This window comes from Bacillus sp. DJP31 (assembly GCF_049310945.1).
Lineage (GTDB): Bacteria > Bacillota > Bacilli > Bacillales > SA4 > Bacillus_BS.
This window is the reverse complement of record NZ_JBMERO010000003.1, coordinates 1-57671: the sequence shown is the minus strand read 5'-3', so window position 1 is coordinate 57671 and position 57671 is coordinate 1. Positions and strand designations below refer to the sequence as shown.

Below are 57671 nucleotides of genomic sequence, written 5' to 3'. Positions count from 1 at the left end.
TACGTTACTCCATTTCTCCCCAGTGTTAATTCATAGTTATAATCAATAGCTGGCATTAACCCATTATAGAAAGGAGACTTTGCAGAATGATTCACATATAATTTGGCTTCAGCACTAGTGATAAAAATTTTACTAACATACATACCTGAATTACTAGCAGATAAAGTTTGTGCGGAACTTGTATTACAATATCTATCGTATTTAGTAGAACTAGAAGCATAGTTGGTATTACCAAAACTTAGATCATCCCAATATACAGATACGTTTAGCTGTGTCCTATATTTGCTAGAGGTCTTGGAGAACGATCTCCCATCTCCTTTACCACATTGTAAAGATAAACCAAATGGTTCGAATTTTAAAAGGCTTGGTGCTATAAAAGTTGTATGTTTAAAAGAGGAAACAGGTCCATAAGCCAATGTTGCGATTTGAAAGGGACTAATTGCTTCATTTCCTAAATCTGTAAAATCTATTTTACCACCAATCACATTTTTAACAGTTTTAGCAGGAATCTTAATGTAATGGTCACCTTTAAGTTCAAATTCTGCTTTATCTTTGTTTGATAGGTCATCTGCAAACACTGTTATCACAAAACTTTCATCTTCTGCCAAATCTTTAATAATAACCTCTGAATCAGTAAGGTTGATAAAGTCATTTTGGTTTATCGAATACCTAAGGTTCGCTGCATTTTTGATATCAAACCAATCTAACTTTAAACTATCTTTGGAAGATATTATATCAATTCCTAACTCTGATTTGTTTTTAGGATGGAGTGCCGCTGTAACGATATGGTAATAATCTAGAATCTTATCGAATTTGTTTAAAGCATATAAGTCATACTCCAAGTATTCCCCTTCCTCCAAGTTTTGGTGTTGAAATTTATTCTTATCACCAGAATAAATCTCGATACCATCTTTTATAACTAAATACTTTTCTGCTTTGTCAACTTGTTCCCAACTAAGTTCGATTTTCCCAGGAAGTTTTTTTATACTTGGGTAAAGATTAGATTTATGAAAATGGTGGGATAAATAAATTACATTAATACGCTCTTAAAATTTTTTGGTAATCTATATTCTGCAAATCATGTATGTAAATGTTCCATTAACAATTATTCCTAAAGAAATTAACAATTTCACAAAAATGTTCAAGTATTGTATCTCGGTTAAAAACTTCTTGTGTATGAATCTAAATTAATAGTATCACTCTTTTAAATATCTATATATTGGGAAAATTGACACTAAATTTAGGGTTTAATTCAGGTTTTCAGAGTGGTATTTTCCCAATACAAAATTGTTTAAAGTTGTGTTATAATCTTCTTTTTCTTTGAAGCTATATATCTTACAAAGAAGTAATCGCATATGTTTAGGTGAAATTATATAGTATAAATTCAACCTTATTTACTAATGTAACTAGACTAATTGATCCTTAAAAATAAAAAAAGTAATTGATATTAGTAAAATTCAGCACAACAGAGTCCCTTAAAAATATTAATTTGTTTTTATTTTTTGTTTATATATTTCTCTAGATGTTATGTTCATTAATAGAGTATAAGTAAATATATTTATATATTTATATATTTATATATTTATTTTCGTTCTCAAATCTATGAAACCGCATACACTTTACTATGCAACTTTTATGCAGCTTTGCCCTATATTGAAGGAGGAATTTAAATGATTTATGCACAGCCTGGACAAGAAGGTTCGAAGGTAACATTTAAAAGTCGTTATGAAAATTATATTGGTGGAGAATGGACAGCTCCAGTGAATGGACAATATTTCGAAAATACAACGCCTGTAACAGGGAAAGTATTTTGTGAAATAGCTCGTTCTTCTTCTGAAGATATCGAGCTTGCTTTAGATGCAGCTCATGAGGCAAAGACTTCTTGGGGGCGTTCTTCTGTTGCAGAGAGAGCAAATATCTTAAACAAGATTGCAGATCGTATGGAACAAAACCTGGAACTTCTTGCTGTAGCAGAATCTTGGGACAATGGGAAGCCGGTTCGTGAAACACTTGTTGCTGATTTACCATTAGCCATTGATCACTTCCGTTATTTTGCTGGAGCTGTTCGCGCTCAAGAGGGAGCACTTTCAGAAATTGATCATGATACCGTTGCGTATCATTACCATGAGCCACTAGGGGTAGTTGGACAAATAATTCCTTGGAACTTCCCTATTCTAATGGCAGTTTGGAAGCTAGCCCCTGCACTTGCTGCTGGGAACTGTGTCGTGCTAAAACCTGCTGAGCAAACACCTGCATCTATTCTTGTTCTAATGGAATTAATAGGTGATCTATTACCGGCTGGTGTATTGAATATCGTGAATGGATTCGGTGTAGAAGCAGGAAAGCCACTTGCATCTAGTAGCCGTGTTGCCAAGATTGCCTTTACGGGTGAAACAACAACAGGTCGACTAATTATGCAATATGCTTCTCAAAACCTTATTCCTGTAACACTTGAACTAGGTGGAAAGTCACCAAACATTTTCTTTGAGGATGTAATGGCGGCTGACGATGATTTCCTTGATAAAGCAGTTGAAGGGTTTGTCATGTTTGCTCTAAACCAGGGAGAAGTATGTACATGCCCTTCCCGAGCCTTAATTCAGGAGTCAATCTATGATCGTTTTATGGAAAGAGTACTTACAAGAGTCGAGCAAATTAAGCAAGGGAACCCGTTAGATGTTTCAACCATGATTGGGGCTCAAGCTTCTACTGAGCAGCTTGAAAAAATTCTTTCTTACTTTGAAATTGGCACGCAAGAGGGAGCAGAAGTTCTTTCAGGTGGAGCAAGAAACTATTTAGAAGGAGACCTAGAAGGTGGGTTCTATGTGAAGCCCACTGTTTTCAAAGGTCATAATAAAATGCGTATTTTCCAAGAAGAAATTTTTGGACCTGTTGTTTCTGTCACAACATTCAAGGATGCTGCTGAAGCATTAGAAATTGCCAATGACACACTTTATGGTCTAGGTGCTGGCGTTTGGACAAGAGATATAAATACAGCGTATCGCTTTGGTCGTGAGATTCAAGCTGGACGTGTGTGGACAAATTGCTATCATGCATACCCAGCACACGCTGCGTTTGGTGGCTATAAGTCATCTGGAATTGGACGCGAAAACCATAAAATGATGCTGAGCCATTACCAACAAACGAAGAATCTATTAGTAAGCTATAGCCCACAAAAACTAGGATTCTTTTGATCTGTGATGGTTCAAAAGGTAACAGCAACGGACAAAGCAATACAACTGATTGATGTCCTAAAAAAGAAGCATGGAGATCTCCTCTTTCATCAATCTGGAGGTTGTTGTGATGGAAGTTCTCCTATGTGCTTTTCTATAAATGAATTTCTAACAGCAGAGGCTGATGTCTTGCTTGGTTCTATTGGAGACTGCCCCTTTTATATGAGCAAAGCACAATATGAATACTGGAAACACACTCAATTAATTATTGATGTGGTGCCAGGTCGTGGTGGAATGTTTTCGTTAGAAGGGCCAGAAGGTTTAAGGTTTTTAACAAGATCGAGGATTTTCACTGAGGAAGAACGCGGTTTGTTGAAGTGAAACTGGAGGAGAGCATGGAAATTTCATGCTCTCCTTTTTTTTCTAATGTTGCTTGCAAACAAGTCTAAACATATCCACTATTTCTTTAGTTAAAGGATCTAAAAACTAAATTCTCCTTTTGTTGCGATATATAAGGTTTAATGCAATTATGCCAACCAAAACAGCTGCACTTACATATAAAGATGTATTTGACCGTGGTTGTGGATGATGATCATATTCATGTTTGTTTACAACATTTGGACTCTTAGGTCCATTCTTGAGAATACCTTCGTAAATAAGCCTACTCTCAACACTTTGGTCTACAACTTTACCATTAGAAATATGAATCATACCGTTTGGACCCCCTACTGGTATTAGGAAATCAGCATTCTCACTTTTTTCTAAAAATAAAAGAAATTTACCACCTTTACCTTGGAATTCCTCTGCCCAACCAACATCGTAATGATCAATGCCCGCAGTAAATTGTTTAGATATTTCCCCTTTATAAACACTTTCAACGTTGAACATTAATCCTTGAAAGATAAAATCCAGATCACTTTGTTTTGGCTCGCTTGAAAAATCATAACTTCCCATAACTATGACTTCAGCCCTATTACTAACCTCTTGTGCAGTCAATTCCACCCAGCTAGTAGCAGAAACCTTAGTGTCTATTAACATCAATGATAATAAGAGAGTGACAAAGAATAATAGACTAGATCGTTTTCTCATTGTTCGTTCCTCCATACTTACTGTTTTGGATACAGGTTGGTATACAACATATTATAAGTTCTTCGTTAAACCATTCATTATTGTTATAACCCAGATTTCTTTCTTCCTTCTAATCATGTTGACTTAAAATAAATGATTTCCGGGTCTCCTTCGTCTAAATTTTCTACGAATCCACTTTGAACAAATCCATTTGATTTTAAAACTTCTTGCATACTTCTATTTGATTCATTTGTTGAGGAGAAGATTTTCTTAGTTGGTGATATACCTTGAAAATACTCCAACAGAGATGTTGCATAACCGTTTCGTCTTTCTGTCGGTGATACCATTATTAAAGATATAAAGCTGCAATCAAAAAAATGAGTATCAAATAATAAAAAACCAACAATTGAACTATTATTTTTAACAACTATGCATCTGTCTTCCTCAACGGCTTTTTTAATGTAATTTCTTCTAGAATCGTTACCAATTACTTCCCTATCAATTTTCACTATATGATCTACATCATGTAATTTAGCCTTTAGAACCGTTTTCAAAATAATGTCCCCTTTTTAATCGTTTTTCCAATTACATAATTAATACAACCTTGTTTCTTGATACCAGTTTCGAAAAGCATTAAGCCCAATGATGGATAAACTAACTAACAAATTAATTACAAATGGAATAAATGACATTGCTCTATTCGATAGTTAGTTTTGAACATTTTTCAAAGCTCAAATACAATTATCTTACTTTCAAAGAAAAAGCATACAATGAAGTGCCTTCAACCCATTCTGATCTAACTTCAAAAATTAAAATGCCTTCGTGTTGTGGAACTATTATTTTATCATTCCTAACCTCTAGAACAGTTGGATTTTCACTGTCCTAGATGCTTACTGTATAGGTAATGGGTTTCTCAGCAAAGTTCAATTCTATTTCTCTATCAGACTCTAGCGTTAATACTTTTTCTTGGTATTCTACTAATTCTGGTGGGGGTCCAGAATCCGCCTCAATGCCAGTATAATTTCCATTTCCTATACTATAACTCCAACTAGTAGTTCCTTGAACAGCTTCAATAACTTGGTTACCAGTCGAAATTGTTAATATCGGTGGCTCCGTTAATGTACCTGGACTGACCTTGTCCTTATTCCCAGTTACTGTTTCGTTACTAGAATAACAAGCCGTAAGAACCATAAGGGTAATACCTAGTACAAAAAATATCTTATAAACGGAATACATCTGGCTCACCCCCTCTAACTTTCATTGACCCTTGTATACTATCTCAAAGTAATACAGACCTTTGCCCTACTACACTGCAATCTTCACAATGATGGCAAAAAACCTTCTTGACTAATAAAGACTTGTTCCCTAGAAAAATGCTGCAAAAACTGATCTACTAGTATCTTATATGCATCCGGATGATACCATTCCTCAAGGTTATGTTCTTTGTACAGTTTTTCAATCCCCATACTCTTCGTTCTTTTCCCACTACTTCCATCACCCATAAAGTAATCGTCAATGGTCACCCTATCAACAATACTGGCTAGCTTTAAAGCAAACTGATCAGAAGAAGGAAGCATGGGTGCAATGGCCACTTGAGCCGCAATACCTTGATCTACAAGCGATTTTAAGACACGTAATCGGGCTGAAATCGGAGGAGCATTTGGTGAGAAGATTTTCCTTATATGTTCAAGATCGGTTTCAATCGTCATGCTTACTAAAACTTTATTCGATAACTTTTTAATCAATTCTTTATCTCGCTCAATCAATGGACTTCTAGTCTGAATAAAAAGGAAGTCAGGCTGCTCTTCAACCATGGCTTCTAGTAAAGATCGTGTGATCTGGGCTTCGTTTTCTATTGGCTGATACGGGTCTGTACTAGATGACATGAAAATTGAAATAGAATCATGTTTTTTTCTAGCTTTCTTCATTTCATGTAAATAGCGTTCTTGTGCATTTCTTTTTATATCAACCCAACTACCCCATTCTTCTTTTCGGAACAAATTAACAGGCATCTTTCTCACATAACAGTAGCTACAACCAAAGCTACATCCTATGTAAGGATTTAAAGAAAAAGTGTAGCCCTTTAGAAAACCGCTCGCTGGGGTAAGTAACTGTTTCGTCTCTTTTTCAGTTATGTTCATTTCTTTTTCTCCTTTTAATGACTGTTAAAATAAGAGCTATCATCAGATATCCAAAACCTCCACCAACCGTATTAAGAATCATATCATCCACATCAAAAGCACCAACACGGAAAACAAATTGGGATATTTCAATAAGTAGTGAAAATGAAAATGAATACAAAGCAATCTTTGTGAAAGATATATTTCTCCATAACAAAGGTAAAAGAAATCCAAATGGAAGAAAAGCTGCTATATTACCGAAGAAATTATCAGTAACCATTGATACTCTAAATAGTTCAAAATTGGAAATATAGGCAAAAATTGATTTAAATGGTATCAGATTATAATCAATTAATCCCTGGACACTACTCCTATAAGCAGAGAAAAACAAAAGGTAAAATAAGAAGGTTATGTAACTGAAAAAGCAAAGTACAATTACTGCTCTCCGTATAGAAATCATTATCGCTCCTCCAAAAAAAAAAGAGTAGTCCTAGTAACTAAAACTACATTATTTCTATTTTTAGGATAATTATATCAATTATGAAACAAAGTAAACTGTCTTTAATGAAATAAATATGAAGGAGGCCTTCCATTGCCAATAAATGAATCCACCGTTCAACTAAGACAGGGAACAAATATATCGAATTTTGAAAGTTCTGTAAATCAAATTGAAGGAGTTCAAAGGTCGATGGTGGATATTGAGAACATGAACGCAGTTATACAGTATGATAGCTCTATTTTGGAAAAGGAAAGGTTAGAGACAGAAATCAAAAAGTTTATGTGAAATCAAAAAAGGGAGGCAAAATTTGCCTCCCCGCCTTTTACTTCGCTACTTCTTTAATAATCGCCACAACTAATTCAGCTGTTTTCACCAGCTCTTCAATTGGCATTCTTTCATTTGTTGTATGAATTTCTTCATAACCAACGGCAAGGTTTACAGTTGGGATGCCGTGTCCTGCAATCACATTGGCATCACTTCCGCCACCACTTTGTTGTAATTCTGAATTACGACCAATGGATGCTGCTGCACGACGGGCAACCTCAACCACATGATCTCCTTCACCAAATTTAAAACCTGGATACATGACTGTTACTTCGACTTCGGCACGTCCACCCAACTCAGCCGCAGCTGATTCGAACGCATCCTTCATTTTTTGAACCTGTTGCTCCATTTTTTCCGGTATCAGAGAACGAGCTTCAGCTAAAATATCGACTCGGTCACACACGATGTTTGTTTGCTGTCCACCTGCGAAACGTCCGATATTTGCTGTTGTTTCTTCATCAATACGGCCTAGTGGCATTCTGGAAATAGCTTTTGCTGCAATCGTAATGGCAGAGATTCCTTTTTCAGGTGCAACGCCAGCATGAGCCGTTTTCCCTAAGATCGTAGCTTTCACTTTTGCTTGTGTTGGAGCAGCAACGATGATTGTTCCTACTTTTCCATCACTATCAAGTGCATAGCCATATTTCGCAGTAATCTTGTTGCGATCAAGAGCCTTTGCCCCAACTAACCCTGATTCTTCCCCAACGGTAATAATGAACTCAATCGTTCCATGAGGGATATTGTTTTCTTTTAAAAGCTTAATGGCTTCAAGCATTGCAGCTAATCCTGCTTTATCATCAGCACCTAGTATCGTTGTTCCATCTGTTACAACATACCCATCTTGAACAGAAGGCTTAATTCCGTTCCCAGGTACCACTGTGTCCATATGAGAAGTAAAATAAATTATATCTACACCTTCTTTTGTGCCTGTTAGCGTACAAATTAAGTTACCCGCACCATGACCAGTGATTGACATCGTATCATCTTCAAACACTTCTACACCAAGAGCAGAAAACTTTTCCTTAAGTACCTTTGCAATTTCCGCTTCAAACTTTGTTTCAGAATCAACTTGAACTAACTCAAGAAATTCATTTAATAGACGCACTTGATTCACCATTTTTATTTCCTCCTATGTTTACAACGGAATATTTCCGTGTTTTTTGCGTGGACGGTCTTCCCGTTTGTTACGAAGCATGTCTAATGCTTGGATAAGTTTAATTCTTGTTTCTCTTGGATCGATGACATCGTCTACCATTCCCATCTTGGCTGCCACATATGGATTGGCAAACTTTTCACGGTACTCTTCAATTTTATCTGCACGGGTTTGTTCAGGATCATCACTTTCGGCAATTTCCCTAGCAAAAATAATATTAGCTGCACCCTGCGGACCCATCACAGCTATTTCAGCGTTCGGCCAAGCAAATACTAAGTCTGCACCTATTGCTTTACTATTCAAAGCTACATAGGCTCCTCCATAAGCTTTACGTAAAATAACCGTTAGCTTCGGAACTGTTGCTTCTGAGTAGGCATATAAGATTTTCGCCCCGTGCCTGATAATTCCACCGTGTTCTTGTTTAATTCCTGGAAAGAAGCCTGTCACATCCTCGAATGTGATGATGGGAATATTAAAGGAATCACAGAAACGTATAAACCGGGCTGCCTTATCTGAAGAATCGATGTCTAATCCACCCGCCATGAATTTCGGCTGATTGCAAACAAGACCGACTACTTCCCCTTTAATCCTTGCTAAACCAACGACAATATTTTTCGCAAAGTCTTTATGTACTTCTAAGAAAGAGTCCTGATCAACGACCTGTTCTACTACTCTCCGAACATCGTATGGACGAATAGGATTAAATGGAATAGCCTCAGTTAACTCAGGACGGTAATCATCTTCCTCGCTAGCTTTAATTGCTGGTGGTTTCTCTTCATTGTGCTGCGGTAAATAGCTTAGTAGGTGTCGTACATTTTCTAATACTTCCTGTTCCGTCCTACCTGAAAAATGAGCATTCCCACTAATTGAATTATGTACCTTTGCTCCGCCAAGGTCTTCAGAGCTTATTTTTTCACCTGTAACCGTTTCAATAACCTTTGGACCTGTAATAAACATTTGGCTCGTTTCTTCCACCATGAACACGAAATCTGTGATGGCTGGAGAATAAACAGCTCCACCTGCACAAGGGCCCATTATGACAGAGATTTGCGGGACAACACCAGAATAGATGGCATTACGGTAAAAAATATGACCATATGCATCCAATGATACCACACCCTCTTGAATACGTGCTCCACCTGAGTCGTTCAAGCCAACAATTGGTGCTCCGTTTTTTGCTGCTAAATCCATAATATTAGCGATTTTTTTAGCATGCATTTCTCCTAGTGCTCCACCAAAAACGGTGAAATCCTGTGAGAACAAATAAATCGGACGACCATTCACTTTACCAAAGCCCGTTACAACCCCATCACCAGGACCTTTTTTATCCCCTAAGCCAAAGTCTTGTGAGCGGTGTTCAATAAACGGATTAAGCTCCATAAAAGTTCCACGATCAACGAGTAGGTCGATGCGTTCTCTTGCCGTGAGTTTACCTTTTTCATGTTGCTTCGCTATTTTCTCGTCTCCGCCACCTAATTCAATTTCGCGTCTTCTGTCATATAATTCATCAATCTTTTTGTAAATATCCAAGTTGAACACTCCTTCAATTCTTTTCACATAGCTCTAGTAGGACGCCACCTGTTGACTTCGGATGCATAAAGGCAATTTTTGCCCCGCCTGCACCTGGCTTTGATTCCTCATGGATCATTTTAATTCCGTTTTCCATCATGTCTTGAATTCGTTCTTCAATCGAGCTCACACCTAAGGCAACATGATGAATTCCTTCACCCTTTTTCTCGATGAATTTTGCAATAGAGCTCTCAGGTGAAGTTGGTTCTAGTAATTCAAGCTTCGTTTCACCCGCTTTAAGAAAGGCAACCTTTACCTCTTCTGATTCTACTACTTCCATGCCTTCTAACTCTAATTTTAAGATATCTACATAGAATCTCAAAGATTCTTCAATTGAACGAACGGCGATTCCAATGTGATCGATTTTTTTAATCATTTGTGATTCCTCCTGAAAATAAAGAAAACGCATACATATCATGATAAGATAGTTTTTAACATTCTTCTACTGTATTCTCCAAAAAACATGAAATATCCTGCCACTTTTTATCACTTGTCGCATTAGTCTGTTACAGGTAAAATAGGGGTATGAGGAATAAAAAAGGGGGAGACTTTATATGTCCCGTAAAACACAGAAGATTATTGTGTATTTAATGATTGGTTCTATGGTATTAACAACACTGTTTACTGGTTTAGCCGTATTTTTTTAAGGAGAACGACTTATTCGGTCGTTCTTTTTTTTAATATTTCTAATAAGTTTTAAGTGTGATTCGAATAATATTGGGTAGAATGGTAGTAGGAATGGAGGAGGAACCTTTGAGACGTTTACTTCTTTTTATATCTTTTTTGATTTTACTATATATGTCATGGGATGTTATAGAAAAACAGATCGGTACTTTTAACAACCAGGTTGCCATTGAAACGATAAAAACAGAGATTGATATGTTAAAAGACAATCCTGAGATTTCAAATGCGATCACTTCATTTTTTGTTGGCCTAAATAATTTTTTAGGACAACTAGATCAATTAAAAGAAAAACAAGGGCAAGACCTACAAACTAAGACACCTCCTGTTGAAAAGCCCATTCTAGCAACCCCTACAGAACAGATTTTTTCCATCTATAATATACAGCTTGGTGACTCCAAAGCTGATGCTGAGCAACAACTTGGAGTTGCAAAACGCTCTTCACTAAACGAGTACGGGGTTGATTGGCATACGTATCATGAAAACTATCAAAATTTTATGATGGTTGGGTATGATGAATTTGATAATGTCGTAGGGTTATATTCGAACCAGGATTTAATCTCGTCGACAAAGGGTATAACATTTGGAAGTAACAAAGAGTTGGTTTCTGAACAGCTAGGCGAGCCTTTAACTAGTATCAATAAAGGCATGGTTTATTATCAATTTGAGGAAAAAAGGGATTATGAAATGTATCTATTAAATGATAGTTATGTCTCCATTTTTTATGATAAGCATCAAGAAAACATAGTAACTTCCATTCAAATTATTAGTAAAGATTTAGAAGATAAACGAAGTGATTACTATACAGCTTCAAGTGAAGGCTTAAAGGAAGGCTTCGAATACCAACTATTTGACTTAACAAATGCAACAAGAGTTAATCATGGTCTACAAATCCTCGAATGGGATGATCGTGTTAGAGAAACTGCACGAAAGCATAGCTTGGATATGGCCGATAATAATTATTTTAGTCATACGAACTTAGAAGGGCAATCCCCTTTTGACCGAATGCTAGAGGATGATATTGCGTTTACAATGGCCGGAGAAAATCTTGCCTATGGCCAGTTTAGTAGCATTTTTGCTCACGAGGGACTAATGAACTCATTAGGTCACCGGGAAAACATTTTACAGGCAGACTTTAGAAATTTAGGTGTCGGGGTAGCTTTTAACGAGAAGGCACAGCCTTATTATACGGAGAAATTTTTTAGTCAATAGGTTCATTTAAAAGGCTCTCGGTAGCTAAACGAGCCTTTTACATTGTCTTCTGTCATTTACTATCTCTTATGAAAATTTAATTACTCTTCCATCTCGAGATTAAAAAAATTGTTGATACAATAAAAATTGTCCCGATCCACTGGACAACTCCAAACGAAACGTGTAACCAGACAACGGAAATAATTGCTGCTGATAATGGCTCTGTACAAGATAGTGTGCTTGCCTCTGATGCTGAAATATACCTCATGCTTTCAAGGAAGCAATAAAAAGGAATCAAGGTTCCTAAAATAATAATAAATATGATCGCCATCACCGAGGTCAACCCCCATGAAGCTTGTATATCCCAAGGAGCATGAACAAAACTAAGCGAAACTCCTCCAATGAACATGGCCCAGCCCACCACAACCATTGTCCCCCATTTTTGTATGAGCTGGGATGGATACAATGTGTAAAAAGCTAAGGCGAAGGCTGAAGAAATCCCCCAAAACAGTCCCCAACCAGAAATGGATAAGGAACCTAAGCTTCCATTTGTTACAAGTAGAAACGTTCCTACTACCGCTAAAAAGATTACTAATAGCTCATTGTATGTAGGAAGGCGTTTTGACTTAATGACCATAAATCCCAAAATCAGAACTGGACCTAGATACTGTAGTACTGTAGCTGTTGCAGCATTACTTAACTCGATGGCTTCAAAATAAGTATATTGAACGGCTAACATACCAAATAGACTAAATATTATGATCTGTATGCGATCCTTTTTATTTCTCCAGACACTCCAAATTTTATCTTTGTTCTTCGGATATGAAAGTAACAGCATGAGTAGACCAGCTGCTAAAAGCCTGACAACAACGAGCCATCCTGCATTAAAAGCCTTTTCTTGAAATAAATATTGGGCAATCGTTCCCGATACACCCCATAATGTTGCTGCCATTAAAACTAGAGCTACTCCATGTACTCTCTGGTTAGGCTGAATCGCTACTGACGGCTGCATTTCCCCACTTCTCCTAAGTCAAAATCGATATGTATGACGGTCCGTCATCTCTACTCTTATAATTTATCAGAAATTTATGTCTAATTAAAAGAAATTTTTTTTCGAATTTAAGGTAAAACTAACATGAGTACAAAAAAAGGAGACTACAATCATGGTGAATCAGGATTTCGAGAAATTCAATAAACTACAAAAAGAACACAAATCATCGTATCTTGGAAGTGATAAACCACACAAGCAAGCTTCTAATGACCCTGACTATAATAACAATTCGGATACGGACAAATCACCAGGAGCAACTGGAAGGGATAACTAAAAAAGAGCTTGATTTTCAAGCTCTTTTTTAGTTATTTCTTTTTCCCTCTTTTTCCCAACTTGGAAAAGGGATAATAATCTAATTTATGGCTCCCGCTTCCCTTGCCAACACTTCAAATGATTCACCTGTACTCGTAATCTTTATTTTAGTCCCAATAGGTATCTGACTATACAGCAACTCGATTTCCTCATTTTTCATCCGTACACAGCCTTGAGTCACATAATGTCCAATCGAAGCAGGGTTATTATTGCCGTGGACACCATATATCCTACCATCGGTTCCTGCAGCATCAAACCCCATCCACCTAGTGCCAAGTGGATTTTCCTTAGATCCCCCATTTATATTTTTCCTACGATAATAAGGATCCACTGCTTTTATCACGATTGAAAATTCTCCTTCAGGTGTTAGCTCGCTCGTTACCCCTGTAGCTACATCATAAATCCCTTGAATTTCTCCGTGGTCTATATAAGCAATTTGATTGCTTTGTTTATTAACGATTAAATAAGGATCACCCACCATTGGATTGGGTCCAAGTGGCCAAATGGGAGAGACCGTCAAAAGAATGGATAGAATAAATGGTATCAACTTCTTCACCCCTTAATTCATCTTGACTTAGTTTAAAACGGGAGGAATGTTCTCATTCATAGATTTGGGCGAAAATAGCTTTTTATGACTAAATATTGTTCCATTTCCTTTAATAATTGAAATAGTGAAGCCCTTGCTTCGAATTCCTCACGGGTCTTAGGTAGTTCCATTTCTCTAAAGTCGTCTTTTAGCTCGTCTATTTTTTCTAAAAATCGCTTTGCCGTATTCCCTGGATGGATAGAATTACTGATATCCTCAATAAAAACAGCAAGTAATTCCTCCTGCTCACATGAATGATTTAAGGATGTCACAAGCGGTAAAATTCTTTCAATAATTTCCAGCTGTTGCTCTCTTATTTTAAAATAGGAATAGTACACATTCTCATGTCTCAAAAAATGATTTTGTACATCTCGGAAGGCTAAACTTTTTGCTTTTTGAAGTACTTCGTGAACACTCGTAATTTCATTACCATCCCAATCTGAATCTTTACGTCTTAAAAATTGAGCAAGCTCCTTAAAAATGACACTAAAATTTCGTTCTATTTCAACTTGGTATTTCTTTAACTGAACATCCACACTTGGCATATATAAATTCATAACCAATGCAACACCAATACCGATGATAATTAATCCGAACTCGTTTAATATGATGGCATTAGAATATTTACCGTCATTAAATAAGTGAAGAATAATGACACTGCTCGATACAATTCCTTCTTGAACTTTAAAATAAACAGCGGTTGGAATAAATAGCAAAATCAGTATTCCAATTGTTAATGGGGTATATCCTAGAAGTTCAAAAAAAACGATTGAAAATAACATGGCAAGGGTACATGCAAAAAACCTAGCCCATGAAGTTAGAAGGGATTTCTTTTTGGTCACCTGAATGCAGAGTATGGTAATAATTCCTGCTGATGAATAATGTTCAAGGTTCAATAATTGAGCAATCCAAATCGCAATCGTTACACCTAGAGCTGTTTTTATAGTTCGAAATCCTATTCTAAACATATGTAAAAAATCTCCTTTAAAATGAACGTAAAAAAATGGTGATCATATGATCACCATTTCTTATTATAGCATTTTTTCCAAAAATTCTTTCGCACGCTTACTCTTTGGTGTTGAAAAGAACTCGCTAGGTGGAGCATCCTCTACTAGCCTGCCTTCATCTAGAAATAAGACACGGTCCGCAACTTCACGAGCAAAGCCCATTTCATGAGTTACAATCGCCATCGTCATACCCGTATGAGCGAGCGACTTCATGACATCTAACACTTCTTTGACCATCTCAGGATCAAGTGCTGAGGTGGGTTCATCAAAAAGCATCACTTGTGGTGACATCGCTAGTGCACGAGCAATGGCCACACGCTGCTTTTGACCACCAGATAATCGTGTGGGAAATTCATCTACTTTTTCTGACAAGCCTACTTTTTCCAGAAGATCATGAGCAACTTTATCTGCTTCTGATTTTGTTAAGCCTTTTACGTTCATTGGAGCATACGTAAGATTTTCAAGTACTGTCATATGAGGGAATAGATGAAAGTGTTGAAACACCATCCCGACATTTTGGCGAACTTGATTAATGTCAGTTTTGGAATTAGTGACTTCATCGTTACCGATCCAAACATGTCCACTAGTAGGCACTTCTAGTAAATTCATACAGCGTAAAAAGGTCGATTTTCCAGAACCTGAAGGTCCTACAATGGCAACAACATCACCTTGTTTGATTTCGGTTGATATATCCTTTAATACTTCTAACTTACCAAACGATTTATTTAAACCTTGAACCTTAATCACTTTGCCTCATCCTCCTCTCAACTAGCTTGCCAACCATTGTTAAGATGAGAACTAGTAAGTAGTAGATAAGACCAACAAATAACATTGGCTCAAAGAAAGCATAGGTTTGTCCACCGACAATCTGTGATCTTCTCATGAGATCTCCTGTACCAATGACCGAAACGATAGCCGATTCCTTCGTTAATGTAATGAATTCATTCATAAGTGCTGGGAGAATATTTTTGAACGCTTGCGGCATAACAATATCCCACATCATTTTTTTATATGGAACACCTAATGCCATAGCTGCTTCCTTTTGACCTTTATCAACAGCTAGTATACCTGCACGGATCACTTCAGAAATATAGGCTCCCGAGTTTAAAGCAAAGGCCGCTACAGCAGCAGCAAATGCTGGTATTTCAAAACCAGTAACTTGTGGTAAACCAAAGTAAATGATTAATAATTGTAGGATTAATGGAGTTCCTCTAAATAATGAGGTGTACGCATCTGCGAACCAATTCAAAGCTTTAATATGACTAATTTTAAAGAGTGCCAGTACAATAGCTAGGATAAAACCTACTATTGCAGCTAAGGCAACAATGCTTAGTGTGACCCATATCCCTTGAACAATATAAGGGATAAAGGGCACGAGATTTTGAGTAAAGTTAAGATTCATGCCCTTTTCCATTCCCCTCTAGTATCTATTCGTTTTTACTCTTCTCCACCGAACCATTTTACAACCAATTTCTCTAGCTCACCATTTTCCTTCATTTCGTTCAGAACTCTATTAAATTCTTCTGTGAGTTCACTACCTTTATTAAATGCGATTGCAGAACCAGCTTCACCGTCAGCTTCTTCAATTTCAAATCCAACTAATTCTGAGTTGTTTTTAAAATGACCGACTGCTACTGTATCTTCAATGATAGCCGCATCAAAGCGACCAGCCAAAATTTCTTGTACTAGATCAGGTACTCGATTACGTGTTTCAGTCTTAATTTCGACAGTTTTAGCAATTTTCTCTGCTTCACCCTCTTGAATAGAACCTGTTTGTACACCTACTGTTTTCCCTTTTAGGTCTTCAATCGTTTTAATTCCACTATCCTTCTTAGAAACTATTAAATGCTTTGCTGTAAAGTAGATATCAGAGAAGTCAGCATTCTTTCTTCGGTCATCATCAGGAGTCATTCCCGCAAGGATAAAGTCCGCTTTCCCTGCATTCATTGCGGTGATCAAGGTTGTAAAGTCCATATCTTTCACTTCAAGCTCATACCCTAGCTCTTTAGTAATGTATTTAGCAATATCAACGTCAAACCCGACAATTTCATTTGTTGCCGTATCCACAGATTCATAAGGTGGATAGTCAGCAGACGTAGCCATTACAAGTGTCTTCTTTTCTCCCTCTCCGTTAGTTCCTTCTGAACTTCCCCCCGTTCCACAAGCGGCTAAAACACCAATCATAAGTATAGAAATAATAACTCCAAGTACTAATTTTGAAACCTTCATTTGTTTTCCCCCTAAAATAATAATTGTTTTTGTAATTTAATAAATATTATGAATTAATGTATAAAGAATATCAAGCATCTCTTTTAAATGTATAGATATTCAACAATATGTATTTTAACACATACTTATATTTATGCAATACCTTTCATATTTATTAATTCGGATTATGAAACAATATTATTATAGAAAAGCAATTTTCATTATAAATACTTGATTCTATTGATAGTTTATTAATGCCAACTACTTGTTAGACTTGTGGAAATCATTATTCTCTGTATTGTTTTGAATAATTTTGAAATCGTTTACATTGAAAAAATAAAAAAAACCACAGAATTTTTTCTGTGGGCCAAGTTTACATTTCCTCACAATATTGTTCAAAAGCATCTTGTAATTTTTGAATGACCTGCATTGCATCGTACCCTTCAATTTCATGACGCTCAATCATCATTTGGATCTTTCCGTCTTTTAATAGAGCGAAGGAAGGTGATGATGGTGGATATCCCTCAAAGAAAGAACGTGCTTGCGCTGTTGCTTCTTTATCTTGTCCTGCAAACACCGTAACTAGATGATCTGGACGCTTATCATAATGAACAGAATGGCTAGCCGCTGGGCGTGCAATCCCACCCGCACATCCACAAACTGAATTAATCATCACTAATGTCGTTCCCTTTTTCCCTAGTGCTCCGTCAACCTCTTCTGGAGTTGTAAGCTGTGTGTAACCTGCTTGAACCATATCTTCTCGCGCTTGTATCACAACATCATTTATAAAAAAATTGAAATTCATAGACATTCTTGGATCCTCCCTTTTATAGCTGTTTCTATTTTATCAATCCTTGTTACTATATTCAAATAACACGCTTATCATTACTTTCCTTGCTCTTCAAATTGTTGAAAGAATTTCTTTACCCCAAGACTTGCCGTATAGTTTCCCTTCATGACTTCAGTTTCCAAAATGGGTAGCTGGGTTTTTACATAAGGATTTGAAAAAAAGTTTTCCTCTAACTGATTTCTAATTAGAGAATAGAACCAGTTCTTCATTTGGGCATCTCTATTTTCCTGAAATGAGCCTTGTTTCATCGTAAGTTGTTCATACTCTCTTATTGTTTCCCACACCTTATCAATACCTACTTCAAGTAAGGAAGAACATGCTAAGGCTCTTGAGGTCCAACCCTTTGTTGAAGGCCTGAGAAAGTGAAGAATTCGTTCAAACTCTTCTTTCGCTTTTAAAGCTTTTTTCTCGTTGTCACCATCAGCTTTATTAATGACAAGTAAATCAACAAGTTCCATAATTCCCTTCTTCATCCCTTGAAGTTCGTCCCCTGCACCGGTCAGGGCAAGTAAAACAAAAATATCAACCATACTTTTGACAGCTACTTCACTTTGTCCTACTCCGACTGTTTCAACTATGATGACATCATATCCTGCTGCTTCACATAAAAGAATGGATTCTCTAGTTTTTCTGGTCACGCCACCTAATGTCCCAGAGGTGGGAGAAGGTCTGACGAATGCACTCGTGTTCCTAGATAAGCGATCCATTCTCGTTTTATCTCCAAGTATACTTCCACCTGTTACACTGCTTGACGGGTCAACTGCCAATACAGCTACACGGTGTCCTAACTCACATAAGTACGATCCGAAGGCTTCAATAAATGTGCTTTTTCCTGCGCCTGGAACGCCAGTTATTCCAATTCGTAAGGAATTACCTGTGTAGGGAATAATGTGGTTAATTAGCTCTTGACCCTTCTCAAAATGCTTAGAAGCATTGCTTTCGATCAATGTAATGGCTTGAGCCAATATGGCTCGATTACGATGAAGGATTCCTCCCGCTAGTTCGTCAATACTTCTCTCTTTTCTTAGCGGAAGCTTGTTGTTCCTTTCATTCATTTAAATCCACCACATTTTCATAGCCTAATCTCCGGGAAATCTCTTGTAAGACTTGCTCTGCTGCAATTGGAATGACCGTACCTGGTCCGAATACAGCTGAAGCTCCATGACTTAGGAGATAATCGTAATCCTTTGCTGGAATCACTCCCCCTATAATCACAACAATATCCTCGCGGTCATGTTCTCTTAAGGAATCCATCAATTGAGGAAGCAAGGTCTTGTGTCCCGCAGCAAGGGAACTCATTCCTATTACATGTACATCGTTTTCTACTGCCTGTAGTGCTGTTTCTTCTGGCGTTTGAAATAGTGGACCAATGTCTACGTCAAAGCCTAAATCTGCAAAGGCAGTCGCAATTACTTTCGCTCCCCGGTCATGTCCATCCTGGCCCATCTTTGCAATTAAGATTCGTGGCCTTCTTCCCTCTAACTCTGAGAAATCGTCGGTTTTTTTCTTTACTCTTTGAATTTCCTCTTCATTCGAATATTCTGCACCATACACTCCACTAATCGATCTAATGATTGCAATATGTCTCTTTGCCACTTTTTCAATTGCATCTGAAATTTCGCCGAGTGTTGCTCTTACTCTTGCGGCTTCAACCGATAATTCTAAAAGATTTCCCTCACCAGTTTCTGTTGCTTTGGTAATGGCTTCAAGAGCATTCGCTACTTTTTGCTCGTCACGATTTGACTTTAACTCCTGTAACCGCTCAATTTGCTTTTGCCTTACGACTGTATTATCAATATCTAACGTTTCAATTGCCTCTTCTTTTTCTAAACGATATTTATTAACCCCAATGATCACTTCTTTTCCTGAATCAATATGGGCTTGTTTTTTGGCTGCTGCTTCTTCTATCCTCATTTTTGGTAACCCAGTTTCTATTGCTTTCGCCATCCCACCAAGCTCTTCTATTTCCTGAATATGCTCCCATGCTCGTTCCACTAATGAAGCGGTTAGAGACTCAACATAATAAGAGCCACCCCAAGGGTCAATAACATGGCTGATACCTGTTTCATCTTGCAGGTATAGCTGTGTGTTTCTCGCAATTCGAGCAGAAAAGTCCGTTGGTAATGCGATTGCTTCATCAAGAGCGTTTGTATGCAGAGATTGTGTATGTCCTAGAGTTGCGGCAAGTGCTTCAATACATGTTCTAGCTACATTGTTGAACGGGTCTTGCTCTGTTAAGCTCCATCCAGAAGTTTGAGAATGTGTACGTAGTGCTAAAGACTTCTCGTTTTTAGGATCAAATGGCTCTATTAGCTTTGCCCATAGAAGCCTTGCTGCTCTCATTTTAGCTACTTCCATGAAATAATTCATGCCAATTGCCCAGAAAAAGGATAAACGCGGGGCAAAGGAATCAATATCGATTCCGGCTTTTAACCCGGTTCTAACGTATTCAAGACCATCTGCAAGTGTATAGGCAAGCTCCAAGTCAGCAGTTGCCCCTGCCTCTTGCATATGATATCCCGATATACTGATAGAATTGAATTTCGGCATATTTTTAGACGTATATTCAAAAATATCGGCGATAATTCTCATGGATGTTTCAGGTGGGTAAATGTACGTATTACGGACCATATATTCTTTTAAGATATCATTTTGAATGGTACCTGTTAATTTATGCTGTGGAACACCTTGTTCCTCTGCGGTCACAATATAAAAGGCCATGATTGGCAAAACAGCACCATTCATTGTCATCGAAACAGACATCTCGTCGAGTGGAATCGAATCAAATAATATTTTCATATCTAGGATCGAATCTATGGCTACTCCTGCCTTACCCACATCTCCCACAACGCGAGGATGATCAGAGTCATATCCTCTATGGGTGGCGAGATCAAAGGCAACAGAGAGCCCTTTTTGTCCGGCAGCAAGATTTCGGCGATAAAAGGCGTTACTTTCTTCGGCAGTTGAAAAGCCCGCATATTGACGGACTGTCCAAGGACGAGTCACATACATCGTAGGATATGGTCCACGAGTAAAAGGTGCGATCCCTGGCATATAATCAAGAAAAGGCAGATCCTTGGTGTCATCCTGTGAATAGGTACTTTTGATATCTATTTTTTCATTTGTTTCAAAGGTTTTATGTGTTTCTTTATTTTCTGAATGAAAGGTCAAGTTTTCAAAAGGGATGTTTGCAAAGTTAGGCTTTTTCATGTAATCCCTCCATTTTGCTTTGCAGTTTTACTACTAATTCAAAGCAATTTGTATCCATATGAATACAATCATTTAGACCCGCACGTTGAAACACCTTTAGTGTTTCTGAGGAAAGCTTCCCAGCAATAAATAAGTGGCAGGCTGGATGTATACCTTTAACCAATTCTATGACGTCACGACCAATCTCTGAAAACGTTTCGTCTTGACCACAAATAACAAATACTTGTTCTCGGCGAGTTTTTAATTCTCCCTTTATCTCCTCCATCGAAAAAGTGCTTGTACTTTGTGTGACATGGAAACCACCAACCTCGAAGAATCCTTGAATAAAATCAATTCTTGGTTTAAGTTGGACCATATCACCAAGATTAATTATGTGTACCGCCAATTTTTCTCCAGTGTTCTTAGAATAGCGACTAGCATTGTCTCGTAAATATTCAACCTTCATCGACCATCTGATTGTTAAAATGGATTCAATGGATTGTTCTTGAGTCGAGCCCTTTATAGCTTCTTGTATACTTAAAAAATCTGTACCTTTGCTAAGTTCATCTTTAATACGTGCAAAATAATCTGATTGTAAGGGGTCGAGTTGCAAATTAGACGGTCTTGAACTTTCTACATTACTTTCCAATGTCGAAACTTGATTTTCGGCCGAGATAATTTCTTCTTCAACTATGTTTGCATACATATTCACTCCGACCATTCTTTCTTTTCGATGATCCATTTTATCAAAACGAATATCCCTTGATTTCTTAATTTCATCTTGTACAAAATTCTCTCGTAAAGCTTTCGTTATTCCGCCCTTTTTTTCAATAATTTGAATTTGCTCCCAAGCCTTCTCTGCCAGTTCTTTCGTCAGGTTCTCTACATACCATGAACCACTAGAAGGGTCGATGACTCTACTTAGGTGAGCTTCTTTCATTAAGATAGATTGAATATTTCTAGCATTTCTCTCTGAAAAAGGTGTGGCTGATTGGAAGGCTTCATCAAATGTAGATGTATGAATGCTATTAGCTCCTCCAATTACAGCTGCAAAAGATTCCCCAGTAGATCTCAGCATATTTACGTAAGGATCTAGCTTTGTTTTCGTTGTAGATGAAGTTTTTGCATGCATCCATATTTTTTGTGATTTCTTGTTTCCTCCAAATTCATTCACTATAGAAGCCCATAAATAGTTCGCTGCTCTAAGCTTGGCAATCTCCATAAATAAATTGGAACCAACAGAAAAGGAAAAAGCAAATTGTGGAGCTACTTCATCAATGGATATACCTCTTTCTAAGCATTGACTAACATACTCGATAGCTACTGATAAGGTATAAGCTAGTTCCTGGACAGCATTAGCTCCACCGTTATGATAGGGATGGCTTTGTACAAGGATCGTTTTAATACCTGGACAAGTTTCTCTGTACTCTTTTAGAATGGCAGACATTTCATCATAGTAAGTAGGTAACTCACGTGGTAACTGACCTTTTAACACCCATTCAGCAATAGGGTCACTCCCTACGACCCCTTCTAATGGAGTTGAGCTATTTTGTTGATACATTGATAGTGCTGAGATAAATAAACTTTGTTGTAACCTAGTATTGATAAATAATTTTACTTTCTCTAATGGAATCGTATCGAGAAGTTGAAATAGTTCGCTTTTATTATTTATTTTCAACCCTCGTGGTGTGTCCTGTGTTCTTAATTGTAAGTTCACGCTAGTTTGTCCAAGCTCAATAGCTTGTTTAACCAAAACAATCGCCTCTTTAGCTGTTGTAGCGTAGATTTCTTGGCAGATATCCCAGCAATTATCATCTAAATGTTGCTTTGTACTTTGTGGTTGTTTATGCCTGGCACCTGATGAAGTATAAACTGGTTTTAAAGTGATTCCCTCATAGGTGCTAGTATTTAACTTTTCGATTGGTTTTCCTTTTAACGAAGAAATGGCTACTTGCTCCCACTCTTCATAAGAAGGAATCGAAAACTTTTCTAAATCTGCAAACCAATTGTTAGTTGATTGTTTTTTTGTCATGGTTCATCCCCCTTGTGCGGAAACGCTTACAGTTTCTATTTTCTTGTTATGTAGGAACATTTCATAATTTAATAGTAGTATAAATAGGGAAGTTGTACAATGAGAAGACTCAATTTTGGTGTTAGTTAGATTGGAATAGTTTGGATAATAACTAATGAAAGGTTAAAACCGACTAATATATATGGAAAATAGCTAATATCTCATGCCAAGCCCTCTTCAGAGACTGCTTGGACGGTGGAAATTCTACCATTTATGAATTCTTGACAGCAAAAAAACAGCTCTTCACGAAAAGAAGAGCTGCCTTTTTTTATGAATTAGTATACAGATGTATTTTCTTTTGACGTATTTTCTAATATTTCCTTTACTCTTGCAAGGAAACGTCCACAAACTAGACCGTCTAGTACACGGTGGTCAAGAGATAGGCAAAGGTTTACCATATCGCGAACGGCAATCATGTTACCATTCATGACGACTGGGCGTTTTACGATCGACTCCACCTGTAAAATAGCTGCTTGAGGGAAATTGATAATTCCCATCGATTGAACAGAACCAAATGAACCCGTATTGTTCACGGTGAATGTTCCACCTTGCATCTCATCTGACTTTAACTTACCTGTACGTACTTTTCCTGCAAGCTCCGTAATTTCACGAGCAATTCCTTTTATCGTTTTTTCATCCGCATTTTTGATAACTGGAACATATAACGCATCTTCTGTTGCAACAGCAATCGAGATATTGATATCTTTCTTCTGAATAATCTTATCTCCAGCCCACATTGAGTTGATTTGTGGATACTCTTTTAAAGCTTGTGCAACAGCTTTTACGAAGAACGCAAAGAATGTAAGGTTAAACCCTTCTGTCTTCTTAAATTCATTCTTTAATGAATTTCTGTAATTCACAAGGTTTGTGACATCCACTTCAACCATTGTCCATGCATGTGGCGCTTCATGCTTACTGCGAAGCATATTCGCTGCGATTGCTTTTCGGATGCCTGTTACTGGTATTTCGATATCACCAGGAGCCGAAACTGCAACTGCTGCTGGTTTCGCAGCCGAAATAGCGACTTGACTCACTTTAAGCTCTTCAACTTTTACACTTGCTGCAGGTACTTCCATTTCCTGTTTAACCTGAGCTGTTGGAATTACACCAGATTCAATCACTTGCTGAATATCCTTACGTGTAATACGGCCACCTGCACCAGTACCTGATAGTTGCTCAAGATCAACGTTATTCTCCTGTGCTAAACGCAAGACTGCAGGAGAGTAACGACGCTTATTTGGTTGATCTGTATCTGTTTCAGTAGAAGTTGGAGCTGAAGCTATAGACACGGTTTCCACCTTTTTAACTTCGGAAGTTACCTGAGTTTCTCCACCTTCCACCTCAATTGTACAAATCACAGCACCTACTGGTAAGGTTTCGTCTTCACCTGCAATCAATTCTTTAATTGTTCCCGCAAACGATGAAGGAACCTCTGCATTTACTTTATCTGTCATGACTTCTGCTAATGGGTCATATTTATTGACCTTATCCCCAGGTGACACGAGCCATTTACTAATCGTACCTTCTGTTACACTTTCTCCCAGCTGTGGCATCGTAATCTTTTCAATACCCAAAATGAAACAACCTCCTTTTTACTTCAATTGAACTCATTTATGTTTAAAATTCAGCAAGCTCTCTCAATGCTTTTTCTACTTTGTCTGGGTTAATCATAAAGTATTTTTCCATGGTTGGAGCATAAGGCATAGCCGGAACATCTGGTCCTGATAAGCGTTTAATTGGAGCATCAAGTTCAAATAGGCAGTTTTCAGCAATGATGGCCGAAACTTCACCCATAATGCTTCCCTCTTTCGTGTCCTCTGTTAAAAGAAGTACCTTACCAGTCTTTGAAGCCGCTTCAATAATCGCTTCTTTATCTAATGGATAGACAGTACGTAAGTCTAGTACATGAACTGAAACTCCATCACTCGCTAGCTTTTCTGCCGCTTGAAGAGCAAAATGGACACATAGACCGTATGTAATAACGGTTACATCTTCACCCTCGCGTTTAACGTCTGCTTTACCAATAGGAAGTACATAGTCATCTGTTGGGACTTCCCCTTTGATTAGACGATAAGCACGTTTGTGTTCAAAGAATAGAACAGGATCATCATCACGAATTGCCGCTTTTAATAGTCCTTTTACATCATAAGGTGTAGAAGGCATCACAATCTTTAGTCCAGGCTGATTGGCAAATATGGCTTCAACAGATTGGGAGTGGTATAGCGCTCCGTGAACACCACCACCATAAGGGGCTCGAACTACTAATGGACAAGACCAATCATTGTTAGAACGGTAGCGGATTTTTGCTGCTTCCGAAATAATTTGATTCACAGCCGGCATAATGAAATCAGCAAATTGCATTTCAGCAATTGGTCTCATTCCGTACATGGCTGCACCAATTGCGACACCAGCAATTGCTGATTCTGCTAAAGGAGTATCGATTACTCGATCTTCCCCAAACTGGTCATATAGGCCGTGCGTTGCTTTAAAAACGCCACCTTTTAGTCCAACATCTTCACCTAAAATAAATACTTTTGAATCTCTTTCCATCTCTTCACGAATGGCCATTGTAACTGCATCAATATATGAAATAACTGGCATATTTTTTCCCCCTCACTTACTCAGCATATACATGCTTTAGTGCATATTCTGGCTCTGCGTATGGAGCATTTTCCGCGTAGTCTGTCGCTTCTTCTATTTCTTTTTTGAAACGTTCTTGAATCTCATTATATTTTTCGTCTGTAAGAAGACCTAATTCTCTTAAATAAAGCTCAAAAGCAAATAATCCATCCTTTTTCTTTGCTTCGTCAACTTCTTCCTTCGTACGATAAATACGGTCATCATCATCACTTGAGTGAGCGGTTAAACGGTACGAAATCGTTTCGACAAGAGTTGGACCTTCACCACGACGACCACGGTCTGCTGCTTCTTTTACTACTCTGTAAACTTCCAGAATATCGTTACCATCTACCGTTACACCTGGCATACCGTAGCCTATTGCCCGATCAGATATCTTTTCACAGGCAACTTGCTTTTCATAAGGAACTGAAATGGCATATTTATTGTTCTCACACATAAAAATGACTGGTAATTTATGTACAGCTGCGTAGTTTGCCCCTTCATGGAAATCACCTTGATTTGATGAACCTTCACCGAACGTCACAAAAGATACAAGGTCTTTCCCTTCTAAACGACCACCTAACGCAATTCCTACAGCATGTGGAACCTGAGTTGTAACTGGGGAAGAACCTGTTACAATACGATTCTTCTTTTGTCCAAAGTGACCTGGCATTTGACGTCCACCTGAGTTAGGGTCTTCTGCTTTTGCAAAGCCTGATAGCATTAATTCACGTGAGGTCATACCAAATGCGATAACGACACCCATATCTCGGTAGTAAGGCAACACATAATCTTTTTCACGGTCTAAAGCGAAGGCCGCACCAACTTGAGCAGCTTCTTGACCTTGGCATGATATAACAAATGGAATTTTACCAGCACGGTTTAATAACCACATACGCTCGTCAACCTTTCGAGCTAACAGCATTGTTTCATACATTTCTATAACAGTTTCATCACTTAAACCTAATGCTTGATGACGATTTTCAGCCATGTTTTTACCCCCTATATTTTTCATGTAGTAGGAGAAGGCAGCTTGTTCCCTTGCCTCCCCGATCTTTTCAATTTAAGAATGAATGGCTCTTCCTTCAACTGCTAGAGCAGCTTCACCAATTGCTTCTGATAAGGTTGGATGTGGATGAATGGTTCGGGCAATTTCCCATGGTGTTGCATCCAATACTTTAGCAAGTGCAGCTTCAGAAATCATATCTGTAACGTGAGGTCCAATCATATGAACTCCAAGTAGATCATCTGTATCTTCATCGACAACTAGTTTAACAAACCCATCCGATTCACCAAATATTAATGCTTTTCCAATTGCTTTGAAAGAGAACTTGCCTGTTTTTACTTTAAATCCTTTTTCTTTTGCTTCTTCCTCCGTATAACCTACACTTGCAGCCTCTGGGTTACTGTAAATACATTTCGCTACTAGTGATGGATCAACTGGATGTGTTTTCTCACCTGCAATATGTTCAACAGCTGATATCCCTTCATGTGAGGCAACATGAGCGAGCTGTAAACCACCGATGACATCACCAATTGCATAAATATGAGATTCTTTTGTTTGGTAGTTTTGATTAACTGCAATAAAGCCTTTTTCTACTTGAATTTCCGTATTATTAAGGCCAATACCCTCTACATTTGCTTGGCGACCGACCGAAACAAGAATCAGATCAGCGGCAAATACCTTTTGTTCACCCTTGTGTTCTGCTGAAATAGTGACACCATTCCCTTTTTTAAGGGTTTCTGGTAAAACCTTCGCACTTGTAATGATTTTGACACCTTTTTTCTTCATGATGCGTTGCATTTCTTTTGATATTTCACGGTCTTCTGTTGGAATAATACGATCTGCATATTCAAGAACGGTAACTTCTACACCAAAATCAGCCATCATTGAAGCCCACTCTATACCAATTACTCCTCCACCGACAATAATGAGCGAGTTTGGTAGTTTTTCGAGTTCGAGTGCCTCGTCTGAAGATAAGATAACTTCTCCATCTAACTCAAGACCTGGCAGCGTTCTTGGACGTGAGCCTGTCGCAACCACAACATTTTTAGGGATGAGCATTTGGTTTTCTTCCCCGTTATTCATTTCTACCGAAATCGTACCTGGCATCGGAGAGAAAATGGATGGACCTAATATACGTCCAAGTCCTTCATATACATCAATTTTCCCTTGCTTCATTAGATGTTGAACACCTTTGTGAAGTTGGTCAACAATTTTAGATTTTCTTAGCTGTACCTTGGAGAAGTCTAAAGCAACATCTTTTACTATTACTCCAAATTCTTCACCTTTTTTCATTGTTGCAAATACGTCTGCACTACGAAGAAGTGCTTTACTCGGGATACATCCTTTGTGCAGGCATGTACCGCCTAGCTTTCCTTTTTCTACGATTGCTACTGTTAGACCGAGCTGGGAAGCACGAATAGCTGCTACATATCCACCCGTTCCGCCTCCAAGGACGACTAAATCATACTCTGTTGCCATAGTTAAATTCTCCTCTCACCTTTACACTTTTAAGGCTTCATTTATTCCTGCCCCTGGATATAACTTTGCTTTTTCTTCGCCTTTTAAAACACGAAGTGCACCTTCAGTTAAGGCTTGTAATTCGTTTTCACCCGGTTGAACGACTACATCCGCAATCCATTTCACACGGTCAGTTATGGTGCGAACAAATTCTTTCCCATAAGCGAGTCCACCAGTAAGAATAATGGCATCAACCTTACCAGACAGTGCCGCCGCCGCAGATCCAATTTCCTTAGCTACCTGATAGGCCATTGCATCATAGACTAACTTTGCCTTCTCATCCCCAGCAGCTATCATCTTCTCCACTTGGACTGCATCATTTGTATCTAAGTAGCCTACTAGTCCACCTTGCCCAACTAATTTCTTCATAATTTCATCGCGATAATATTCACCTGAGAAACAAAGGGCCACTAAATCTCCTGCTGGAACTGTACCTGCACGTTCAGGACTGAATGGACCATCACCGTGTAGACCATTGTTCACATCAATGACTCGGCCATTTTTATGGACACCGACTGTAATACCCCCGCCCATATGAGTCACAATGAGATTTAGCTCATCATATCGTTTGCCTAAGTCCTTTGCCACACGACGGGAAACAGCCTTTTGATTAAGTGCATGGAATATACTTTTGCGTTCAATTTCGGGTACACCTGATATTCTAGCAATGTCATCTAATTCATCCACGACAACTGGATCCACAATAAAAGAAGGTATGTTTAGCCCTGTTGCAATTTCATAAGCAATAATACCGCCAAGATTAGATGCATGCTGTCCAGCATAACCTTTTCTTAAATCCTTTAGCATTTGGTCGTTGACATCATACGTACCGCCCTCAATTGGACGCAATAATCCACCTCGACCACAAACTGCACTGAGTTTTGAGATGTTAATCCCTTCATGGTCTAAGGCTTCTAATATTGTCTTTTTTCTGAATTCATATTGATCAATTATCGTTGAAAATGAAGAAATCATTTCTGCTTCATGACGGATTGTCTTCTCAAAGATTGAAACCTCATTTGAGAATACTCCGATTTTAGTGGAAGTTGAGCCAGGGTTTATAACGAGAATGCGGTATTCATTTTCTTGCAATGTTCAAACCTCCATTTTAGAGGAGTTGTGTGAGGTGAGAGGTGGGATGATGATTCATTCCATGTTGTTTTTAGCCTCCCACACCTCAGGTTCTACCTCTGATCTAGGTTGTTAATTTACTTATTTACCACTACGACGACTTAATATATGGCGCCCGTTTTGTAAAAATTGGCTTCTTGAATTTTTCATTGTGTTAATTCTTTCTTCTGCTAAACGATCAGCTGCTACATAGGTAGGAATACCGTCACGTTTAGAAATATTAATGACTTGTTCGATATTATCGTAAAGGCTTTCAACCTTTTTCATCGCACGATCGTGGTTATAACCATATAATTCGTCAGCTACGTTAATAACCCCACCAGCGTTAATGACATAATCAGGTGCATAAACGATACCCATTTCATGTAACATATCTCCGTGGCGTGGTTCTTTTAATTGGTTGTTAGCAGCACCTGCTACAACCTTAGCTTTTAAAAGAGGTATCGTATCATCATTGATTGTGGCCCCTAAAGCACATGGTGCATAAATATCACATTCTACAGAGTAGATCTCATGGATATCTACTGCTTTTGCACCGAAGTCTTCAACCGCTCTTGCAACGGCTTCTTTATTGATATCTGTTACGATTAGCTGAGCACCCTCTTCATGAAGGTGACGACATAAGTTGTAGGCTACATTTCCTACCCCTTGAACAGCAATCACTTTACCCTCAAGTGAATCCGTGCCAAATGCTTCCTTTGCTGCAGCTTTCATTCCACGATAAACTCCATAAGCTGTAACAGGAGACGGATTACCTGATGAACCAAAAGCAGGAGAAATTCCTGTTACATAATCGGTTTCCTCATGAATTAAGTCCATATCTGCTACAGTTGTTCCTACATCTTCAGCCGTAATATAACGACCGTTTAAACCTTGGATAAAACGACCAAATGCACGGAACATAGCTTCATTCTTGTCCTTGCGTGGGTCACCGATGATAACCGTTTTCCCGCCACCAAGATTCAAACCAGCAGCTGCATTTTTATAGGTCATACCTTTCGCTAAGCGAAGGGCATCCTCTATGGCTGCTTCTTCTGACTCGTATGTCCACATACGTGTTCCACCTAAAGCCGGACCTAGTGTTGTATCATGTATACAAATAATTGCCTTTAATCCTGATTCCTTATCCTGACATAATACTAATTGCTCGTAATCATACGTTTCCATATATTTAAAAAGTTCCATCTATAATTCCTCCCCATTTTCCATTCCAAGTTATTTATTACAAACAGAGCAGACTGCAAGTGCAAGAGAGTATAATTTACTCTCTGCTGTGTCAGCTCTTGATGTCAACACAATTGGAGCTTTAGCACCAGCAATAATGGCACCAACTTTAGCTTTCGCAAAATAAATAAGAGATTTATATAATACATTTCCAACTTCAATAGTAGGTACTAAAAGAATATCAGCTTGTCCTGCTACAACACTTGTAATTCCTTTATGCTCTGCTGCTTCAAATGAAACGGCATTATCTAACGCTAAAGGCCCATCAACGATGCAGTTTGTAATTTGACCACGAGCTTGCATTTGTGTGAGTGCCGCGGCATCAAGAGTTGCTTTCATATCTGGGTTAATGATTTCAATAGCTGTGATTGCTGCTACCTTTGGCATGTCAATACCAATTGACCTCGCAACATCCACTGCATTTTGAACAATTTGTGCCTTCTCTTTCAATTCTGGTGCAATATTCATAGCAGCATCCGTAACAATTGTGTACCGTTCGAACCCTGGTATCTCAAAAACTGCGACATGAGACAAAATGCGACCGGTTCGAAGACCATATTCCTTATTTAAAACCGCTTTTAAAATAGTTGAGGTGGAAAGGTTTCCTTTCATGAGGACGTCTGCATCTCTTGTGCTTACCGCCTTAACAGCTAGCTCGGCTGCCCGTTCCTTTGTATTAGCATGAAAAACCTTTATAGGACTTTGCTTCTCAATACCTCTTTTTGAAAGTAATCTTCGAATCTCTACCTCATTCCCATAAAGGTGAAAAGAAGCTATTTTCCTTTCTATTGCAAGGGCTACTGCTTCTATTACTTCTTCATCCTCAGCAGCTGCAACAGCAACAACTTTACCAGGATATTGGGTTGCAGTTTCTAAGAGTGTTTCTAGCTTCATGGCTGACTTCAACCCCCTTTTAGTAAAATTCACACACCTATATATTTATGCAAGAATCATGCCAACTTTTATTTTATGAAAACGCTTTATTTATCGGTCTTCGTTTGCAGATATCTGCAAACTGTGCAAATATTTGCATGCCTATTTCTGCATAATTCCATATTTCTCAAGTTTATAATATAAACTACGTAACGAAATACATAATTGTTGTGCTGTAATAGTTTTGTTTCCTTTATTTTGTTTCAGCACTTCATTTAGCACTTTTGCTTCATATTCTTCAACCACTTCGGACAAAGGCTTTAACTTTATAATACCCATTACTGAGTCAGACTTAGTTTGCCCTTCCTTTTCTAATTTAGAAATATGAGTTAAGTCAATTTTATTTTCCGTATATTTCATATAAATGACAGCTCTTCCTAAAATATTTTCCAGCTCTCTTACATTACCGGGCCAATCATAGGAAGCTAGATAAGTTAATGCCGAACTTGATATTTCCTCTATCATTCGTCCATAATCCCGATTAATTTTTTGAAGTAGATGATAGCATAATTCCGGGATGTCTTGTTTTCGTTGTCGTAACGGTGGTATATGAATGGGTAGACGATTTAATCGATAATATAGATCTTCTCGGAATGTTCCATTCGCAATCCCTTTTTCTAAATTCGCGTTTGTTGCTGCAATAACACGCACATTAATTGGAATAGGCTTCGTCCCTCCTACCCTCACAATTTCATGTTCCTGTAGGACACGTAATAGCTTTGCTTGCATATTGGCCGAAAGCTCACCAATTTCATCAAGGAAAATACTACCATTATGTGATTCCTCAAAAAAGCCTCTTTTTCCACCGCGTTTCGCTCCAGAGAAAGCTCCTTCTTCATACCCAAATAGTTCACTCTCTAATAACGACTCAGTTATCGCTGCACAATTCACTCGGATAAACTTATTGTACTTACGGTCACTTCCATTATGAATGGCGTGGGCAAATAATTCTTTACCAGTACCTGATTCACCACGTAACATGACCGTCGCAGGTGTCTTGGCACCTAGTTTTGCTTGCTCAATCGCAAAATTCATCTCTTCAGAATCCCCAATAATATCATCAAAGGAATATTTAGCTTCTAGTGTGCGAATGATTTGTCTGGCTCGCTTCAATTCATTTGTTAAGGATTGAATTTCGGATACATCATGAATGACTCCAACACTGCCTTTTATTCTTCCATCCACAATAATAGGTGCGACGTTCACAATAACATCACGGTGATGAGGGCCAACCTTCATTCGAACCCCTCTAACAGGTCTTCTTGTTTGAAGAACCTGCATATGCATACTCTCACCTTCAGAAATATCGGCCGTTGCAGGCTTTCCTACAACATCAAGCTTCGTTAAACCAGTTAGCCTAGTATAGGCAGGGTTAATTAAGATTCCTTTACCATCCTCATCCACAACTGAAATGGCCTCTTCTGATGACAAAATGATGGCTTCAAGCATGATTTGTATTTCTCGTAAGTCTGTTAATTCTTCAGCAAGATCTACTACTTCAGTAATATCCTTAAAGACCGCAAACGCACCAAGTAGCTTTCCAGTCTCTGTAACAATCGGAATTCGCGTCGTTATTATTTTCTTTCCATTATCAAGGATTAGCTCTTTATTCTTTTCGACTTCTCGGTTATGTAGCACTCTAGGCAATTGTGTGTTAGGAATGACCTTACTTACTGCTTCTCCCAATACATCTTCGCTCTTTTTGCCCGTCATCTTTTCAGCACTTCGATTGAATAGGATAATATGTTCATCAATATCAATAACTACCATACCATCATGTGTGGAATTAAAAATTAAGTCATGCTTATAAGATTGGTTCATCAACTCAACAATTAACGACTCTTTCTCATCCATCAATTTGGATAGGGAATGTGCAACAGCACCAGGAATTAGAACGGTGTGACTATTCTTCTTCTCACGGATTTCTTTAAATACAGTATTGTCACCTGTAGTGTCAATGACAATATCTAATTCATTTGTGAGAAAACCTTGCCAGTCATGTCCTGTTGGAATTCCAATAGACTTTGCATACGTAATCCCAGGAGCAGAGTGATTACTATCAACAATCGCTAGCACTTGAATCAATTCAGTTTCTCTCAGAAGTTTTAAGATGGTCGTTCCACCTTTTCCAGCACCCACAATCAACACTTTTTGCATAGTTAGACACTCCTGCTTGCAATTTATTGCACAAACTCTATTTTACACTGAAGTTGGCCATTTGACAATTCCATTTTAGTCAAAGGATGGTCTATAATGGATAAAGATAATGATAGAAAGGATTTTTAACTATGCAACGTTTCATCGCCCTAATCATCGTTCTAATTCCCGTTATTTTGGCTGTTTTGGGAATCAAGCTTATCAGAGATATGACCTTTGCCATTTTACAGCCTCCCATTCCTTTTTTATGGATGCAATTTTTAATAGGATTGACTTTCTTTTTTGGAGGAATGTATTTAATCGGTAGTTTTATTTTTCGTCGAGATAAAAAAAGAAATAAAATTCAAAAGCGATTGATTGAAAAAAAGTAGAGCAACTCCCCTACATGTTAAAAACACCATTAAATGAATGCACACCCTTCTAGGTCTTTTACATATTTCAGAATGAATTCACCTAGAAAGGGGTTTTACACTTGAATTATAATTATTTTTCTCCAAATTATTATGATGAACTTGATTATGATGATTTTCACCAATCGCAATTCGATTTTCAGTATGACCAAAGCAACTATAATCATCCTGGCTTTCCCGTAAGACAGTTACCTGGCTTTCCTGGTCTTCCAGGTGGTTTTCCAACGACACCACCTCCATTTTTCTCGAGGAGGACAGTCAATCGCTGGATTCCGTTGGAGAAGGTTTGGCTGGCTTTATTACGGAACAGACCTAAGAAGAATTCGTTCATTCCAATGTTTCTAAAATAGAAATGGCGATCGCTTTGGTCGTAGACTAGTTGAAAAAAAAGACCTATTGGCCATAGGTCTTTTTTCTATATCCTTAATTTTCCTTGAACTAATTCTTATAATTGCAAACTACATTTATCTCTTAAAGCTAGTGCCTTTTCTGGATAATCTGTTATAAAAGCGGAGCAATTAATCGTCAGCAATCTTTCCATTTCTCTTTGCTTGTTGACCGTATAGGGTCTTACCGCAATACCGTTTTGCTGAGAGCTCGTTATGATTGAGTTTGAGGTCGATCGAAAATTTGGATGAATAGATGTCGCCCCTATTTTTTTCGCATAAGCCCATGGTTCAAACAATCGTTCACTATATAAAACTCCCAACTCGATTTCAGGAGCAATCTCAAAACACTTGACTAAACTGTAGTGATTGAAGGAAGAAATGACAACACGATTCTCGAAATGGTATCGACGGATGAGTTCGATGACCTTATCTTCTAGACCAATATATGGAACAGATGAATTCTTTAATTCAACATTAATGATGAGATTGTTTGTCTGTGACCAGCTGAAAACTTCCTCTAAAGAAGGAACCTTACATACTCCATAATTAGGGAATTTGTAACTAGCATCATAAGAACGAATCTGCTTTAAGCTATGGTCCTTGACCCAACCGGTTCCAGTCGTCGTTCGATCTAATGTTTCATCATGTATGACCACCACTTCGTCATTCATTGAAAGTTGAACGTCAAGCTCAATACCTTCTGCCCCTACTCTCTCTGCTTCTTGAAAAGAAATCATGGTATTCTCTGGATGAGTTCCGGCAGCACCTCTGTGACCGAAAATTTTTGTCATTTGTTTCACATCCTTTCTACAAATTCTGTTATTACACTCACTTTTACTTGAGAAACTCCTCTTCTTGCTTTATTCTTTCTAGTAGGAGGGGATGTAACCGTGAAACCACTACAAATTTCAGCCGAAACAGCTATTATGCTTTCTGAAAAACTAGGTGTACCATTAGAACAGATAATGCATATGCCACAGCATATATTGATTAAAAAAATGATGGAATTACAAAAAGAAGAGAATTGATATTCAAGTATGTACATGCTAAAAACCCAATAAACTAATTAGTTTATTGGGTTTTTACAAGTCCTTAGCTAGTTATTAAAAAGTAGTAAAATCCCCCTTAACTCCTAACCCTCTCAAGAAGCCTTATGCTCTAGACGAAGCTTATCAGCTACCATTGCAATGAATTCTGAATTAGTTGGTTTTGCTTTTGACATTGAAACTGTATAACCAAATAATGACGAGATGCTGTCGATGTTTCCACGGCTCCATGCTACTTCAATGGCATGACGAATTGCACGCTCTACACGGCTTGCTGTTGTGTTGAATTTTTTGGCAATGTCAGGATACAACACCTTTGTAATGGATCCCAATAGTTCAATATCGTTGTAGACCATAGAGATGGCTTCACGAAGATACATGTATCCTTTAATATGAGCTGGAACACCAATTTCATGGATAATGCTTGTAATGTTTGCATCTAAGTTTCTAGGTTTTGGAGTATTATCATGATGTCTGTATGTATTTGTTGAAGGTCTTTTAATTGGAGATATTCCATTTCCACTAACTTGACGAATATGACTTGTTAGATTTTCCATATCAAATGGTTTTAAAATAAAGTAGGATGCACCTAAATCTACCGCAGTCTTCGTCACATCTTCTTGACCGAATGCTGTTAACATGATCACGTTAGGTTGTTTATCTTTCTTTATTTCACGCATCTTTTCTAAAACGGCTAAACCATCAACATGAGGCATAATAATATCAAGCACTAATACATCAGGATCTCTATTTTCTAATATGTTTAAGCACTCTTGGCCGTTGTAAGCAACCCCGATCACTTCCATATCTTCTTGTGCAGAAACATAATCCTCTAATAACCCAATTAACTCGCGGTTGTCATCGACTAACATAACTTTAATTTTCTTCACTATATTTCCTCCTAGGCACCTTTTTCAGTTCTTATAAATTTTGTAGATATAAGTAAACTGATCGCTGATACATCCATCAAACCCTATAAATCGTATTTATGTCATCTCACTTATGTAAAAAGTGAAAGTAATGGCCGATTTGTACAAGGGGCACTATTAACAGAATAATACTTTATATTTCTATTCTAAATGAAGAATTCGACAATGCAATCAAATTTCCTCTAATTTATTAAAAAAATCTTAAAAAACCTTTAATATCTATCAAAATCTCCATTTTCCTTCTGTTTTCGACGAATTATGTCATTTTCTCTTTTTGAATGTCGAAAATTCTTTAGAGCCGCTAAATTGTACTATATTTCCTAAAAAAAAAAGAGCGAAACGAGCAGTCTTAGCTCGCTTTTCGCTCTTCCTTTGCACGCTGTTCATATATATCTAAACCTGCCTCATTTAACATCCATTCAATATGGACACCATAGCCTGAGGTAGGATCATTAACGAAGACATGTGTTACTGCTCCGATTAGCTTTCCTTCTTGAATAATCGGACTTCCACTCATTCCTTGTACGATTCCACCCGTTTTCTCTAATAACTCTGGGTCTGTAACTTTTATTACCATTCCTTTTGTAGCTGGGAACTTTTGTGGTACGGTGCTCACAATTTCTATATCAAATAATTGAACTTCATCATTATCAACAACTGTTAAAATTTGGGCTGGACCCTCTTTTACTTGATTGGATAAAGAAACTGGAATGCCTTTATCCATAATTCCATTCTGCATACCCTTAGTTAATTTTCCAAATATACCAAATGGACTATTTCTGGAAATATCTCCAATTACTTCTTTTTCTGATGAAAATCTTGCGTGTTTTTCTCCAGGACTTCCATTTGCACCCTTTTGTATAGATGTGACGGTCGACCGAATAATTTGCCCATCATCCACAATAATCGGCATTTTTGTATCCATGTCTGAAATAACATGACCTAATGCACCATATTTCTTTGAATCAGGATGAAAGAAAGTCATGGTCCCAATTCCTGCTGCTGAATCTCGGATGTATAACCCTATTCGATAGGAATGCTCATTCTTATCTTTTAGAGGAATGAGTTTAGTTTGTATTTCTTTTTCGCTACGAACAATGACTAAATTTAAAGGTTCACCTGTTTTTCCAGCACCTTGGACAAAGGGAGTAACATCACTCATTTTTTCTATAGGTGAGTTGTTTATCTTCTTGATAATATCACCTATTTGGACACCAGCAATAACTCCAGGGGACTGCTTACCGTTTTCCGTTTCAATCTCATGGTGACCTACTACTAGAACACCTTGGGAATTCAGTTTCACACCAATTGATTGTCCACCAGGAATCACTTTAAAATCAGAAAGGACTCTAACATCCACCTTTTTGATTGGAAACCCAGCCATTTCAACAATCATATCTCCTTGTCCACTCTCTAACCCTTCAATTGAAAGCGTATCTTCATTCCCTTGCTCCGTATGATACAATTCATTTGCAAAGCTCGTTACAGATGCACTAACAGGAATAGCTATATGTTCTTTTTGATGCTCAAACAACACAACATCTTTCGGCATTTCGACATATCTTTGAAGTGATTTTGAAAATCCAATTGAAACTAATAATACAAGGAGAATTGTGCCAATTATTTTTCTGATTTTGTCTTCTGTCATGTTTTCTCTCCTCGCTCTTACCCACACCACACCACTTGATTGGCTACATCTTTAATTTTGCCTTACAGCACTTCATTTATAACCTAAATTGCACAAAAAAAAAGCTACCCATTTTGGATAGCTTTTCAAGTAGTGACTTGTTTTAGTTGGGTAGCAAGGTTTAAGAGCTCTTTTGCATGCTCTTTGGTAAGATCTGTAATTTCTACACCAGAGATCATTCGGGCAATCTCTTTTACCTTTTCATCATTTGATAATTTTTTTACGATTGTTTTAGTTCGTTCATTTAACGTTTCTTTTTGTATAAACAGGTGGTGATCTGCCATTGCTGCTACCTGAGGTAAATGAGAAATACATAGAACCTGTGAATCAACGGAAACGCGGTGAATTTTTTCTGCAATAGCTTGTGCCACTCTTCCACTAACCCCCGTATCAACCTCATCAAAAATGATAGATGTCACACCTTGATGTTTAGAGAAAATAGACTTCAAAGCAAGCATAATTCTTGACATTTCCCCGCCAGACGCAATTTTAGTTAATGGCTTTAATGGTTCACCAGGATTAGGAGAAATATAAAATTCCACTTGATCATAACCATTTTGATTAAACTTCATCTTCTTCCCATGGATGTCGGGGTCGCTCTCACTTCCTACCCGATGCGAGAATTCGATCTTAAAGTCAGCCTTCTCCATGTAAAGTTCTTTGAGTTCTCTTAGAATGGCTGTCTCAAGCTGTAGTGCCCACTTTTTCCTGATTTCAGACATGTTTTGAGCCTCTATTAAAAGATCCTCTGATACATGTTGAATACTCTTTCTTACTTTATGAATGTGTGTATCACGGTTTGTAATCTCGTCAATTTCGTCTTCAATCTTAGCTGCATAATAAAGAATCTCCTCGACTGATTGACCATATTTCCGTTTTAGCTGGTTAATCTCACTCAAACGGCTTTCTATTCCATTAAGTCGATTCGGATCATGCTCTAAACCATCCAGCTGATCTCTTAGTGTATATGACACATCTTCCAGCTGGTAAAAGCTATTCTTGATGGTTTCAAATAGCTTTTTATATTCCTCATCAATTGAAGATATGGACTCAAGGTGACTCATGGCAAGACCAATCCAATCTAATCCTCTTTGATCGCCGTGAAGAGCATGATAGGCTGTGTTCATCGATTGATAGATCTTTTGAAAATTTGAAATCTTCAGCTTTTCATCATTTAAACGTTCATCCTCACCTGGCTCAAGCTCTGATGAAGAGATCTCTTTAAATTGAAACTGTAATAAATCCAAGCGATGAGCTAGTTGTTGTTCATTTTCCGTTAAATTTTTAAGTTGAGCCATATGACTTTGGTACTTTTTAAATAGGGTTTGGTATTCCTCCAAAGCAGGAGCTAAGCTCTCTTCACAATATTGGTCAAGCATGTTGATATGATGTTCGTGATCCATTAGCTCTTGATGTTCATGTTGGCCATGTATATCCAATATTGTTTGTCCTATTTCACGAAGTATGCCTAATGTTACAAGCTTTCCATTCAAACGGCAAACACTTTTCCCGCTTTTTAAAATGTCTCGTCGTAATACAATAGTTCCTTCGGTTACTTCAATCCCGAGGTCTTTCATTTTAATAAAGCATGAATGTTGTTCATGATCTAAAAGGAACAATCCTTCGATCTCGGCTTTTTCCATTCCGAATCGTACAAATTCTGCTGAACCTCTTCCACCAACTAATAAGCTAATTGCATCAATAATAATGGATTTACCTGCACCAGTTTCACCTGATAATACAGTTAATCCTTTTTGAAATGTTATTGTGAGCTCTTCAATAATGGCAAAGTTGCGGATTGATAATTCGGCAAGCAAAAAATATCCACCCCTAGTACAATTTATTCTTTCTATAACGTATCTATGATTTCTATAACATATCTAAAAACCTCTTTGTAATTAGATCAGTCTGTTCTGGAGTTTTACAAATAATCAGACATGTATCGTCACCACAAATAGTACCTAAAATTTCATCCCAGTCCAAATTGTCAATTAAGGCACCTATTGCATTTGCATTTCCTGGTAATGTTTTCATCACGAGCATATGACCAGCTGAATCAATTTTAACGAATGCATCCATTAATGAACGCTTTAACTTCTGTAATGGATTAAATCGCTGGTCTGCAGGAAGACTATATTTATAACGTCCATTCATTAAAGGTACTTTAACCAAGTGAAGTTCCTTAATATCTCGTGAAACAGTAGCTTGAGTTACATTAAAACCTGCATTTTTCAGTAAGTCAACAAGGTCATCCTGTGTTTCAATTTCATTTGATGTAATCATTTCACGAATTTTGATATGTCGTTGTCCTTTGTTCACAGTCGACACTTCCCCCCAAAAAAAACGAACTCTCTCTATGCCTTATGTTATATGATGAGGGTGTGCTTGTACAATCATTTCTATGATAGTTATTTGAAAAAGTATATCTATCGAAAAATCCCGCCATTTTCTTTGGCGGGATTTTACTTATTACATAAATATTTTAGCTACTATTCTTCAATTACCTTTTTCTTCTTTAACTCCGTGTGTGCAGCTTGGACTATTTCTTCGAGTGAACGGATACTGTTATTCGCTCCGACTTCGAAACCCGACCAAAACAAATGAATAAGGAATTCAATATTGCCATCTCCGCCTGTAATCGGTGAAAAAGTTAAGTGTTTAACCGTAAAACCTTGCTTTAAGCTGAACTCTACAATATTTTCTAAAACAGTTAGATGGACGGCAGGATCACGAATAATACCCTTTTTGCCAACTTGATCCCTCCCTGCTTCAAATTGTGGTTTTACTAAAGCAATAATATCACTGGAAGGAACCAATATGGTTTTAAGTACAGGTAATATAATTCGCAACGAGATAAAAGAAACATCGATGGTTGCAAATTCAGGCAAACCTTCCCCAAAGTCTTCTGGCTTTGAGTGGCGGAAATTGGTTCGCTCCATCACTACCACTCGTTCGTCTTGACGTAATTTCCACGCAAGTTGGTTGTAACCGACATCAACTGCATAGGAAAGTCTTGCACCATTTTGAAGAGCACAGTCGGTAAATCCACCTGTTGAAGAGCCTATATCAATCATAATTTTCTGATCAACTGTGACGTCAAAATCCTTAAGTGCTTTTTCAAGCTTTAAGCCACCTCTACTGACAAATGGCATCTGCTTACCTTTTATGATAAGTGGAATTTCCGAGTCTACTTTCTCCCCAGGCTTGTCCAATCTCATTTCATTTGTATAAACTAATCCCGCCATAATGGCTCTTTTAGCTTTTTCTCTAGTCTCAATGAGTCCACGCTCAACTAGTAAAACGTCAATCCGTTCTTTTTTACTCATGGTTACGCCCTTTTTTGTTTAATATTATTGTGTATAGATTGAATTTTCGAGACAGCTGCATCTTCAGTTAATCCAATTTCATCTAGTAATTCATCAACATTTCCATGTTCAATAAATTGATCAGGAATTCCCATTCGGTCAATTCTTGCATGGTGATAGCCATGGTCATGTGCAAATTCTAATACAGCACTTCCGAAGCCTCCCTGTAAAACAGCTTCCTCAATTGTTAAAATTGGCATTTCTAAGTCTAACAGTTCACGTAGCATTTTATTATCTAATGGCTTAATAAACCTAGCATTGACTACTTTGACAGTAATTCCTTCAGATGAAAGTCGATTTGCTGCATTTAGGGCCATAGGAATGGTTGTGCCAAAGGTTAAGATGGCAAAGTCGGTTCCTTCCTGTAAAACTTCCCAAGTACCAATTGGAATGGACTTCAATTCCGAGTCCATTAGTACACCTGATCCATTACCTCTTGGATAGCGTAGGGCTATAGGTCCACCGTCATATTGAATGGCTGTATTCACCATATGTTGACCTTCGTTTTCATCCTTTGGCATCATGATGACAAGGTTTGGGATATGACGCATGAAAGCAATATCAAATACACCTTGGTGTGTTTCACCATCTGCTCCTACTAAACCTGATCTGTCTATTCCAAAGAAAACATTTAGGTTCTGTCTACAGACATCATGGACAACTTGATCGTAACCACGTTGTAGGAATGTTGAGTATATGGCTAAATATGGTTTCATCCCCTGTGTAGCTAGACCCGCAGCCATTGTGACGGCATGTTGCTCCGCAATACCTACATCAAAAAGACGGTCAGGAAATTCTTCACCAAATCCTTCAAGCTTTGAACCTACTGTCATTGCTGGGGTAATTGCCACAATCCTTGAGTCCGTGCGAGCCATCTTGCGAACCGTTTCACTTATTACCTTACTCCAAGCAGGCGGGGAGCTTTCCGGCTTAATGAAATCACCAGAATCAATTTTATATGGGCCAGGTCCATGCCATGTACCAATTCGATCTGATTCTGCTGGGTTATAGCCTTTCCCTTTCTTTGTAATCACATGAACGATTACAGGTCCTTTTGTCTTTTTTGCATATTGGAGGTTCTCGATTAAATCATCGTAATTATGACCATCCACTGGGCCAAGGTAGGTAAACCCAAGCTCCTCAAAGAAAACACCTGATACTAACAGGTATTTCAAGCTATCCTTTATGCGTTCTGCAGCATCGGCTAATTTCCCTCCAACGGCAGGAATTTTTCTTAGAATATATTCTAGCTCGTCTTTCACCCAATTATATTTCCCAGCTGTACGAAGCTTTCCTAAAATATTATGAAGTGCACCTACATTTGGGGCAATTGACATTTCATTATCATTCAAAATCACAATCATATCTTTCTGTTCATGTCCAATATGATTTAATGCTTCAAGTGCCATTCCGCCAGTAATTGCGCCATCACCAATAATGGGAATAATATATTCATTCGTCTTTTTCAAGTCTCTTGCAATAACCATACCCATCGCGGCAGACAAGGAAGTAGAGCTATGACCTGTTTCCCAAACATCGTGTTCACTCTCGTTACGCTTAGGGAATCCAGATAAGCCTTTATATTTCTTTAATGTTTCGAATTGTGAAGTGCGACCCGTTAAGATTTTATGGACATATGATTGATGGCCAACATCCCATAAGAACTTATCATATGGGCTGTTAAACACTTTATGTAGAGCAACGGTTAGCTCAACAACTCCTAGGTTAGGACCAATGTGCCCACCTGTTCTAGAGGTAACACTAATTAAAAAATGACGTATTTCGGCACTTAATTGCTCTAATTCATTTATGGATAATTTCTTTAAAAATGCTGGGTCTTTTATCGTTGTGAGATCCAAAAGAATCACTCACTTTCGTTTCAATTTTTGCTATTCTCTAGAGAATCTACCTATTATATAGTTTAATCCTTCACCTATCTTATCAAAAAAAAACATGCTATGGGTGTATTTATTGGAAAAAATACTATTTATTTCTAGCAGCAATTAAATCACAAACCTGCTCTAAATAATGATGATTGATATTTGCTTCATAAAGAGACTGCTTGGCAAGTGTTATATGCTCCTGTAATTCTTTCTTTGCTCCGTCCATTGTAAGAACAGATGGATACGTGCTTTTTTGGTTGTTTTGATCGGATCCAATGGGTTTGCCTATATCCTCCACTGTTCCTTCGACATCTAAAATGTCATCTCTAATTTGAAAGGCTAATCCTATATGATAGGAAAATCCTTTTAAGTGCTCAATTTGTTTCTCAGATGCATTTGAGAGTATGGCACCTGCAATAATAGAATATTGAAGGAGTTTACCCGTTTTTCTTTCATGAATATATTGCAACTCGGTTAGAGAGAGTGATTTTTCCTCCCCCTCCATATCTGCAACTTGGCCACCGACCATTCCTTCAGGTCCAGCAGAGGCAGCAAGCTGTTGTATAAGATTAATTTTCATTTCATTGCTGATTTCCGGATGATTGATTTCAGCTAAAAGTTGAAAACTAAAAGTTAGTAATGCATCACCTGCTAATATAGCGAGAGCTTCTCCAAATACCTTATGATTCGTTGGTTTCCCTCTTCTAAGGTCATCATTATCCATACTTGGTAGATCATCATGAATAAGTGAGTATGTATGAAGCATTTCAAGCGCAGCTGCTACTTGTAATCCTATTTTTGGATCTTTATTAAATCCATGCAAAGTTGAGAATAAAAGAAGTGGACGGAGTCTTTTCCCCCCAGCTTGTAAGGAGTAATCCATGGATTTCACTAAATTCAATGGCGCGGATAAGGTTTTTATTAATTCCGTGAGCGACTCTTCAATCTGTTGTTTACTTGTTTTGGAGAATGTTTGAAAATTAATACCCGCCACTTATCACTCATCCTCCCCCATCTGGAAGGGCTGCAACTCACCGTTTTCTGCCAACAGCTGATCCATCTTACCTTCTATCGTTTTCAATTTATCATGACAAAGCTTTGATAGGGTCATACCATCCTGAAAATAGGCGATCGCTTTTTCTAGAGGTACATCCCCTTCTTCTAGCTTGTCAACAATTTCTTCAAGCTTCTCCATTGCCTCTTCAAAAGTTACTACTTGCTCTTCACTCATTCTGAATTTCCTCCTCTACCCCTTTTATCTCACAATTTAGTAATCCATCCTTAAGTCTTACCTTAATGGTACTTCCTTGGCTCACTTGTTTTGTTGACTTAACAATTGACTGCTTATCACTTGTATATACAATGCTATACCCTCGATCCATGATTCGTAAAGGGCTTAATGCTTCAAGGTTTGAAATAATGTTTGAAAATTTTTGATTATTTTTTTCGAGTAGTAATGACATTGCTTTCGTCATCTGTTTATTTAACCTCACGTACCGATCATGTTGCACGGCAACTTGGGAAGCAGGGTGGAATTTCCCGAGTGTAGTACTTAGTTTGTCTAATTCATAATTCTTCTTTTCTATTATGTGTCTTGCTCCTTTTTGAAGAGCATCTAGTAATCGATCAAGCTGTTGTTCTTTTTGGGAATACAGCTGTTTTGGATAGCGAAACGCATAAGATTTTTGCAAATGACTTAGACGGTTCTTTTCTGTCACTACGTTCTCTTTTATCGCACGTATAAGTCTAGTACGCCTTTGCTTGACTCTTTCGAGTAATTCCTCAATATGAGGTACGGCTAATTCTGCTGCTCCTGTTGGAGTTGGTGCCCTTAAATCGGCTACAAAGTCAGCGATAGTGAAGTCTGTCTCATGTCCTACTGCCGAAATAATTGGGATGGTCGATTCAAAGATAGCCCGAGCCACCACTTCTTCATTAAATGCCCACAGTTCTTCAATGGATCCACCCCCTCTACCGACAATTAACACATCTAAATCCCCTATTTGATTGGCCATTTTTATCGATTTTACAATGGAAGGTGCAGCCTGTTCCCCTTGCACGAGTGAGGGAATAATAAGTATTTGTCCAATTGGATATCTTCTCTTGATGGTTATGATTATATCTCGAACAGCCGCCCCTGTTGGAGAGGTGATTACTCCAATACGTTGAGGGAATTTAGGGATCGGTTTTTTATGAATAGGTAAAAATAACCCTTCAGCTTCTAAACGTCTTTTCAGCTCTTCATAGGCTAAAAATAAACTTCCGATACCGTCTGGCTGCATTTCGGTAACATATAATTGGTAGTTCCCATTCGGTTCATAAACTGAAATTTCACCGCTTACTAGGACATTCATTCCGTTTTCAGGCTGAAATTTCATTGCACGGTTATTCATAGAAAACATAACCGCCTGAATGCGTGAGTTCTCATCCTTAATTGTGAAGTACATATGACCTCTACTATGCTGCTTAAAGTTTGAAATTTCCCCTTTTACTAATACTTTTTGCATATGAGGATCCACATCAAATTTCTTTTTTATGTATTTAGTTAACGCGGTAACGGTTAGATACCTTATATTTGACATGTTCCTCCCCCTATAAGAAAAGCGCAAGCGAATTGTTCAGCACAGGCTTAGCAAATGTTCTTAAAGAGAAAAAAAGGGTACTTCCCCCCTTTTTTTCAAAAAAACTATTTGATTCCGAAATGCTTTTTTAACCTCTACTCCAATGCTAGTTGATCTTTTACTTTGGAAAGGACGCTGTTAATGAATTTACTAGAATCGTCATCTCCGTATATTTTAGCAAGCTCAATTGCCTCGTTAATGCTCACATTAGTTGGGATAGTTCTTTCATGTACCATTTCATAAACAGCTACGCGCAGTATAGCACGATCGATTTTTCCAATGCGGTCGATTGTCCAATTTTCTAAGTTATTTTTGATAATCTGATCAACTTCTTCTTTATGTTCAATTGCCCCATAGACTAATTGTTCCAAAAATTGATCTGTCTTTTCTGCATCTTCATTCAGCACATGGATAATCGCATCCTGTGGGTTTTGTTCGTTTATATCTAATTGAAAAAGGGCTTGAAGCGCTTTTTCTCTTGCTTCTCTACGATTCATGTTCATTACTCCTTTAAAATTAACCTTAAGAAATCATATCATAAGTTTGGCTTTATCGCACAATTTCCTTACTTTTAACAGTTGACGTCCAGATATTCCTCTCAAATTATACAACATTGTTTGCAAAATAAAAAAACCAAAAGGAGTACCTTTGGTTTTTGGAGGGTGCAGAATAAGTCCAGTTTTAAAAAAGTATGTGGTAAATCTACCTGTTGAATTCCACTCCAGGCTGCACCATTCCCAGTGGCGGGCGGTGAGCCTCCTCGGCTTGCGCCTTGCGGGGTCTCACCTATCCCGCTAATCCCGCAGGAGTCTCGCATATCCGTTCCAATCAACATTTACTCCCTAAAATAGTCTATTCGAGGAAGGGCTGCCTCGGCACGAAGATCAAAACCCCTAATAATTAACTATTGCAAAAACAAATATCACTTAAAATTCTTGTTCGATTTCGACTTCGTGTTTTTGGTTGTCGAATTGAACACCTACGACGTGTATGTTTACTTCATCAATTTCAAGAGCAGTCATTGTCAGTAAGGTTTGACGAATATTATCTTGAATGTTTTGTGCAACCTTTGGAATAGACACACCAAAGATCATTACGACATAAACATCCACAATAATACCATCATTGGTTAGCTCTACTTTAACGCCTTTACCATGATTTTTTTTACCAAGCTTCTCAACGACGCCTGAGGCAAAATTGCCTCTCATTGACGCAACACCTTCTACTTCAGAAGAAGCGATGCTTGCAATAACTTCAATGACTTCAGGAGCAATCTCAACTTTTCCAAGGCTTGTATGACCTTGATTCATTTCTAACACTTTGTTATCTCCCATGATGACACCTCCTATATTTAGTTTACTACTTCATAACCTCGTACAATTCAAGAAATTTCGTATTGAAGTCACCTTCAATAAATTTTTCATGATCCATAAGCTGCAAATGGAACGGAATGGTCGTGTGGATTCCTTCAATTACAAATTCACCTAATGCACGCTTCATTCGAGCAATGGCTTCTGCTCTCGTTGCACCATAGGTGATGAGTTTAGCAATCATAGAATCGTAATAAGGTGGTATTGTATATCCTGGATAAGCAGCTGAATCGACTCGAACCCCAAACCCTCCAGGTGCTAAATACATTTCTATTTTACCTGGTGACGGCATGAAATTTTTCAAGGGGTTTTCTGCATTGATACGGCATTCAATCGCCCACCCAGTAAAGGTTACTTCCTCTTGTGTAACAGAAAGCTTCTCACCTGATGCTACTTTGATCATTTCCTTTATTAAATCGATGCCAGTTACCATCTCAGTTACAGGGTGTTCTACTTGGATCCGTGTATTCATCTCCATAAAATAGAAGGATTGCTTATGATGGTCATAAATAAATTCAATCGTTCCCGCACCAGAATAGTTCACTGCTTGGGCAGCCTTAACAGCCGCTTCCCCCATTTGAGATCTAATTTCAGCGTTTAAAGCAGGCGAAGGAGTTTCTTCAACAAGCTTTTGGAGACGACGTTGAATTGTACAGTCCCGTTCACCTAAATGTATCACATTTCCATGAAGATCCGCTAACACTTGGATTTCGACATGTCTAAAATCTTCAATGTACTTCTCCATATATACACCAGGATTACCAAACGCCTTTGCTGCTTCCTGTTGTGTAATGCTAATACCACTTACCAGCTCTTGCTCGTTCTTAGCGACACGGATTCCTTTCCCACCACCTCCAGCAGTTGCCTTGATGATAACAGGATATCCCATCTCCCGCGCAAGCTCTATTGCTTCTTGATCATCCTTAATAATTCCACGAGATCCAGGTACAATTGGCACCCCAGCTTCTCGCATCGTCTCACGAGCGATATCTTTTGTGCCCATTTTGGTAATAGCTTCTGGACTAGGTCCTACAAAAATAATGTTACATGCTCTGCATATTTCTGCAAAATCGGCATTTTCAGCTAAAAAACCATAGCCAGGATGAATGGCATCACACCCTGTTAAGGTTGCTACACTAATAATATTGGTCATATTCAAATAGCTTTCTTTCGATGAAGTAGGCCCAATACAATAAGCCTCGTCTGCTAATTGGACATGGAGAGCTTCACGGTCTGCCTCCGAGAAAACAGCCACGGTCTCAATATCGAGTTCACGACAAGCTCGGATAATTCGTACAGCAATTTCCCCTCTATTTGCGATTAGTAGTTTCTTTATCATCTTAATCGCTCCTTATAGTGGCTTTACTAGAAATAATGGTTGTCCATATTCTACTAATTGACCGTCTTCAACCAAGATTTCCACTATTTCTCCAGATACTTCAGCTTCGATCTCATTGAAAAGCTTCATCGCTTCAACAATGCAAACCACCCCATCTAGCTTCACTTTGTCTCCCACTTTTACATATGGACCTGATTCAGGATTTGGAGAAGCATAAAAAGTACCTACCATCGGTGAAACAATTTTATGTAAATTTGCATCCTCAATCTTTGCTTGTGCCACTTCTGCTACTGGCGTTGTTTTAGGAGCATTTGTTTGTGCGAGTGCTTCAAACACTGGTGTTGCTGGCGCATGCTTCTCGATCACTGTAGGCTGATTCACCACTGTCGTAAAGCCATTGTGTTTTTTAAGTTTAATCTTTGAACCATCATTTTCAAAACTAAATTCATCGATTGACGATTGATCAATCAGCTTTATTAATTCACGTATTTCTTGAATTTTCAACAAAACAATCTCTCCTTTACGTAGTTAAGCAACTTTTATCTGTAAAGTTTTCTACATACATTTTGGCAAACTTGTAAGGTGAGGAATTATACCCTACTCCTAAAAGTTTGTACTTACTAAGTATTCTATAGGAAAATGATAGTAAATTGCTACCGAAAAGTCCATTTTTTTTGTAAGCGCTATAAAAAAGAAAATTCGGTCTTTTCAAAAAAAATGCGAGGAAAAGAAGGTATTTTGACGAATAAGCAAGAATTTTATTTTATTGAGATATTTTTTAAAAGAGAAATGGGGGAATTATTTTGGAAGCTCAGTCTGTGAAACACCTATTTGAAGAGGATTTACATAGAAAAAATGGGTTGATTGTCAAAGCGACCTTAGTGTCTGTTATCTTAGCAGCTCTTGTCGATATTGTACTTGGTAAAGACTTGATCATCATTTTAGCCATTCTTATTGGAGGTGGGGTAAGCGTACTTGTTGTTGGGGTCTTTCATTATACAAAGAAGTTAACGAACGTCATTCCTTATATAGCTCTTCTTTTAGTAGCCGGTGTGATGTTTGGAATTATGGTAACTAGTGTCTCACCTACTTCCTACTTTTTAGTTTATTATGTTGTGGCGGTTTCAGCCCTTTACATGAATCGTAATATTCTCCTCATGGGGACTGGCTTAGGTTTCATGATATTAACTATATACACCTATTTATTTGCTGAAACTTTACCTCTAGAAACAAAGAATTATGGAACGATTTTTCTATTATATGCACTAGTGTCGATTCTATTATTCTTTCAGCTACGGTTAGCAAAAATATTATCTCAAAATATTGTTATGGCTCAAACAAAAGCTGTATCAATGGTTGCTGAAAACGAGAAGAGAAAGCAGGTACTTGAAGAAAACACGTCAATTCTATCAAATAATTTTCACCATGTTAAGCTTCAAAGCGAAGAAAATAAAGAAGCATCCTTCAATATGTCAGCTACTTTTCATGAAATGGCTTCCACTATGAATTCTCAGACGCATTCTATACAAGATATCCATCAGGCTCTCGATCAAACAAATGATATGGTAGAGCAATTAGTGCAGGCAGTTGAATATTTAAAGGTTCATTCTACTGAAACAAGTAAAAATTCCGATGACGGTGAAGTCAGAGTTTCCCAACTACTTGAACGAATGATTTCCTTTCAAGAACGAATGCTCACAGTTGGGGCAAAAATGAATGAGCTTTCTTCAAAGATAAACGAAACAACAAGCTTTACGAATACAATCCAAGATATAGCTACTCAAACAAATTTACTTGCATTAAATGCCTCAATTGAAGCAGCACGTGCGGGAGATGCAGGTAAAGGGTTTGCCGTTGTGGCGGAGGAAGTTAGAAATCTAGCTGTGCTTGCAAGTCGATCTGCCAGACAAATATCTACTAATCTTGCTGAGGTGACTCTACAAACTAAAGTAACGAGAGAAGAAATTGAGGATACATCGATTCAGATGAAAGGAAATGTTGAGGAAGTCCAAGTAACCCATGCTGCCTTCCGTCAAATCCATCAATCCGTATCAGCAATGAATGAAAGTATTCAAACTTTCAACCAACTTTCAGGTACCATTCATGCATCTTCAAAAACAATAGGTGGCTCGGTCAATGACTTTGCATCAGTTTTACAAGAAGTAAGTGCTACACTTCATGAATCTTCAGCTAGTGTAGAGCATCAATCATCGAAACATAGTGCTTTAGTAGAATCCATTCACTCAACAGATCAAGCGATTAAACAACTTCTTGATTTATATAATACCGACATCCATTAAAAAGATTAAAAGAAGCGGGCATAAGCCCGCTTCTACTCTACTATTTAGAGAATTCAACAGCTACTTGTTTTTGTCCTAATTCTGTTCTTACTTTTTGAATAATTTTGTTGGCTTCCGCTGGAGAAAGTTTTTCTGCTTTGACAGTGACAGTTACTTTTTCTCCATCAGCTCGAACTAAAACATCTTCGTAATTAGAAGATAGTGCTTTAATGAATGTTTCTAGTACTTTCTCTTTTGAAGATACTTCTCGAAGCTCTTTTATTGTTGTAAAAGCATCACTCTTTTGTTCAGCAGAGACACCAGTAGAGTTCATCATAGTCGTTAAACTCTCTACTTGCTCACTTCGACTTGCATCCATTTCAAGGCGAATAGCAGCAAATAATTCATCACTTGAAATGCTAGAGATTACAGCTCCACCTTCTGCATCTTCAGTTGAATCTTCGAGGACAACTTCACCCTCAGTTGAAGTTGAATCAGTACCTTCTTCTTGCGTTTCAGTTCCTGTAGATTCAGTTCCATCCTCTGCGCTTGTACCTTCTGCTTTTTCTTCAGTAGTTGTTTCTTTGTCTTCAACAAAAGCCAAATCGTCACCCTTATTTTCTGGTGGAGAAGTCACATAATACACCGATAATACCACAACTAAACTTAACATTGTTAACAACCATACTGTCTGCTTTTTCAATAACATTTATTATTCCCCCTTAGGTTTTTTCTTTGGTAATACTGAGACACGGTGACTTGGAACATCTAGCACTCTAGTGACTGCCTCTATTATAGAAGCTTTTACATGAATGTTTTCGGCTCCTGATGCAACGATAAACACCCCTCTGACTTCAGCCTTCTTTGTTTTGATGATAACAGGTGTCTCTGTATCACCATTACGAGTAATAACCAGCTGTTCATCCTTAGATGTGTCCTCTACTTTCCTTTGCCCCCCTTTAGGATCTGTTTCTTCAGTGATCTGGGTTTGAGTCGTACTATTTTTTTCATATACCTTGGACTCTGTTGCATCCAAGTTGACCATTATTTCAACTTCATCTACACCAATAGCCGCTTGGAGAATCTCTTTTAATTGATTTTCGTAGTAATTCTCAGCCGCTTGGAGTTGGTCAGACATTGCGCCTTCTTTTTGACTGAATGCAGGCTCGTCTTCATTCTTTTCTTGGTCTTTGAATACGGCTAGATCTTGTTGGTCAGATGAAGATGATTTCATAAATGTGTTACTCACTAACATAAAAACAACACCTACTATTAATATAAAAATAGCGTAATGGAATTTTGTTAGCTTTTTTTCTGATCCTTGGTTTTCACTAGATGGTTTAATCAATGACTGAAGCCAATGAAAGAAATCATTCTTTTTTTTCTCCATCTAATTCGCTCTCCCCCCTTCCAATGCAACAATGATTTGATCAGTGTTTAGTTCCCATTCCTTAGCTAAGTAAGATACGATTTCCTTATCATCAAAGCTGGTGGACTTCTTTTCAGATGGTTTTTTCGTATCAATATTTACCTCAGCCACAACTGGAATGGCCCCGTCTTCTTCTTCAGTTTGCTCGGACAGCTGCACGATAACGGAGAAGTGCTCGGATGAATCAGCTGAAACTTCGATGTTTTCATCAACCTCAATGGACAAGTTTGAAACCTTCTTGTTAAAACGTTTCATCACCTCGTCCTCTACCTCTTCTTTCATTTTGTTAGACGTTTCTTCTAGAATATATGCACGTGTTGAGGCTTGTATTTCTTTTTTCTTAAATTCTATTAAATTTTCTATGTTTTTTTCTTCCGTTGTCTTGTTAGGTATTGCTGCAGCAAGGATTTCTTCAAAATCGTAATGAAACATTTTTAAAATTGGAGTCAAAATGATGACGATCAGCAAGAGTCCAGTGACCATTTTGGCATAACGCTGAAGGCTCGAATTTGGTAGCAGCATATCGACTATGGTGGCTAGTAAGATAAACATGATGATATTTGTGATCCATCCTGTTAAAAATTCCATGGTACCCGCCCTTTCACCTCATCATTAAGGTTATATTTCCAGCAGCAATGATAATGGTTAAGCTTAAAAAAAACATTAAGGATACAAGTGCTAGAGCCGCAAAAATATATATGACGCTTTTTCCAATAATATCTAGACACTTAATGACTGGACCACCACCTAGCGGCTGTAAAATGGCTGCTGCAAACTTAAATATAAAGGCTAAAGACAAAACTTTTATAGCCGGGAAGGCCACAATAAGAAGCAGCATGACGACTCCAACGATCCCAACAGTGTTTTTTAATAGCGCGGATGCACCTATCACTGTGTCTGTGGCATCCGTGAACATTCGACCAACAACTGGTATGAAGTTACCTGTAACAAACTTTGCCGTACGAATGGCAATTCCGTCCGCAACTGCAGTTGAAGCTCCCTGAACCGAAATGACTCCTAAAAAAATAGTTAGGAATATTCCTAGTAAAGCAATGCTTGTCTTACGTAATAATTCTGCTAATTGGGTGACTTTATAATGATCAGAGAGGGTGCTCACAATACTAAGTAGAGCCGCGAGAAATAGCATGGGTAAAACAACATATTGGATGAGTAAACCACTTGTGTTCATTAGAAAGATAATGATAGGATGGAAAAATGCTGCTGAAAGTACACCGCCTGATACGGCAATTAACGCTAAGAGTAAAGGTACTAAAGCAATGATAAAGCTAATCATCGTTTGGATGGCTTCTTCTGTGTAGGTGATTGCGACACGAAAACTATTTAAGGCGATAATTATTAAAACCATGTAAATTAAAGCATAGGCTACTTTACTAACTGTACTTTCCTCAAATGCATTTTGAAGTGATTGAAGGATTGTACAAAATATCGTTAGCATGATAAGTGTTCCAAGCAACTTTCCATTTGCAATTAGCTCATGAAACAAAAATTTTAAGAGTCCGTTTAGCCATTGATCAATGGAAAACTTTTTATCACCTTTTACAAAATCCATAAAGCTACCTTTCTGACTTTCTGGTAAGTAGCCTCCATAATCTTCTACAATAGCATCCCAAAACTCTTTTATTTCTTCGATTCCTAAACGGTCTAGCTGTTCATCAATCACCTTGTCTTGAATGGAGGCAGAAGCTTGTACACTAAAAGGAGACAATAGAAGTATGATAAAAGTAAACAGTACAACTAAGATACGTAGATTCATCCATTCACCTCTTTATCAGCTATGATGGTATTAGACCTAGAATCGTTTCTATGATGACGGTTAATATAGGAATGGCCATTGCCATAATAAGGATTTTCCCACCAAGCTCGATCTTAGAAGCAATGGCACCTTGCCCAGCATCTCTTGTGATTTGAGCACCAAACTCGGCTATATAGGCAATCCCAATTATTTTTAATATCGTTTCAACATACATGAGGTTTACATTTGCATTCACTGCAATACGCTCTAGCATATTAATAATCTCTTGAATTTGCCCTATTAAAAATAGAAAGATGCTACATCCAACAAACACGATGAGCATAAAAGCAAACGTTGGTTTTTGTTCTTTTACAATTAAGGCTAAAAACGTTGCAACTAATCCAATACCGACGATTTGTAGGATTTGAATAGGTGTCCCCTCCTATCCTTGAAAGAGGAAAACAGTCTTAATTTTTGTAAATAAATCCTCCATAATGGTAACTACTCTGAAAATGATATAGACAAAACCAACTAATGTAACCCAGTGTGCATAATCTTCCTTACCCATCTGCTTTAGAACGGTATGAAGAAAAGCAACGACTATTCCTACTCCAGCAATTTGGAAGATCGTGCCAACATCAACAACATCCATTTTGATTCATACTCCCCTCATCCCATTACATAAGCAAAATGATTACTAACAGCCCTAATAAGAATCCTAGGCTTTTGATCATCTTTTCATATTTTACTTGCTTCTCTCTAGCATCGTGTTCTTCTCGGTCTAAATGAGTTAATGTTAACAATATATGTTTTTGCTGGGATGCCCGGTCATGTTGGCCAAGCGTCTCACCGAACTGCTGTAAAACTTCTATCTCACCTTGTTTAAAGGCGGTGAATCTCTTTACATCCTGCAAGCTTTCATGCCAAGCATCTCTTGCGTTTTGTTCTCCAGCTTTAAGTCGTTTTGCGAAATCTTCAAAAAACCAGGATAACGGTTTCTTAATTTGCTTGGAGATATTCATACATGCATCAAACAGCGGGAGATGGCCATACATAATTTCGGCTTCTAGTGATTGTAAAGCGACCTTAAGCTGTCTCAGTTGTCTCGGTCTCTCACTTAAATGCTTAGCTGCTTCAAAACCTGTCCATGTTGTCGCAAGTATGATAAATAAGGCCCCAAACAGTTTAATCATGTTAATACCCCCTTTTCCAAACTGATTTCACAGCCAGTAGAGTCGACAATTTTGTGACAAGTTCCTGGACCATCAGCCTTAGAAAGAATGACAAACCGTGAGAATATATGTAAATCAAGCAGTGGCTTTAAACTGGGTCTCTTCAAAAGGTCTGGCCAATCATTGCCATGGGCAGTCACAATTAGTTTAACTCCTGCGTTCACAGCCTCCATAATAGCCTCACTATCTGCCTTACTGCCTATTTCATCTACGACGATGACATCTGGACTCATGGATCTGATCAGCATCATCATCCCTTCTGCCTTTGGACAGCTGTCTAATATATCAGCACGCCAACCAAGATCATGCTGTGGGACTCCCTTTACACATCCAGCAATTTCAGAACGTTCATCCACAATCCCAACCTTATAAGAAGGAATGTTTTGCTCTTGTATCCCAACACTTACTAATCTAGCAAGGTCCCGTAGTAAGGTAGTTTTACCAGATTGTGGAGGCCCAATCAGGATGGTGTTTTCCCATTCGCCTGCTTCGTTTGTCAAAAGAGGTAAATAAGGCTTTGCAATACCGATACATTGTCTAGCAACTCGTATATTAAAAAAAGTAACATCACGAATAGCTTTGACTTCACCTTTTTCGGTGATTACCTTTCCAGCTAGTCCAACACGATGACCGCCCTGAATGGTAATATACCCTCTTTTTAACTCTTCCTCTAGCGTGTAAATCGAGTATTGGCTAATTCGGTTTAATAGTTGTGTGGTATCATCGGCCGTTACAATGTACATAGTTGAATGAAGAAACGGAAAGTCAGGCTTTCCCCTAATAATAATCTCAAGTGGACGATGAAGCCTAAGCCTGATCTCCTCTATTTTCTCTAACATCTGAGGAGGGTACCTTTCAACAATACCTCGAACATTGGCTGACAAAAGTTCTAATATCTCTTCCAAGTAACTCCCTCCCTAGTAATTGATCTATTTTCAATGTATGCAAGCTTGGACTTATTATGACCGATCAGTCGTGCGATACAATGATCTGAATCAATCTTTTTTATGCTGTTTTCGTATACTTTGTTTCTTTTTAACAGAAGTAGGATAAATAGTTTGTTCGTTGATTCCGTTGCAGGCACTTGCTTTTTCGCGGGGAGGGATGCGAGCCTCTATGTCTTGCAGGAGTCAAGTGCCTTCCACTCCAATCAACTCTAGGTTTTAAAACTGTCAAAAGTAACAATCTTTACGAAATGAGCCTTATTTATAAACTCCTATCAAAATAAAAGCGACACCAAGTCCAATAAAGATCAGCTTAGAAAGAGATAACTCATCGGTCATGCTTAAAAGGCCAATCGTCATCGTTGCGATAAAAATGAGTGGACCAATCAATGCCAACATAGCGTTAACAGCGACAGCTTTTCTTACATCATTTAGCATAAGCATCGCAATGGCTGCTATTAATTCAATAGAAGCTGATAGAAATCTAAGTCCTGCCATTGATAAGACAGTTGTATCAATCGTTGAAATCCACTTTTTCATGGTACATTCCCCTTACATTTGGATCTTGTCCTTACTGTACAACCTATGCATGGAGGAACTAATTTTAGAATATCGATTTTGTGAAGACGCTATTTTAGATTTTCTTTGTGGTGTTGATAATGTAACTTTTCAGAATAGGGATTATGACTTCAGTTATTCAAAGTGACATAAGATCCCTGCTGAAGATCAAAACACAAAAAAGGCACCAACATTTGTTTTGGTCAGTGCCTTATCGCATTAGGTTTAGAACTTTTGTTTTCCTATTGAGATTGCATTGATTCAGCCATCCTAATTAAATCTTCCTTTATTAGTTCAGAATCAGATTGTGATTGGACACCATCTTTTTTAAATAAAAAATAATTCACCGTATATTCAATTTTTCCATCTATCCAACTTAGCATGGATACATTTTCATTTTGTTGATAGTATGCTTCTAGGCTACGATCCAATTGAATAACTTCTTGATAACTACTAGTCTCTATAGTTGAGTTTACAATATTCTTAAAATTTGAAATTTCAATATTAATAAAGCTACCTGGTTCTTCGGAGGAATAGTTTATTTCTAGAAATACATTTTTTCTAGTACCATCCCAATCTTTAATAGTTACCTCAGGATCTCCAATTAATTCAAATGGTAAGTAGTCTGGTGTATTAAATTGATATGGCGTTACTTGTCGAACCAGTTCGATTGAAGCTGGTTCAAATACTTTACTGCCACCTTCAAGCCCAGCATCTAATTCTAATTGGGAAGTATCAAGTTGATTTGAACCCTGAGAGTATTTATCCTTATTTACTAAGAATCCTTCATTAAAAATAAA

The 57671-nt window shown here is 37.9% G+C and carries 61 protein-coding genes (1 of these 61 running past the window's edge); 10 read left to right on the top strand and 51 right to left on the bottom strand.

Features of this window, described 5'->3' with window-relative positions:
- Nucleotides 1–842 carry the 5' portion of a DUF3238 domain-containing protein gene (locus ACOI1C_RS04160; protein WP_422508299.1) on the bottom strand. It extends 163 nt beyond the left edge of the window, so 842 of the gene's 1005 nt are visible here — the first part of the coding sequence; its start codon is at nucleotides 840–842; the stop codon falls past the left edge of the window.
- 828 nt (nucleotides 843–1670) lie between these two features.
- On the opposite strand from ACOI1C_RS04160, the gene adh reads away from it, so the two are divergent.
- Together adh and ACOI1C_RS04150 are read left to right on the top strand one after the other, a co-directional pair.
- Complete coding sequence (gene adh, locus ACOI1C_RS04155) at nucleotides 1671–3191, top strand: aldehyde dehydrogenase (protein ID WP_422508297.1); 1521 nt, start codon at nucleotides 1671–1673, stop codon at nucleotides 3189–3191.
- Between the two features lie 6 nt (nucleotides 3192–3197).
- Nucleotides 3198–3551: a DUF779 domain-containing protein gene (locus tag ACOI1C_RS04150; protein WP_422508759.1), complete on the top strand. Its 354-nt coding sequence runs from the start codon at nucleotides 3198–3200 to the stop codon at nucleotides 3549–3551.
- Between the two features lie 105 nt (nucleotides 3552–3656).
- Here the strand turns inward: ACOI1C_RS04150 and ACOI1C_RS04145 are convergent, their stop codons facing one another.
- The 5 genes from ACOI1C_RS04145 to ACOI1C_RS04125 form a co-directional block, all read right to left on the bottom strand.
- The gene (locus tag ACOI1C_RS04145) at nucleotides 3657–4259 is read right to left on the bottom strand and encodes a hypothetical protein (protein WP_422508295.1); all 603 of its coding nucleotides are present in this window, start codon (nucleotides 4257–4259) and stop codon (nucleotides 3657–3659) included.
- Between the two features lie 113 nt (nucleotides 4260–4372).
- Nucleotides 4373–4792 carry a GNAT family N-acetyltransferase gene (locus ACOI1C_RS04140; RefSeq protein ID WP_422508293.1) on the bottom strand — a complete coding sequence of 140 codons (420 nt, stop codon included), beginning with the start codon at nucleotides 4790–4792 and terminating at the stop codon, nucleotides 4373–4375.
- Nucleotides 4793–5120: 328 nt separating this feature from the next.
- The gene (locus ACOI1C_RS04135) at nucleotides 5121–5474 is read right to left on the bottom strand and encodes a hypothetical protein (RefSeq protein ID WP_422508291.1); all 354 of its coding nucleotides are present in this window, start codon (nucleotides 5472–5474) and stop codon (nucleotides 5121–5123) included.
- Between the two features lie 83 nt (nucleotides 5475–5557).
- Entirely contained in the window at nucleotides 5558–6379 is an 822-nt protein-coding gene (locus tag ACOI1C_RS04130; protein WP_422508289.1) for an SPL family radical SAM protein, read from the bottom strand.
- Nucleotides 6366–6818, bottom strand: a complete 453-nt coding sequence (locus ACOI1C_RS04125; RefSeq protein WP_422508288.1) for a VanZ family protein — start codon at nucleotides 6816–6818, stop codon at nucleotides 6366–6368. The genes ACOI1C_RS04130 and ACOI1C_RS04125 overlap by 14 nt, the downstream gene beginning before the upstream one ends.
- A gap of 132 nt (nucleotides 6819–6950) precedes the next feature.
- Here ACOI1C_RS04125 and ACOI1C_RS04120 point away from each other — a divergent pair, with 132 nt between their 5' ends.
- Complete coding sequence (locus ACOI1C_RS04120; RefSeq protein ID WP_422508286.1) at nucleotides 6951–7142, top strand: hypothetical protein; 192 nt, start codon at nucleotides 6951–6953, stop codon at nucleotides 7140–7142.
- 37 nt (nucleotides 7143–7179) lie between these two features.
- Here the strand turns inward: ACOI1C_RS04120 and ACOI1C_RS04115 are convergent, their stop codons facing one another.
- Genes ACOI1C_RS04115 through mce form a run of 3 tightly spaced genes read right to left on the bottom strand, consistent with a single transcriptional unit; the run spans nucleotide 7180 to nucleotide 10279 of the window.
- Nucleotides 7180–8298 carry a tripeptidase T gene (locus tag ACOI1C_RS04115; protein WP_422508284.1) on the bottom strand — a complete coding sequence of 373 codons (1119 nt, stop codon included), beginning with the start codon at nucleotides 8296–8298 and terminating at the stop codon, nucleotides 7180–7182.
- A gap of 18 nt (nucleotides 8299–8316) precedes the next feature.
- Nucleotides 8317–9864, bottom strand: coding sequence for an acyl-CoA carboxylase subunit beta (locus tag ACOI1C_RS04110; protein ID WP_422508282.1), 1548 nt, complete (start codon nucleotides 9862–9864; stop codon nucleotides 8317–8319).
- A gap of 13 nt (nucleotides 9865–9877) precedes the next feature.
- A complete protein-coding gene (gene mce / locus ACOI1C_RS04105) occupies nucleotides 9878–10279 on the bottom strand; it encodes a methylmalonyl-CoA epimerase (protein WP_422508280.1) in 402 nt (133 codons plus the stop codon).
- Between the two features lie 178 nt (nucleotides 10280–10457).
- Here mce and prli42 point away from each other — a divergent pair, with 178 nt between their 5' ends.
- The gene (gene prli42 / locus ACOI1C_RS04100) at nucleotides 10458–10550 is read left to right on the top strand and encodes a stressosome-associated protein Prli42 (RefSeq protein WP_422508278.1); all 93 of its coding nucleotides are present in this window, start codon (nucleotides 10458–10460) and stop codon (nucleotides 10548–10550) included.
- A 106-nt stretch (nucleotides 10551–10656) separates the two neighbouring features.
- Complete coding sequence (locus tag ACOI1C_RS04095) at nucleotides 10657–11796, top strand: CAP domain-containing protein (protein WP_422508276.1); 1140 nt, start codon at nucleotides 10657–10659, stop codon at nucleotides 11794–11796.
- 76 nt (nucleotides 11797–11872) lie between these two features.
- Here ACOI1C_RS04095 and ACOI1C_RS04090 read toward each other — a convergent pair whose 3' ends face one another.
- Nucleotides 11873–12787: an EamA family transporter gene (locus ACOI1C_RS04090; protein ID WP_422508274.1), complete on the bottom strand. Its 915-nt coding sequence runs from the start codon at nucleotides 12785–12787 to the stop codon at nucleotides 11873–11875.
- A 151-nt stretch (nucleotides 12788–12938) separates the two neighbouring features.
- Between ACOI1C_RS04090 and ACOI1C_RS04085 the strand changes: the two genes are divergently transcribed.
- Nucleotides 12939–13100 carry a hypothetical protein gene (locus tag ACOI1C_RS04085; RefSeq protein ID WP_422508272.1) on the top strand — a complete coding sequence of 54 codons (162 nt, stop codon included), beginning with the start codon at nucleotides 12939–12941 and terminating at the stop codon, nucleotides 13098–13100.
- 78 nt (nucleotides 13101–13178) lie between these two features.
- Here ACOI1C_RS04085 and ACOI1C_RS04080 read toward each other — a convergent pair whose 3' ends face one another.
- The 17 genes from ACOI1C_RS04080 to ACOI1C_RS04000 all read right to left on the bottom strand — a co-directional run bounded on the left by ACOI1C_RS04080 (nucleotide 13179) and on the right by ACOI1C_RS04000 (nucleotide 33637).
- On the bottom strand, nucleotides 13179–13682 hold the full coding sequence (locus ACOI1C_RS04080; protein WP_422508757.1) for a L,D-transpeptidase: 504 nt from the start codon (nucleotides 13680–13682) through the stop codon (nucleotides 13179–13181).
- 59 nt (nucleotides 13683–13741) lie between these two features.
- Nucleotides 13742–14692, bottom strand: a complete 951-nt coding sequence (locus tag ACOI1C_RS04075) for an aromatic acid exporter family protein (protein WP_422508270.1) — start codon at nucleotides 14690–14692, stop codon at nucleotides 13742–13744.
- Between the two features lie 63 nt (nucleotides 14693–14755).
- Complete coding sequence (locus ACOI1C_RS04070) at nucleotides 14756–15478, bottom strand: amino acid ABC transporter ATP-binding protein (RefSeq protein ID WP_422508268.1); 723 nt, start codon at nucleotides 15476–15478, stop codon at nucleotides 14756–14758.
- Nucleotides 15471–16133, bottom strand: a complete 663-nt coding sequence (locus ACOI1C_RS04065) for an amino acid ABC transporter permease (RefSeq protein ID WP_422508266.1) — start codon at nucleotides 16131–16133, stop codon at nucleotides 15471–15473. Before ACOI1C_RS04065 ends, ACOI1C_RS04070 begins: the two co-directional genes overlap by 8 nt.
- A gap of 35 nt (nucleotides 16134–16168) precedes the next feature.
- The gene (locus tag ACOI1C_RS04060; protein ID WP_422508264.1) at nucleotides 16169–16960 is read right to left on the bottom strand and encodes a transporter substrate-binding domain-containing protein; all 792 of its coding nucleotides are present in this window, start codon (nucleotides 16958–16960) and stop codon (nucleotides 16169–16171) included.
- Between the two features lie 352 nt (nucleotides 16961–17312).
- Nucleotides 17313–17750 (bottom strand): BrxA/BrxB family bacilliredoxin, encoded by a 438-nt coding sequence (locus ACOI1C_RS04055; RefSeq protein ID WP_422508262.1) that lies wholly within the window; start codon nucleotides 17748–17750, stop codon nucleotides 17313–17315.
- 74 nt (nucleotides 17751–17824) lie between these two features.
- Nucleotides 17825–18844, bottom strand: coding sequence for a methylmalonyl Co-A mutase-associated GTPase MeaB (meaB, locus tag ACOI1C_RS04050; protein WP_422508260.1), 1020 nt, complete (start codon nucleotides 18842–18844; stop codon nucleotides 17825–17827).
- Nucleotides 18837–20999 carry a methylmalonyl-CoA mutase gene (scpA, locus tag ACOI1C_RS04045; protein ID WP_422508258.1) on the bottom strand — a complete coding sequence of 721 codons (2163 nt, stop codon included), beginning with the start codon at nucleotides 20997–20999 and terminating at the stop codon, nucleotides 18837–18839. The genes meaB and scpA overlap by 8 nt, the downstream gene beginning before the upstream one ends.
- Nucleotides 20986–23010: a methylmalonyl-CoA mutase family protein gene (locus ACOI1C_RS04040; RefSeq protein WP_422508256.1), complete on the bottom strand. Its 2025-nt coding sequence runs from the start codon at nucleotides 23008–23010 to the stop codon at nucleotides 20986–20988. Before ACOI1C_RS04040 ends, scpA begins: the two co-directional genes overlap by 14 nt.
- Before the next feature lie 314 nt (nucleotides 23011–23324).
- Nucleotides 23325–24623 carry a dihydrolipoamide acetyltransferase family protein gene (locus ACOI1C_RS04035; protein ID WP_422508254.1) on the bottom strand — a complete coding sequence of 433 codons (1299 nt, stop codon included), beginning with the start codon at nucleotides 24621–24623 and terminating at the stop codon, nucleotides 23325–23327.
- 43 nt (nucleotides 24624–24666) lie between these two features.
- On the bottom strand, nucleotides 24667–25650 hold the full coding sequence (locus ACOI1C_RS04030; protein WP_422508252.1) for an alpha-ketoacid dehydrogenase subunit beta: 984 nt from the start codon (nucleotides 25648–25650) through the stop codon (nucleotides 24667–24669).
- A gap of 16 nt (nucleotides 25651–25666) precedes the next feature.
- Nucleotides 25667–26659 (bottom strand): thiamine pyrophosphate-dependent dehydrogenase E1 component subunit alpha, encoded by a 993-nt coding sequence (locus ACOI1C_RS04025; protein WP_422508250.1) that lies wholly within the window; start codon nucleotides 26657–26659, stop codon nucleotides 25667–25669.
- Nucleotides 26660–26731: 72 nt separating this feature from the next.
- Nucleotides 26732–28153 (bottom strand): dihydrolipoyl dehydrogenase, encoded by a 1422-nt coding sequence (gene lpdA, locus ACOI1C_RS04020; protein WP_422508248.1) that lies wholly within the window; start codon nucleotides 28151–28153, stop codon nucleotides 26732–26734.
- Nucleotides 28154–28174: 21 nt separating this feature from the next.
- Complete coding sequence (gene buk / locus ACOI1C_RS04015) at nucleotides 28175–29284, bottom strand: butyrate kinase (protein WP_422508246.1); 1110 nt, start codon at nucleotides 29282–29284, stop codon at nucleotides 28175–28177.
- 120 nt (nucleotides 29285–29404) lie between these two features.
- The gene (bcd, locus tag ACOI1C_RS04010) at nucleotides 29405–30508 is read right to left on the bottom strand and encodes a branched-chain amino acid dehydrogenase (protein WP_422508244.1); all 1104 of its coding nucleotides are present in this window, start codon (nucleotides 30506–30508) and stop codon (nucleotides 29405–29407) included.
- 30 nt (nucleotides 30509–30538) lie between these two features.
- Complete coding sequence (gene yqiS / locus ACOI1C_RS04005; RefSeq protein ID WP_422508242.1) at nucleotides 30539–31441, bottom strand: phosphate butyryltransferase; 903 nt, start codon at nucleotides 31439–31441, stop codon at nucleotides 30539–30541.
- Between the two features lie 141 nt (nucleotides 31442–31582).
- Nucleotides 31583–33637 (bottom strand): sigma 54-interacting transcriptional regulator, encoded by a 2055-nt coding sequence (locus ACOI1C_RS04000; RefSeq protein WP_422508240.1) that lies wholly within the window; start codon nucleotides 33635–33637, stop codon nucleotides 31583–31585.
- A 131-nt stretch (nucleotides 33638–33768) separates the two neighbouring features.
- On the opposite strand from ACOI1C_RS04000, the gene ACOI1C_RS03995 reads away from it, so the two are divergent.
- Nucleotides 33769–34008 carry a DUF2627 domain-containing protein gene (locus ACOI1C_RS03995; protein WP_422508238.1) on the top strand — a complete coding sequence of 80 codons (240 nt, stop codon included), beginning with the start codon at nucleotides 33769–33771 and terminating at the stop codon, nucleotides 34006–34008.
- A gap of 101 nt (nucleotides 34009–34109) precedes the next feature.
- The gene (locus tag ACOI1C_RS03990; protein WP_422508236.1) at nucleotides 34110–34397 is read left to right on the top strand and encodes a hypothetical protein; all 288 of its coding nucleotides are present in this window, start codon (nucleotides 34110–34112) and stop codon (nucleotides 34395–34397) included.
- Nucleotides 34398–34492: 95 nt separating this feature from the next.
- On the opposite strand, the gene ACOI1C_RS03985 is transcribed toward ACOI1C_RS03990, so the two are convergent.
- Complete coding sequence (locus ACOI1C_RS03985; protein ID WP_422508234.1) at nucleotides 34493–35227, bottom strand: glycerophosphodiester phosphodiesterase; 735 nt, start codon at nucleotides 35225–35227, stop codon at nucleotides 34493–34495.
- A 99-nt stretch (nucleotides 35228–35326) separates the two neighbouring features.
- On the opposite strand from ACOI1C_RS03985, the gene ACOI1C_RS03980 reads away from it, so the two are divergent.
- Nucleotides 35327–35464: a YycC family protein gene (locus ACOI1C_RS03980; protein ID WP_422508232.1), complete on the top strand. Its 138-nt coding sequence runs from the start codon at nucleotides 35327–35329 to the stop codon at nucleotides 35462–35464.
- A gap of 113 nt (nucleotides 35465–35577) precedes the next feature.
- On the opposite strand, the gene spo0A is transcribed toward ACOI1C_RS03980, so the two are convergent.
- The 13 genes from spo0A to accB all read right to left on the bottom strand — a co-directional run bounded on the left by spo0A (nucleotide 35578) and on the right by accB (nucleotide 49183).
- Nucleotides 35578–36372: a sporulation transcription factor Spo0A gene (gene spo0A / locus ACOI1C_RS03975; protein ID WP_422508230.1), complete on the bottom strand. Its 795-nt coding sequence runs from the start codon at nucleotides 36370–36372 to the stop codon at nucleotides 35578–35580.
- A gap of 388 nt (nucleotides 36373–36760) precedes the next feature.
- A complete protein-coding gene (spoIVB, locus tag ACOI1C_RS03970) occupies nucleotides 36761–38059 on the bottom strand; it encodes a SpoIVB peptidase (protein ID WP_422508228.1) in 1299 nt (432 codons plus the stop codon).
- Nucleotides 38060–38184: 125 nt separating this feature from the next.
- Entirely contained in the window at nucleotides 38185–39915 is a 1731-nt protein-coding gene (gene recN, locus ACOI1C_RS03965; protein WP_422508226.1) for a DNA repair protein RecN, read from the bottom strand.
- Between the two features lie 52 nt (nucleotides 39916–39967).
- Nucleotides 39968–40417 carry a transcriptional regulator AhrC/ArgR gene (gene ahrC, locus ACOI1C_RS03960; RefSeq protein ID WP_422508224.1) on the bottom strand — a complete coding sequence of 150 codons (450 nt, stop codon included), beginning with the start codon at nucleotides 40415–40417 and terminating at the stop codon, nucleotides 39968–39970.
- Between the two features lie 170 nt (nucleotides 40418–40587).
- Nucleotides 40588–41424, bottom strand: a complete 837-nt coding sequence (locus ACOI1C_RS03955) for a TlyA family RNA methyltransferase (protein WP_422508222.1) — start codon at nucleotides 41422–41424, stop codon at nucleotides 40588–40590.
- Nucleotides 41425–41426: 2 nt separating this feature from the next.
- The gene (dxs, locus tag ACOI1C_RS03950) at nucleotides 41427–43322 is read right to left on the bottom strand and encodes a 1-deoxy-D-xylulose-5-phosphate synthase (RefSeq protein WP_422508220.1); all 1896 of its coding nucleotides are present in this window, start codon (nucleotides 43320–43322) and stop codon (nucleotides 41427–41429) included.
- A gap of 124 nt (nucleotides 43323–43446) precedes the next feature.
- The gene (locus ACOI1C_RS03945; RefSeq protein WP_422508218.1) at nucleotides 43447–44340 is read right to left on the bottom strand and encodes a polyprenyl synthetase family protein; all 894 of its coding nucleotides are present in this window, start codon (nucleotides 44338–44340) and stop codon (nucleotides 43447–43449) included.
- A 3-nt stretch (nucleotides 44341–44343) separates the two neighbouring features.
- On the bottom strand, nucleotides 44344–44577 hold the full coding sequence (locus ACOI1C_RS03940; protein ID WP_422508216.1) for an exodeoxyribonuclease VII small subunit: 234 nt from the start codon (nucleotides 44575–44577) through the stop codon (nucleotides 44344–44346).
- Entirely contained in the window at nucleotides 44570–45928 is a 1359-nt protein-coding gene (xseA, locus tag ACOI1C_RS03935) for an exodeoxyribonuclease VII large subunit (protein WP_422508214.1), read from the bottom strand. The genes ACOI1C_RS03940 and xseA overlap by 8 nt, the downstream gene beginning before the upstream one ends.
- A gap of 134 nt (nucleotides 45929–46062) precedes the next feature.
- A complete protein-coding gene (gene nusB / locus ACOI1C_RS03930; RefSeq protein WP_422508212.1) occupies nucleotides 46063–46464 on the bottom strand; it encodes a transcription antitermination factor NusB in 402 nt (133 codons plus the stop codon).
- 429 nt (nucleotides 46465–46893) lie between these two features.
- A complete protein-coding gene (locus ACOI1C_RS03925) occupies nucleotides 46894–47301 on the bottom strand; it encodes an Asp23/Gls24 family envelope stress response protein (protein ID WP_422508210.1) in 408 nt (135 codons plus the stop codon).
- Nucleotides 47302–47326: 25 nt separating this feature from the next.
- Nucleotides 47327–48676: an acetyl-CoA carboxylase biotin carboxylase subunit gene (gene accC / locus ACOI1C_RS03920; protein ID WP_422508208.1), complete on the bottom strand. Its 1350-nt coding sequence runs from the start codon at nucleotides 48674–48676 to the stop codon at nucleotides 47327–47329.
- A 12-nt stretch (nucleotides 48677–48688) separates the two neighbouring features.
- On the bottom strand, nucleotides 48689–49183 hold the full coding sequence (gene accB / locus ACOI1C_RS03915) for an acetyl-CoA carboxylase biotin carboxyl carrier protein (RefSeq protein ID WP_422508206.1): 495 nt from the start codon (nucleotides 49181–49183) through the stop codon (nucleotides 48689–48691).
- Between the two features lie 548 nt (nucleotides 49184–49731).
- Here accB and ACOI1C_RS03910 point away from each other — a divergent pair.
- The gene (locus ACOI1C_RS03910; protein ID WP_422508755.1) at nucleotides 49732–50976 is read left to right on the top strand and encodes a methyl-accepting chemotaxis protein; all 1245 of its coding nucleotides are present in this window, start codon (nucleotides 49732–49734) and stop codon (nucleotides 50974–50976) included.
- 40 nt (nucleotides 50977–51016) lie between these two features.
- Here ACOI1C_RS03910 and ACOI1C_RS03905 read toward each other — a convergent pair whose 3' ends face one another.
- The 10 genes from ACOI1C_RS03905 to ACOI1C_RS03860 all read right to left on the bottom strand — a co-directional run.
- Complete coding sequence (locus ACOI1C_RS03905) at nucleotides 51017–51664, bottom strand: SpoIIIAH-like family protein (protein WP_422508204.1); 648 nt, start codon at nucleotides 51662–51664, stop codon at nucleotides 51017–51019.
- 3 nt (nucleotides 51665–51667) lie between these two features.
- Nucleotides 51668–52345 (bottom strand): stage III sporulation protein AG, encoded by a 678-nt coding sequence (spoIIIAG, locus tag ACOI1C_RS03900; protein WP_422508202.1) that lies wholly within the window; start codon nucleotides 52343–52345, stop codon nucleotides 51668–51670.
- Nucleotides 52346–52972 carry a stage III sporulation protein AF gene (gene spoIIIAF / locus ACOI1C_RS03895; protein ID WP_422508200.1) on the bottom strand — a complete coding sequence of 209 codons (627 nt, stop codon included), beginning with the start codon at nucleotides 52970–52972 and terminating at the stop codon, nucleotides 52346–52348. It abuts the gene before it with no gap.
- A 13-nt stretch (nucleotides 52973–52985) separates the two neighbouring features.
- Nucleotides 52986–54158 (bottom strand): stage III sporulation protein AE, encoded by a 1173-nt coding sequence (gene spoIIIAE, locus ACOI1C_RS03890; protein WP_422508198.1) that lies wholly within the window; start codon nucleotides 54156–54158, stop codon nucleotides 52986–52988.
- Nucleotides 54159–54177: 19 nt separating this feature from the next.
- A complete protein-coding gene (spoIIIAD, locus tag ACOI1C_RS03885; RefSeq protein ID WP_422508753.1) occupies nucleotides 54178–54567 on the bottom strand; it encodes a stage III sporulation protein AD in 390 nt (129 codons plus the stop codon).
- 12 nt (nucleotides 54568–54579) lie between these two features.
- Complete coding sequence (gene spoIIIAC / locus ACOI1C_RS03880) at nucleotides 54580–54789, bottom strand: stage III sporulation protein AC (RefSeq protein WP_422508196.1); 210 nt, start codon at nucleotides 54787–54789, stop codon at nucleotides 54580–54582.
- A 25-nt stretch (nucleotides 54790–54814) separates the two neighbouring features.
- Nucleotides 54815–55330 carry a stage III sporulation protein SpoIIIAB gene (gene spoIIIAB / locus ACOI1C_RS03875; RefSeq protein ID WP_422508194.1) on the bottom strand — a complete coding sequence of 172 codons (516 nt, stop codon included), beginning with the start codon at nucleotides 55328–55330 and terminating at the stop codon, nucleotides 54815–54817.
- Nucleotides 55327–56274 carry a stage III sporulation protein AA gene (gene spoIIIAA / locus ACOI1C_RS03870; protein WP_422508192.1) on the bottom strand — a complete coding sequence of 316 codons (948 nt, stop codon included), beginning with the start codon at nucleotides 56272–56274 and terminating at the stop codon, nucleotides 55327–55329. The genes spoIIIAB and spoIIIAA overlap by 4 nt, the downstream gene beginning before the upstream one ends.
- A 297-nt stretch (nucleotides 56275–56571) precedes the next feature.
- Nucleotides 56572–56853, bottom strand: a complete 282-nt coding sequence (locus ACOI1C_RS03865; protein ID WP_422508190.1) for a YqhV family protein — start codon at nucleotides 56851–56853, stop codon at nucleotides 56572–56574.
- Between the two features lie 260 nt (nucleotides 56854–57113).
- Nucleotides 57114–57671 (bottom strand): hypothetical protein (locus ACOI1C_RS03860; protein ID WP_422508188.1); only part of this gene is annotated, 558 nt, incomplete at its 5' end.

Excerpts from the sequence above, each read along its gene's own strand:
- ACOI1C_RS04135 (WP_422508291.1), bottom strand. The coding sequence starts at position 5,474 with ATGTATTCCGTTTATAAGATATTTTTTGTACTAGGTATTACCCTTATG.
- ACOI1C_RS03940 (WP_422508216.1), bottom strand. The coding sequence starts at position 44,577 with ATGAGTGAAGAGCAAGTAGTAACTTTTGAAGAGGCAATGGAGAAGCTT.
- nusB (WP_422508212.1), bottom strand. The coding sequence starts at position 46,464 with ATGAATCGTAGAGAAGCAAGAGAAAAAGCGCTTCAAGCCCTTTTTCAA.
- spoIIIAB (WP_422508194.1), bottom strand. The coding sequence starts at position 55,330 with ATGATTAAACTGTTTGGGGCCTTATTTATCATACTTGCGACAACATGG.
- xseA (WP_422508214.1), bottom strand. The coding sequence starts at position 45,928 with ATGTCAAATATAAGGTATCTAACCGTTACCGCGTTAACTAAATACATA.
- spoIIIAG (WP_422508202.1), bottom strand. The coding sequence starts at position 52,345 with ATGGAGAAAAAAAAGAATGATTTCTTTCATTGGCTTCAGTCATTGATT.
- ACOI1C_RS03865 (WP_422508190.1), bottom strand. The coding sequence starts at position 56,853 with ATGAAAAAGTGGATTTCAACGATTGATACAACTGTCTTATCAATGGCA.
- ACOI1C_RS04030 (WP_422508252.1), bottom strand. The coding sequence starts at position 25,650 with ATGCCAGTTATTTCATATATTGATGCAGTTACAATGGCCATTCGTGAA.
- ACOI1C_RS04040 (WP_422508256.1), bottom strand. The coding sequence starts at position 23,010 with ATGACAAAAAAACAATCAACTAACAATTGGTTTGCAGATTTAGAAAAG.
- prli42 (WP_422508278.1), top strand. The coding sequence starts at position 10,458 with ATGTCCCGTAAAACACAGAAGATTATTGTGTATTTAATGATTGGTTCT.
- ACOI1C_RS03910 (WP_422508755.1), top strand. The coding sequence starts at position 49,732 with ATGTTTGGAATTATGGTAACTAGTGTCTCACCTACTTCCTACTTTTTA.
- spoIIIAF (WP_422508200.1), bottom strand. The coding sequence starts at position 52,972 with ATGGAATTTTTAACAGGATGGATCACAAATATCATCATGTTTATCTTA.
- ACOI1C_RS04090 (WP_422508274.1), bottom strand. The coding sequence starts at position 12,787 with ATGCAGCCGTCAGTAGCGATTCAGCCTAACCAGAGAGTACATGGAGTA.
- ACOI1C_RS03985 (WP_422508234.1), bottom strand. The coding sequence starts at position 35,227 with ATGACAAAAATTTTCGGTCACAGAGGTGCTGCCGGAACTCATCCAGAG.
- ACOI1C_RS04085 (WP_422508272.1), top strand. The coding sequence starts at position 12,939 with ATGGTGAATCAGGATTTCGAGAAATTCAATAAACTACAAAAAGAACAC.
- lpdA (WP_422508248.1), bottom strand. The coding sequence starts at position 28,153 with ATGGCAACAGAGTATGATTTAGTCGTCCTTGGAGGCGGAACGGGTGGA.
- mce (WP_422508280.1), bottom strand. The coding sequence starts at position 10,279 with ATGATTAAAAAAATCGATCACATTGGAATCGCCGTTCGTTCAATTGAA.
- yqiS (WP_422508242.1), bottom strand. The coding sequence starts at position 31,441 with ATGAAGCTAGAAACACTCTTAGAAACTGCAACCCAATATCCTGGTAAA.
- ACOI1C_RS04000 (WP_422508240.1), bottom strand. The coding sequence starts at position 33,637 with ATGCAAAAAGTGTTGATTGTGGGTGCTGGAAAAGGTGGAACGACCATC.
- ACOI1C_RS04025 (WP_422508250.1), bottom strand. The coding sequence starts at position 26,659 with ATGGCTGAAAATCGTCATCAAGCATTAGGTTTAAGTGATGAAACTGTT.
- scpA (WP_422508258.1), bottom strand. The coding sequence starts at position 20,999 with ATGAAAAAGCCTAACTTTGCAAACATCCCTTTTGAAAACTTGACCTTT.
- ACOI1C_RS04150 (WP_422508759.1), top strand. The coding sequence starts at position 3,198 with ATGGTTCAAAAGGTAACAGCAACGGACAAAGCAATACAACTGATTGAT.
- ACOI1C_RS04130 (WP_422508289.1), bottom strand. The coding sequence starts at position 6,379 with ATGAACATAACTGAAAAAGAGACGAAACAGTTACTTACCCCAGCGAGC.
- spoIIIAC (WP_422508196.1), bottom strand. The coding sequence starts at position 54,789 with ATGGATGTTGTTGATGTTGGCACGATCTTCCAAATTGCTGGAGTAGGA.
- ACOI1C_RS04055 (WP_422508262.1), bottom strand. The coding sequence starts at position 17,750 with ATGTCTATGAATTTCAATTTTTTTATAAATGATGTTGTGATACAAGCG.
- ACOI1C_RS04075 (WP_422508270.1), bottom strand. The coding sequence starts at position 14,692 with ATGTTTAGAATAGGATTTCGAACTATAAAAACAGCTCTAGGTGTAACG.
- accC (WP_422508208.1), bottom strand. The coding sequence starts at position 48,676 with ATGATAAAGAAACTACTAATCGCAAATAGAGGGGAAATTGCTGTACGA.
- adh (WP_422508297.1), top strand. The coding sequence starts at position 1,671 with ATGATTTATGCACAGCCTGGACAAGAAGGTTCGAAGGTAACATTTAAA.
- spoIVB (WP_422508228.1), bottom strand. The coding sequence starts at position 38,059 with ATGACAGAAGACAAAATCAGAAAAATAATTGGCACAATTCTCCTTGTA.
- ACOI1C_RS03995 (WP_422508238.1), top strand. The coding sequence starts at position 33,769 with ATGCAACGTTTCATCGCCCTAATCATCGTTCTAATTCCCGTTATTTTG.
- ACOI1C_RS04115 (WP_422508284.1), bottom strand. The coding sequence starts at position 8,298 with ATGGTGAATCAAGTGCGTCTATTAAATGAATTTCTTGAGTTAGTTCAA.
- ACOI1C_RS03925 (WP_422508210.1), bottom strand. The coding sequence starts at position 47,301 with ATGGGAGATAACAAAGTGTTAGAAATGAATCAAGGTCATACAAGCCTT.
- ACOI1C_RS03955 (WP_422508222.1), bottom strand. The coding sequence starts at position 41,424 with ATGAGTAAAAAAGAACGGATTGACGTTTTACTAGTTGAGCGTGGACTC.
- ACOI1C_RS04145 (WP_422508295.1), bottom strand. The coding sequence starts at position 4,259 with ATGAGAAAACGATCTAGTCTATTATTCTTTGTCACTCTCTTATTATCA.
- ACOI1C_RS04060 (WP_422508264.1), bottom strand. The coding sequence starts at position 16,960 with ATGAAGGTTTCAAAATTAGTACTTGGAGTTATTATTTCTATACTTATG.
- ACOI1C_RS04125 (WP_422508288.1), bottom strand. The coding sequence starts at position 6,818 with ATGATTTCTATACGGAGAGCAGTAATTGTACTTTGCTTTTTCAGTTAC.
- ACOI1C_RS04065 (WP_422508266.1), bottom strand. The coding sequence starts at position 16,133 with ATGAATCTTAACTTTACTCAAAATCTCGTGCCCTTTATCCCTTATATT.
- ACOI1C_RS03905 (WP_422508204.1), bottom strand. The coding sequence starts at position 51,664 with ATGTTATTGAAAAAGCAGACAGTATGGTTGTTAACAATGTTAAGTTTA.
- meaB (WP_422508260.1), bottom strand. The coding sequence starts at position 18,844 with ATGAATGAAAGGAACAACAAGCTTCCGCTAAGAAAAGAGAGAAGTATT.
- spoIIIAE (WP_422508198.1), bottom strand. The coding sequence starts at position 54,158 with ATGAATCTACGTATCTTAGTTGTACTGTTTACTTTTATCATACTTCTA.
- bcd (WP_422508244.1), bottom strand. The coding sequence starts at position 30,508 with ATGGAACTTTTTAAATATATGGAAACGTATGATTACGAGCAATTAGTA.